The sequence below is a fragment of the Pseudomonas sp. CFBP13528 genome, from assembly GCF_005233615.1.
Taxonomy (GTDB): Bacteria; Pseudomonadota; Gammaproteobacteria; order Pseudomonadales; family Pseudomonadaceae; genus Aquipseudomonas; species Aquipseudomonas fluorescens_AM.
Genome location: NZ_QGAJ01000025.1, coordinates 1 through 52,513 on the forward strand (window position 1 = coordinate 1; position 52,513 = coordinate 52,513).

The 52,513-nt window shown below is 60.6% G+C and carries 51 protein-coding genes and 2 pseudogenes; 11 read left to right on the forward strand and 42 right to left on the reverse strand.

Annotated features, from left to right (window positions below):
• The 3 genes and pseudogenes from PspCFBP13528_RS26255 to PspCFBP13528_RS26265 all read right to left on the reverse strand — a co-directional run.
• Positions 1 to 152: pseudogene (locus PspCFBP13528_RS26255) on the reverse strand (arabinose ABC transporter substrate-binding protein); the annotation flags it as partial.
• 32 nt (positions 153 to 184) lie between these two features.
• Complete coding sequence (locus PspCFBP13528_RS26260; protein ID WP_101221189.1) at positions 185 to 1,006, reverse strand: SDR family oxidoreductase; 822 nt, start codon at positions 1,004 to 1,006, stop codon at positions 185 to 187.
• A 149-nt stretch (positions 1,007 to 1,155) separates the two neighbouring features.
• The gene (locus PspCFBP13528_RS26265; RefSeq protein ID WP_065951038.1) at positions 1,156 to 1,635 is read right to left on the reverse strand and encodes a GNAT family N-acetyltransferase; all 480 of its coding nucleotides are present in this window, start codon (positions 1,633 to 1,635) and stop codon (positions 1,156 to 1,158) included.
• Positions 1,636 to 1,826: 191 nt separating this feature from the next.
• Here PspCFBP13528_RS26265 and PspCFBP13528_RS26270 point away from each other — a divergent pair, with 191 nt between their 5' ends.
• Positions 1,827 to 2,165 carry a hypothetical protein gene (locus PspCFBP13528_RS26270; protein WP_065951039.1) on the forward strand — a complete coding sequence of 113 codons (339 nt, stop codon included), beginning with the start codon at positions 1,827 to 1,829 and terminating at the stop codon, positions 2,163 to 2,165.
• A gap of 51 nt (positions 2,166 to 2,216) precedes the next feature.
• Complete coding sequence (locus PspCFBP13528_RS26275; RefSeq protein ID WP_101221188.1) at positions 2,217 to 2,483, forward strand: hypothetical protein; 267 nt, start codon at positions 2,217 to 2,219, stop codon at positions 2,481 to 2,483.
• A 201-nt stretch (positions 2,484 to 2,684) separates the two neighbouring features.
• On the opposite strand, the gene PspCFBP13528_RS26280 is transcribed toward PspCFBP13528_RS26275, so the two are convergent.
• The 20 genes from PspCFBP13528_RS26280 to PspCFBP13528_RS26375 form a co-directional block, all read right to left on the reverse strand.
• Positions 2,685 to 3,602 carry a PfkB family carbohydrate kinase gene (locus PspCFBP13528_RS26280; RefSeq protein ID WP_137201831.1) on the reverse strand — a complete coding sequence of 306 codons (918 nt, stop codon included), beginning with the start codon at positions 3,600 to 3,602 and terminating at the stop codon, positions 2,685 to 2,687.
• Positions 3,595 to 5,061, reverse strand: coding sequence for a cytosine permease (locus PspCFBP13528_RS26285; protein WP_137201832.1), 1,467 nt, complete (start codon positions 5,059 to 5,061; stop codon positions 3,595 to 3,597). Before PspCFBP13528_RS26285 ends, PspCFBP13528_RS26280 begins: the two co-directional genes overlap by 8 nt.
• Positions 5,062 to 5,128: 67 nt before the next feature.
• The gene (locus tag PspCFBP13528_RS26290) at positions 5,129 to 6,130 is read right to left on the reverse strand and encodes an ADP-ribosylglycohydrolase family protein (RefSeq protein WP_065951043.1); all 1,002 of its coding nucleotides are present in this window, start codon (positions 6,128 to 6,130) and stop codon (positions 5,129 to 5,131) included.
• Positions 6,127 to 6,840 carry a GntR family transcriptional regulator gene (locus PspCFBP13528_RS26295; protein ID WP_137201833.1) on the reverse strand — a complete coding sequence of 238 codons (714 nt, stop codon included), beginning with the start codon at positions 6,838 to 6,840 and terminating at the stop codon, positions 6,127 to 6,129. Before PspCFBP13528_RS26295 ends, PspCFBP13528_RS26290 begins: the two co-directional genes overlap by 4 nt.
• A gap of 69 nt (positions 6,841 to 6,909) precedes the next feature.
• Entirely contained in the window at positions 6,910 to 7,470 is a 561-nt protein-coding gene (locus PspCFBP13528_RS26300; protein ID WP_137201834.1) for a DUF1285 domain-containing protein, read from the reverse strand.
• Positions 7,471 to 7,485: 15 nt separating this feature from the next.
• The gene (locus PspCFBP13528_RS26305; RefSeq protein ID WP_065951046.1) at positions 7,486 to 8,091 is read right to left on the reverse strand and encodes a DUF4823 domain-containing protein; all 606 of its coding nucleotides are present in this window, start codon (positions 8,089 to 8,091) and stop codon (positions 7,486 to 7,488) included.
• Positions 8,092 to 8,381: 290 nt separating this feature from the next.
• Positions 8,382 to 9,350 (reverse strand): radical SAM protein, encoded by a 969-nt coding sequence (locus PspCFBP13528_RS26310; protein WP_137201835.1) that lies wholly within the window; start codon positions 9,348 to 9,350, stop codon positions 8,382 to 8,384.
• A gap of 116 nt (positions 9,351 to 9,466) precedes the next feature.
• Complete coding sequence (locus PspCFBP13528_RS26315; protein ID WP_065951048.1) at positions 9,467 to 10,120, reverse strand: TetR/AcrR family transcriptional regulator; 654 nt, start codon at positions 10,118 to 10,120, stop codon at positions 9,467 to 9,469.
• Positions 10,121 to 10,696: 576 nt separating this feature from the next.
• Positions 10,697 to 11,500, reverse strand: a complete 804-nt coding sequence (locus tag PspCFBP13528_RS26320) for a TatD family hydrolase (RefSeq protein WP_065951049.1) — start codon at positions 11,498 to 11,500, stop codon at positions 10,697 to 10,699.
• A 56-nt stretch (positions 11,501 to 11,556) separates the two neighbouring features.
• The gene (locus PspCFBP13528_RS26325; protein ID WP_065883741.1) at positions 11,557 to 12,546 is read right to left on the reverse strand and encodes a DNA polymerase III subunit delta'; all 990 of its coding nucleotides are present in this window, start codon (positions 12,544 to 12,546) and stop codon (positions 11,557 to 11,559) included.
• Complete coding sequence (gene tmk / locus PspCFBP13528_RS26330; RefSeq protein ID WP_065951050.1) at positions 12,539 to 13,171, reverse strand: dTMP kinase; 633 nt, start codon at positions 13,169 to 13,171, stop codon at positions 12,539 to 12,541. The genes PspCFBP13528_RS26325 and tmk overlap by 8 nt, the downstream gene beginning before the upstream one ends.
• A gap of 19 nt (positions 13,172 to 13,190) precedes the next feature.
• On the reverse strand, positions 13,191 to 14,312 hold the full coding sequence (mltG, locus tag PspCFBP13528_RS26335; protein ID WP_137201836.1) for an endolytic transglycosylase MltG: 1,122 nt from the start codon (positions 14,310 to 14,312) through the stop codon (positions 13,191 to 13,193).
• The gene (pabC, locus tag PspCFBP13528_RS26340) at positions 14,313 to 15,128 is read right to left on the reverse strand and encodes an aminodeoxychorismate lyase (RefSeq protein WP_065951052.1); all 816 of its coding nucleotides are present in this window, start codon (positions 15,126 to 15,128) and stop codon (positions 14,313 to 14,315) included. It lies immediately after the preceding gene.
• A complete protein-coding gene (fabF, locus tag PspCFBP13528_RS26345) occupies positions 15,128 to 16,372 on the reverse strand; it encodes a beta-ketoacyl-ACP synthase II (RefSeq protein ID WP_057721119.1) in 1,245 nt (414 codons plus the stop codon). The genes pabC and fabF overlap by 1 nt, the downstream gene beginning before the upstream one ends.
• Before the next feature lie 128 nt (positions 16,373 to 16,500).
• Positions 16,501 to 16,737 carry an acyl carrier protein gene (gene acpP / locus PspCFBP13528_RS26350; RefSeq protein ID WP_003175607.1) on the reverse strand — a complete coding sequence of 79 codons (237 nt, stop codon included), beginning with the start codon at positions 16,735 to 16,737 and terminating at the stop codon, positions 16,501 to 16,503.
• Positions 16,738 to 16,928: 191 nt separating this feature from the next.
• Entirely contained in the window at positions 16,929 to 17,672 is a 744-nt protein-coding gene (gene fabG, locus PspCFBP13528_RS26355) for a 3-oxoacyl-ACP reductase FabG (RefSeq protein ID WP_137201837.1), read from the reverse strand.
• A gap of 24 nt (positions 17,673 to 17,696) precedes the next feature.
• Positions 17,697 to 18,635, reverse strand: coding sequence for an ACP S-malonyltransferase (fabD, locus tag PspCFBP13528_RS26360; RefSeq protein WP_101221179.1), 939 nt, complete (start codon positions 18,633 to 18,635; stop codon positions 17,697 to 17,699).
• Between the two features lie 143 nt (positions 18,636 to 18,778).
• Positions 18,779 to 19,789 carry a phosphate acyltransferase PlsX gene (plsX, locus tag PspCFBP13528_RS26365; RefSeq protein WP_083217974.1) on the reverse strand — a complete coding sequence of 337 codons (1,011 nt, stop codon included), beginning with the start codon at positions 19,787 to 19,789 and terminating at the stop codon, positions 18,779 to 18,781.
• Between the two features lie 4 nt (positions 19,790 to 19,793).
• Complete coding sequence (gene rpmF, locus PspCFBP13528_RS26370; protein WP_003179396.1) at positions 19,794 to 19,976, reverse strand: 50S ribosomal protein L32; 183 nt, start codon at positions 19,974 to 19,976, stop codon at positions 19,794 to 19,796.
• A 13-nt stretch (positions 19,977 to 19,989) separates the two neighbouring features.
• Complete coding sequence (locus tag PspCFBP13528_RS26375) at positions 19,990 to 20,520, reverse strand: YceD family protein (RefSeq protein ID WP_101221178.1); 531 nt, start codon at positions 20,518 to 20,520, stop codon at positions 19,990 to 19,992.
• 105 nt (positions 20,521 to 20,625) lie between these two features.
• Between PspCFBP13528_RS26375 and PspCFBP13528_RS26380 the strand changes: the two genes are divergently transcribed.
• On the forward strand, positions 20,626 to 21,204 hold the full coding sequence (locus PspCFBP13528_RS26380) for a nucleoside triphosphate pyrophosphatase (RefSeq protein WP_065951056.1): 579 nt from the start codon (positions 20,626 to 20,628) through the stop codon (positions 21,202 to 21,204).
• Positions 21,205 to 21,335: 131 nt separating this feature from the next.
• Here the strand turns inward: PspCFBP13528_RS26380 and PspCFBP13528_RS26385 are convergent, their stop codons facing one another.
• From PspCFBP13528_RS26385 to rluC, 3 genes are read right to left on the reverse strand one after another with little or no spacing between them, the layout of a single operon-like run.
• Positions 21,336 to 22,319 (reverse strand): S49 family peptidase, encoded by a 984-nt coding sequence (locus tag PspCFBP13528_RS26385; RefSeq protein ID WP_101221176.1) that lies wholly within the window; start codon positions 22,317 to 22,319, stop codon positions 21,336 to 21,338.
• Positions 22,320 to 22,340: 21 nt separating this feature from the next.
• Positions 22,341 to 23,003 (reverse strand): HAD-IA family hydrolase, encoded by a 663-nt coding sequence (locus tag PspCFBP13528_RS26390; RefSeq protein WP_065951058.1) that lies wholly within the window; start codon positions 23,001 to 23,003, stop codon positions 22,341 to 22,343.
• Positions 22,990 to 23,949 (reverse strand): 23S rRNA pseudouridine(955/2504/2580) synthase RluC, encoded by a 960-nt coding sequence (gene rluC / locus PspCFBP13528_RS26395; RefSeq protein ID WP_065951059.1) that lies wholly within the window; start codon positions 23,947 to 23,949, stop codon positions 22,990 to 22,992. Before rluC ends, PspCFBP13528_RS26390 begins: the two co-directional genes overlap by 14 nt.
• Before the next feature lie 758 nt (positions 23,950 to 24,707).
• Here rluC and rne point away from each other — a divergent pair.
• A complete protein-coding gene (gene rne / locus PspCFBP13528_RS26400) occupies positions 24,708 to 27,866 on the forward strand; it encodes a ribonuclease E (RefSeq protein ID WP_194149427.1) in 3,159 nt (1,052 codons plus the stop codon).
• A 151-nt stretch (positions 27,867 to 28,017) separates the two neighbouring features.
• Here rne and PspCFBP13528_RS26405 read toward each other — a convergent pair whose 3' ends face one another.
• The 3 genes from PspCFBP13528_RS26405 to PspCFBP13528_RS26415 all read right to left on the reverse strand — a co-directional run bounded on the left by PspCFBP13528_RS26405 (position 28,018) and on the right by PspCFBP13528_RS26415 (position 31,063).
• A complete protein-coding gene (locus PspCFBP13528_RS26405; protein ID WP_137201839.1) occupies positions 28,018 to 28,608 on the reverse strand; it encodes an NTP transferase domain-containing protein in 591 nt (196 codons plus the stop codon).
• Positions 28,605 to 29,591 carry an XdhC family protein gene (locus PspCFBP13528_RS26410; protein ID WP_065951062.1) on the reverse strand — a complete coding sequence of 329 codons (987 nt, stop codon included), beginning with the start codon at positions 29,589 to 29,591 and terminating at the stop codon, positions 28,605 to 28,607. The genes PspCFBP13528_RS26405 and PspCFBP13528_RS26410 overlap by 4 nt, the downstream gene beginning before the upstream one ends.
• A 140-nt stretch (positions 29,592 to 29,731) precedes the next feature.
• Entirely contained in the window at positions 29,732 to 31,063 is a 1,332-nt protein-coding gene (locus tag PspCFBP13528_RS26415; protein ID WP_065884792.1) for a dicarboxylate/amino acid:cation symporter, read from the reverse strand.
• Positions 31,064 to 31,401: 338 nt separating this feature from the next.
• Between PspCFBP13528_RS26415 and PspCFBP13528_RS26420 the strand changes: the two are divergent.
• A pseudogene (locus PspCFBP13528_RS26420) lies at positions 31,402 to 32,399 on the forward strand (AraC family transcriptional regulator).
• Positions 32,400 to 32,422: 23 nt separating this feature from the next.
• Here PspCFBP13528_RS26420 and PspCFBP13528_RS26425 read toward each other — a convergent pair.
• The 3 genes from PspCFBP13528_RS26425 to PspCFBP13528_RS26435 are packed head-to-tail and all read right to left on the reverse strand — an operon-like array spanning position 32,423 to position 34,767.
• Complete coding sequence (locus tag PspCFBP13528_RS26425; protein ID WP_065951064.1) at positions 32,423 to 33,769, reverse strand: ATP-binding protein; 1,347 nt, start codon at positions 33,767 to 33,769, stop codon at positions 32,423 to 32,425.
• Positions 33,766 to 34,443 (reverse strand): response regulator, encoded by a 678-nt coding sequence (locus PspCFBP13528_RS26430; RefSeq protein ID WP_010208358.1) that lies wholly within the window; start codon positions 34,441 to 34,443, stop codon positions 33,766 to 33,768. Before PspCFBP13528_RS26430 ends, PspCFBP13528_RS26425 begins: the two co-directional genes overlap by 4 nt.
• A gap of 18 nt (positions 34,444 to 34,461) precedes the next feature.
• Positions 34,462 to 34,767 carry a hypothetical protein gene (locus PspCFBP13528_RS26435; RefSeq protein WP_065951065.1) on the reverse strand — a complete coding sequence of 102 codons (306 nt, stop codon included), beginning with the start codon at positions 34,765 to 34,767 and terminating at the stop codon, positions 34,462 to 34,464.
• A gap of 152 nt (positions 34,768 to 34,919) precedes the next feature.
• Between PspCFBP13528_RS26435 and PspCFBP13528_RS26440 the strand changes: the two genes are divergently transcribed.
• Positions 34,920 to 35,636, forward strand: a complete 717-nt coding sequence (locus tag PspCFBP13528_RS26440) for a 4'-phosphopantetheinyl transferase superfamily protein (RefSeq protein WP_137201840.1) — start codon at positions 34,920 to 34,922, stop codon at positions 35,634 to 35,636.
• Positions 35,637 to 35,717: 81 nt separating this feature from the next.
• On the opposite strand, the gene PspCFBP13528_RS26445 is transcribed toward PspCFBP13528_RS26440, so the two are convergent.
• Together PspCFBP13528_RS26445 and PspCFBP13528_RS26450 are read right to left on the reverse strand one after the other, a co-directional pair.
• Complete coding sequence (locus PspCFBP13528_RS26445) at positions 35,718 to 37,328, reverse strand: ATP-binding protein (RefSeq protein ID WP_137201841.1); 1,611 nt, start codon at positions 37,326 to 37,328, stop codon at positions 35,718 to 35,720.
• Positions 37,325 to 38,050: a response regulator gene (locus PspCFBP13528_RS26450; RefSeq protein WP_065951067.1), complete on the reverse strand. Its 726-nt coding sequence runs from the start codon at positions 38,048 to 38,050 to the stop codon at positions 37,325 to 37,327. Before PspCFBP13528_RS26450 ends, PspCFBP13528_RS26445 begins: the two co-directional genes overlap by 4 nt.
• 576 nt (positions 38,051 to 38,626) lie before the next feature.
• On the opposite strand from PspCFBP13528_RS26450, the gene PspCFBP13528_RS26455 reads away from it, so the two are divergent.
• On the forward strand, positions 38,627 to 41,518 hold the full coding sequence (locus tag PspCFBP13528_RS26455; RefSeq protein ID WP_065951068.1) for a ribonucleoside-diphosphate reductase subunit alpha: 2,892 nt from the start codon (positions 38,627 to 38,629) through the stop codon (positions 41,516 to 41,518).
• Positions 41,519 to 41,668: 150 nt separating this feature from the next.
• On the opposite strand, the gene PspCFBP13528_RS26460 is transcribed toward PspCFBP13528_RS26455, so the two are convergent.
• From PspCFBP13528_RS26460 to PspCFBP13528_RS26490, 7 genes are all read right to left on the reverse strand, one after another.
• Positions 41,669 to 42,760, reverse strand: coding sequence for a hypothetical protein (locus tag PspCFBP13528_RS26460; protein ID WP_137201842.1), 1,092 nt, complete (start codon positions 42,758 to 42,760; stop codon positions 41,669 to 41,671).
• A gap of 180 nt (positions 42,761 to 42,940) precedes the next feature.
• On the reverse strand, positions 42,941 to 44,251 hold the full coding sequence (gene flgE / locus PspCFBP13528_RS26465) for a flagellar hook protein FlgE (RefSeq protein ID WP_065951070.1): 1,311 nt from the start codon (positions 44,249 to 44,251) through the stop codon (positions 42,941 to 42,943).
• Positions 44,252 to 44,282: 31 nt separating this feature from the next.
• On the reverse strand, positions 44,283 to 45,002 hold the full coding sequence (flgD, locus tag PspCFBP13528_RS26470; RefSeq protein WP_137201843.1) for a flagellar hook assembly protein FlgD: 720 nt from the start codon (positions 45,000 to 45,002) through the stop codon (positions 44,283 to 44,285).
• Between the two features lie 16 nt (positions 45,003 to 45,018).
• The gene (gene flgC / locus PspCFBP13528_RS26475; protein ID WP_024076985.1) at positions 45,019 to 45,462 is read right to left on the reverse strand and encodes a flagellar basal body rod protein FlgC; all 444 of its coding nucleotides are present in this window, start codon (positions 45,460 to 45,462) and stop codon (positions 45,019 to 45,021) included.
• Positions 45,463 to 45,465: 3 nt separating this feature from the next.
• On the reverse strand, positions 45,466 to 45,873 hold the full coding sequence (gene flgB / locus PspCFBP13528_RS26480; RefSeq protein ID WP_057726450.1) for a flagellar basal body rod protein FlgB: 408 nt from the start codon (positions 45,871 to 45,873) through the stop codon (positions 45,466 to 45,468).
• 312 nt (positions 45,874 to 46,185) lie between these two features.
• A complete protein-coding gene (cheR, locus tag PspCFBP13528_RS26485; RefSeq protein WP_057726452.1) occupies positions 46,186 to 47,013 on the reverse strand; it encodes a protein-glutamate O-methyltransferase CheR in 828 nt (275 codons plus the stop codon).
• Between the two features lie 43 nt (positions 47,014 to 47,056).
• The gene (locus PspCFBP13528_RS26490) at positions 47,057 to 47,989 is read right to left on the reverse strand and encodes a chemotaxis protein CheV (protein WP_065951073.1); all 933 of its coding nucleotides are present in this window, start codon (positions 47,987 to 47,989) and stop codon (positions 47,057 to 47,059) included.
• 75 nt (positions 47,990 to 48,064) lie between these two features.
• Here PspCFBP13528_RS26490 and flgA point away from each other — a divergent pair, with 75 nt between their 5' ends.
• The 4 genes from flgA to PspCFBP13528_RS26510 all read left to right on the forward strand — a co-directional run bounded on the left by flgA (position 48,065) and on the right by PspCFBP13528_RS26510 (position 50,646).
• A complete protein-coding gene (flgA, locus tag PspCFBP13528_RS26495) occupies positions 48,065 to 48,823 on the forward strand; it encodes a flagellar basal body P-ring formation chaperone FlgA (protein ID WP_137201844.1) in 759 nt (252 codons plus the stop codon).
• A gap of 140 nt (positions 48,824 to 48,963) precedes the next feature.
• Positions 48,964 to 49,281 (forward strand): flagellar biosynthesis anti-sigma factor FlgM, encoded by a 318-nt coding sequence (gene flgM, locus PspCFBP13528_RS26500; protein ID WP_065951075.1) that lies wholly within the window; start codon positions 48,964 to 48,966, stop codon positions 49,279 to 49,281.
• Between the two features lie 48 nt (positions 49,282 to 49,329).
• Complete coding sequence (locus PspCFBP13528_RS26505; RefSeq protein WP_065951076.1) at positions 49,330 to 49,800, forward strand: flagellar protein FlgN; 471 nt, start codon at positions 49,330 to 49,332, stop codon at positions 49,798 to 49,800.
• 96 nt (positions 49,801 to 49,896) lie between these two features.
• Positions 49,897 to 50,646 carry a flagellar brake protein gene (locus PspCFBP13528_RS26510; RefSeq protein WP_065951077.1) on the forward strand — a complete coding sequence of 250 codons (750 nt, stop codon included), beginning with the start codon at positions 49,897 to 49,899 and terminating at the stop codon, positions 50,644 to 50,646.
• A gap of 58 nt (positions 50,647 to 50,704) precedes the next feature.
• On the opposite strand, the gene PspCFBP13528_RS26515 is transcribed toward PspCFBP13528_RS26510, so the two are convergent.
• Positions 50,705 to 52,090 (reverse strand): MFS transporter, encoded by a 1,386-nt coding sequence (locus PspCFBP13528_RS26515; RefSeq protein WP_101221167.1) that lies wholly within the window; start codon positions 52,088 to 52,090, stop codon positions 50,705 to 50,707.
• Between the last annotated feature and the right edge of the window lie 423 nt (positions 52,091 to 52,513).

The window sequence follows — 52,513 nt, forward strand, 5'->3', positions numbered from 1 at the left end:
TCCTTGCCGGCTTTTTCGGCGAAGGCCCATTCGGTCTGGAACCAGGGTTCTTCGGCCTGCTTGACCAGGAAGCCGATCTTCACTTCTTCAGCGGATGCGAACCCACTGAACGCCAACGCAAGCGCCACAGCACCGAGTGTCTTCTTGAACATGGACCACCTCATTGTTGTTATTGGAAAACGGTTTAGTCGTGGTACATCACCGACCGCCCACCATCGATCATCAGGCAGGTGGCATTGATAAAGGGCGCCTCGTCGGTCGCCAGAAACAGCGCGCTCATCGCCACCTCGATGGGCTGCCCGATGCGTTTGGGCGGGTGCAGGTCGAACGCCCGCTGGCGCTCCGCGTGGGGGTCGGGGAACGCGTTCCAGTAGTCGACGTTGAGCTGGGTTTCGATATAGCCGGGGGCGATGGCGTTCACGCGGATGCCCTTGGGCGCGTATTCGATACCAAGGGCGCGGGTGAGGCCGAGCAGGCCGTGCTTGGCGACAGGGTAGGGAAAACAGCCGGGAATGATGTGGCTGGAATGGGTGGAAGCAATGTTGATGATGTTGCCGATGCCCTGCTCGATCATGTGCGGCAGCACCGCGCGGCAACCGTACCAGGCGCCGTCAAGGTCAATGGCGAAGCAGCGGCGCCAGTCCTCGTCGGTCATTTGCAGCGGGTCGCGAAACACATTGACCCCGGCGCAGTTGACCAGCACGTCCACGCGGCCGAAGCGCTCGATGGCCACATTGACCAGTGCCAGCCATTGCTCTGTGGAAGTGATATCCACGGCCTGCGCGACAATCTCGGCGCCGCGTGCGCGCCAATGGGCCGCGACTTGCTCGACCTTGTCGCCCTGGATGTCCGCGATCACCAACCGCGCCTGCTGCGCCTGGAAGCACGCCACGATCGCCTCGCCAATGCCTTGCGCAGCGCCGGTGATGATCACCACCTTGTGCTTGAGTCGCTCGCCGTAAGTCGGCTCGGGCACGGCGGGTAAGGACAACGGTTGTGCCTGCATCGCTTCACCTGTTTTATTTTTGGCAGTGAGTGCTGATGCAGGCGACTATAAACCCACAGATTGAAACATCTCAATATATAAATTTACATCCCACAATGTGAGCACACCTATAAAAAAACCGGCCGCATCGGGCCGGTTCCCTGCGCCTGTCAGCCCTGGGCAAAATCCCTCAGCGCATTGCCTTCCATGCGGTAGCGCACCCACTCTTCCTGGGGCTGCGCGCCGATGGATTTGTAGAACGCAATCGCCGGCTCGTTCCAGTCCAGCACGCTCCACTCGAAGCGCCCGCAGCCGTTGTCGCAGGCGATCCTGGCCAGGTGGCGCAGCAACTTCTTGCCCGCCCCGCCGCCACGCTGTTCCGGGTTGATATACAGGTCCTCCAGATACAGGCAATTACTGCCCAGCCAGGTGGAATAACTGAAAAAGAACACCGCAAAGCCAATCGGTACGCCGTCGCGTGAACAGATCAGGCCGTGGGCGGTGGCGCCCTCGCTGAACAGACTGCGTTGGATATCCACCACGCTGGCGATCACTTCGTGCCGGGCTTTTTCATACTCGGCCAGTTCAGTGATGAAAGTCAGGATCTGCGCAGCATCGCTGGGTACGGCGGGGCGAATCTCGATGGTCATGGGCGCGCCTTGGGCAAGTTCAAAGCCCACATACTAAGACGCTTTCATGACTGATTGCAGCGCAATTTCCGAATGGCGGGTACACAAAATCTTACAAGCCGCGTAAGACCGTTCGTCGCCATCAAGGCACGAACAGCAAAGTGCGGCTGACCAATCAAGGGTAAGGACATTAATCATATGGAGACACCCTCATGAAAAATTCCAAATTTGCTGCCCTCGCCCTCACCGGCCTGATGTCTGCTGCGTCGTTGAGCGCGTTTGCCGCCACCTCGGCGACCGGCCCGACCGATCCAACGCCTGACGCCACCACCGAATCGCAGAAGTCCATGGGCACTGGTCTGGATACCAATGGCGGCGCGATCATCGACAACACCAACGCCGCCGATCCGCATACCCAGGGCCACGATACCCAGCGCCAGGCACCTGCTGCCGTCGGTAACGGCAAGATGGGCCCATCGGTCAATGAACCGAAGATCAATAAAGGCGACGATTCGAACCTGCCAGGCGCCCCGAAACAACCTGCACCTTGATGCCTGCCTGGCCCGCTCGACACCCGATCATTTCCCAGTGAAGAGGTACACATGAACGTTGACACAAACCTTGAACGAGAAGTCCTCACCCGCCTGCTGCACGCTCATCCGCAAGGCTTGGGCAAGGAGGTACTGGACAACTACCGTGGTGAAAAAGAAGTCGCCAGTGTCTTGGCCTTCCTGCAGGACCGCGGACTGATCAAGGATGGACATGTGACCACCGACGACAACGGTGAATACTCGTTGAACCTGCCGATCAAGTTGACCGCGTCGGGTGTGGATGAAGCGCGCAAGCTTGAAGGTCAAGACGTGCAGTGATTCCATGTCTGGTCTGGCCCTGCGACCACCCAATGTGGGAGGGGGCTTGCCCTATCTTTATGTAGGAGGGAGCTTGCTCGCGAAAAACGTCAACGATAACGCGTGCTTCCTGAATGAACGCGGTGCCTGTGAGTTTTTCGCGAGCAAGCTCGCTCCTACATAGGGCAAGGGGCAAGCCCTCTCCCACATTCTGATGGGTGTCTATTCGGTGAACAGTGCGTCGACTTCGGCAGTGCCAGGGGACGTCGCCGGCCCCCAGCGCGTGACCGCCAGTGCTGCCGCTGCATTCGCTCGACGCGCTGCCTCGACGGGTTTCAAGGCGTTCGCCAGTCCGGCGATAAACACCCCAGCGTGCGCGTCCCCCGCGCCATTGCTGTCCACCGCCTTCACGTTGAAACCCGGCACATGCCTGATGTCGCCCGCCTGCCCTACCCAGCATCCATTCGGCCCGTCGCGCACCACCAGCAGCGTCTCGGCTGGCAGGTGTCGGCCCAGTGCGGGCAATGCGGCGGCAATGTCCATGGCGCCGGTGAATGCCAAGGCCTCCGGGCCATTGCTGGTCCAGATATCGATACGCGGCAACAGTGCTTGCATCAGGGCCGAGTCCGGCGCCTTGACCAGCGGGCCCGGATCGAACATCACCACGACCTCGCGCGGCAGCGCCAGCAACCAGTCGATCAGCGCCTGCGCCTTGCCCTCAAGCAGCAGGCTGTAACCGCTGACATACACATAGTCATCGCTGCGCGGCGCTACCCGGGCCAAGTCTTCGGTACTCAGCTCGCCCTCGGCGCCGAGGTGGGAAATGAACGTGCGCTCGGTGGTGGCTTCGGTCAGGGATACACAGATACCGGTGTCCTGGCCGCTGCTGGCCGGCAGTGCCATTTCAATGCCTTCTGCCTGCATCGCAGCGCGGGCCAGGTCACCAAACCGGCCGCTGCCGTGACGGCCCAGGTAAACCACCGGCAAGCCATTGCGCCGCGCGGCGGCCATGACGTTAAAGCCACCGCCGGCTTCGAAACTGGCAGACCTGGCCAACACGTCGCCGCCGGTCGCCGGCAAGGTATCGAGGGCCATGACCAGGTCGACGATGACCTGTCCGGTGTGCAGCAATCTAGACATTGGGGCGCTCGACTAACGCGGGACGTCGATCGGCAGCGCCGCCCATTACTGCATATACGCCGCCGGCCACCAGGAAGGTGACGATCCAGCCGAGGCCGTTATGGCCGAGCCAGGAATCGGACAATGGCCCGGCAAACCAGATGTTTTCGGCGGTGGTGCCGAGGGTGGTGAAGCTGAAGCCCAGCACGATGGCCAGCGCCCAGGCGCCAAATGCGCGCCACTCCACACCGCCGCGATACCAGTAGGCACTGCTCGGGCTGACATCCAGCAAATCCGTAGGGCTGTAGTAGTGACGGTGGATCAGGTCGACCACGAAAATCCCCACCCAGGCGGTAATCGGCACCGCCAGCAACGAGATGAAGGTGATGAACGGACCGTAGAAACTGTCGGCGATCAGCATGAAGTAAATGGAGCCGGCAAAAATCGCCACGATATCGACGATCACCGCATGCACGCGCTTGACCTTCAAACCCAGGGTCAGGGTGGTAAGGCCGGCCGAATACACCGACAGGTTGTTCGACAGCAGCAGCCCGCCGAACGCGGTGATCAGGTACGGTACCGCCATCCAGGTCGGCAGCATGTCGCGGATCGCAATGATCGGGTCCGTGGCCGAGGCCAGGTCGTTGTTACCCACCGACAGCAGGCCACCGAGGGTGATCAGCAACACCAGCGGTATGCCCGCACCAAACGCGGCGGAGGCCACCAGGCGTACAGCCTTGACGCTGCGATGCTGGTAACGCGACATATCGGCACCGGCATTGGCCCAACCGATACCGGTACCGGCCGCCATGGTGCCGACGCCGATGATCATGGCGCTCAGCGGCGCCGGAGTGGCGTTGAACACTGCGCTCCAGTCGATGGTGGCGCAGAGGAAGCCGCCCACTAGAATATTCAGCGCGCCGAACACGTAGGTCGCCCACTTCTGGATCACCAGCAAGGTGGCATGGCCCAGACCGGAAACGGCCAAGGTCAGCAGCACGAAAACGGCGATGAAGATCAGGGTGAGCAACGGTGCGCTCTTCGCTTCTACCGGGGAACCGAACAGGATCGAGCACAGCGACAGCAACACAAAGGCCGCCGTGGTGGTGTTGACCGTTTCCCAGCCCAGGCGCGACATCAGCGACACCAGGGTCGGTCCGATATTGCCGCGCACGCCGAAGATGGCGCGGGACAAGGTCAGGCTGGGCGCGCGGCCACGGCGACCGGCGATGGAAATGATGCCCACCACCGCGAAGGAACCGGCAGCGCCCAGGATTGCGACGATGATCGCCTGCCAGATGGCCAGGCCGCGAAACGCAACCAGCGTGGCACCCAGCGGCAAGCCGAGGATGCTGATATTGGCCGCGAACCAGACCCAGAACAGTTGCAGCGGATGCCCGTTGCACTCGCCTTCCGGGACCGGCTCGATGCCGCGCGTTTCCAATTGCCCGGCGCCCTGGCCGGAAGAGGTGCTGCTCATGTGGATGCTCCTGGTGCCTGTATTGTTATGGTTGTGGCAAAGCGTCAATGGCTGAAAGCAGTGGTGCTTAGCGCAGTGCGAGCAGGCCTTGAACCAGCGCGTGCACGTCCAGGCTGTTGACCTGCTTGACCTGCTCGATCAACGGCTGGGGCCAGCACTGCATCCCCAGACAGGCCCCGAGCATGGCGCCGAGAATCGCGGCGATGGTGTCGGTGTCGCCCCCCAGGCTCGCGGCCAGGCACAGCGCTTCGAAAGCGTTCATGTCGCCCGACGCCACTTGCTGCGCCAGGGCGAACGACACCACCACCGACTCCTGGGAGGCGACGGAGGTACCAATCAGCTCATAGAGCAAGTCGGTGAACAGGGCGTTGTCGCCGCTGCCGACGCTCAGGGTGCGTGCCCAACTGATGCGGGTCGACATGCGTCCGCCGGCAACCCAGTGCCCGTGGTGTTCGGCCTGTTGCGCAACCTGAGTGCCGATGTTCAGCGCCTCACCCAGGTCCACGCCGTTGATACCGGCCGAGACCACCGCCGCGACCGCCGCCGCGCTGGCAATGCCCAGGCTGGTGTTATGGGTGACCTGGCACGCCTGGATCACCGCCCGGATAAACCGCGTCGGGTCGCTGACATCGGCAGCGATGCCCACCGGCGTGATGCGCATGGCCGCACCATTGGTAGTGCCGTAGCGCCCGGACTCTTCGGGCGTGTGCCCGGCGAGGATCATGTCGATTGCACGCTTGGTGGACGGCCCGAGCAGGTCCTGGGAACCCTTGGCACGCATTGTCGCCTCCCAGTCGATCAGGCGCTGGGCGAGTACGCCGGGGTCGATCGTGCCGCGACCTTCCACGAGCAACTCACCGACCAGGATCGCCTGTTCGGTGTCATCGGTGATGGAACCGGCGGGCATGTTCGGCGCGATGGGTTGGTCGGGGCCGGCATCTTCCAGGGCGGTGATGGCGCCGAAGCGCTGCCGGACTTGCTCACGGCTCAGGGATTGGGTGGGCATGCCCAGCGCATCGCCCAGGGCCAGGCCATAAAAAGCGCCGAGCGCGCGGGTTTCAGCAGTCATTTGGACGTCCCAAATTGCAGGTGCAAACGAAAATGCACGGGGTCGAGCAAGCTTTCAACATGCTCCATGAAACGCTCGCGACGGTCATAGGTGGTGCGCGAGGCCTTGAGAAATACCGTGCCGGCCGCACGGCCGAGTAACTGAGCGTCGTCATCGCTCAGGGCCTCGGCGCCGATCCATTGGTCGCCCGTGGCGCCCACGTAGCCGTAGGCCGCCAGGGTGATGGTCAGGGAATGGTCGATCAGGCCGATGCGGGGCAGGCTTTCCAGGTCACCGGTGGCCGGCATCAGCGAGCGCTCCAGCGACACCGCCGTACCGTCGGCGGTGCGGCGCAGGCGGTCGAGGGCGATAAACTGCTCGCTGCCGAAACGGCTGAACAGGTCCGCGCGTGTCACCGCTTCGAAGCGCAGCACCTCGGTACTGACTTGCGCGCCGGTGTCCGCCAGGGCCTGGGCCCAGCCATGACGCTGGTCGAGCCCCATGCCGTCAAATGTGACGATGGAGCCCACACCGCTTTGGGTGGCGATATAGTTACGCCGCTTGAGCTCAGCCAGCGCTTCGCGCAGCGTGCCACGACTGACCGCAAACTCTTCGGCCAGTTGATGCTCACCCGGCAACAGGAAACCGTCGGCCATCACCCCACCCTCGATACGGCGGATGAGCTCGTCGACGACGCGTTTTTTCTTATCAAATCGAACATGTCTAATCATGTACAAATTGATAACCGAAAGGCGCGGTCTCCAGCAAGCGATTATTTCAGAACACTAAAAAAACCGGCCTCAGGGCTCCAGGCCAATGGGGAAAAACTCGCCGTTGCTCCAGACGCCAAGCCAGTTCTGACCGTTGATCGGACGGCTTACCGCCAGCTCGACCAATTGGTAAAACGCGTTGCGATGCACCAGGGCTTCAAGGTTGCTGCGCACCCGCAGATAAGGCGCCGGTTCCTCGGTGAGCGGATCGATCACCACCCGCAACGGGTGCTCAGGGCCCGCCTCGATCGATTCGTCGACGTTGGTGGTAAAACGCAGCACCTGGCACTCGCCCTGCCCTTGCACCTCAAGCGTGACGGCGACAAAGGGCGCGTCATCGACAGTGATGCCGACCTTTTCCACCGGAGTGACCAGGAAATAATCATCGCCATCGCCGCGAATGATGTTGGAGAACAACTTGACCATGGGTTTGCGCCCGATAGGCGTGCCCTGGTAGAACCAGGTGCCGTCACGGGCGATGCGCATGTCGATATTGCCGCAGAAATCCGGGTTCCACAGATGCACCGGCGCCGGCCCTTTGCCTTTGGGCAGTTGCGCCAACAGATCATTGGCCTTGGCGGTATCGGTCATGGGGGTCTCCTCAGCTTACTGATTGCTCATGCCGAGCAAGCCTCGGGCGTACTGGGCCAGGGGCCGGGCAATCAGATCTTGTGGCGTGTTGTCGTGGAACGTCAGTAAACCGCCACGACTGCGAATGCGTGCAGTATCAATCAAATACTGGGTGCTGGTCTCGATCAACATGATCTGGATTACGCCGCTGTCCAGACCAAGGCGGTCCAGGGCTTGCTGGTCGGTCCACTCGTCGGCATTGCCGATACGGTCATCGGCTGCCGCAAAACGGCAATACAGCAAGTAATGAGCCCCCGCCGCGCGTGCTTCGGCCATGGCCTGTTCGAGGCCTTCGGGCTGACGGGCGCGACGCACCATGGGGAAATATTCGACAAAGCCGTTGAAGGCTTCCTCGGCCACCACGTTGGGGCGCGGATACGCGCTGCCTGGCGGCACGAAAGCGCCCTGGGCGATAAAGATAAAGGAGTCGGGCTGCACACGGATTGAAGCGGTGCGGCGCGTATCACTGTGGTCGAGCAAGCCGGCGTCGCTCATCTGATAGCGGGTGCCTTCGGCCATATCGCTGACGGTCATGCAACCACCGAGTGCTAACGACGCCAGCAACAAAACCAGACTACGCATCCTATTCCTCCAGAAGCCGGTGACGGAAAACCGGCGAATGGACGTGAGATGCAGGTTCTGGGCCAGGGGAGCAGCTTCAGGCGTTAGGCGTTAGGCGTTAGGCGTTAGGCGTTAGGCGTTAGGCGTCAGGCGTCAGGCGTCAGGCGTCAGGCGTCAGGCGTCAGGCGTCAGGCTTCAGGCTTCAAGCTTCAAGCTTCAAGCCGCAAGCCGCAAGCCTCAAGCCTCAAGCCTGTAGCTTGTAGCTTGTAGCTTGCAGCTTGTAGCTTGCAGCTTGCAGCTTCTAACTGCCCTCAACCGCCAATGATCTTCATCACCGTCGCGCCGCCCGAGAAGGCCACTTCCTGCTTGTCGCCCAGGGCCTTCATCAGCAGCCCTTGCAACGCTGGCAGGGCCTGGTGGCGTGGCTTGTCCAGCAGGTCGCCGACGTAGTGACGATTGCTCGAAGACAGGCAACCATGCAGCCACCCCGTGGACGACAGCCGCAACCGCGAACAGGTGCGGCAGAATGGCACGCTCTCATTGGCGATCACGCCAAAGAAACCCTTGCCCGGCACCTCGTAGCGCACGGCCGTCGCATCGACGGGCGCATTGGCCTGCAGGTATTCATGCTGTTCGCCGATCAGGCTGAGCAACTGCTGCAGGCTGACGAATTGCTGCAGGAAGGCGTTGGAGTCTTTCGCCAAGTGGCCCATGCGCATCAATTCGATAAAGCGCAGCTCATAGCCCCGCTCCAGGCAGTAATCGAGCAACGGCATCACCTGGTCCAGGTTCTGGCCGCGCAAGGGCACCATATTGACCTTGATTCTGATCCCGGCCGCACGGGCCTGGTCCATGCCTTCGAGCACGGTGGCCAGGTCACCACCGCGGGCGATGCTGCGGAAGGCGTCGGCATCGAGGGTGTCGAGGGACACGTTGATGCGCCGGATACCCGCATCCACCAGCAGCGGCAGCTTGCGCGCCAGCAACTGGCCGTTGGTGGTCAGGCTGATATCGCTGAGCCCCATCTGCCCCACGGCGCCCATGAAGGCTTCCAGCTTGGGACTCACCAGCGGCTCACCACCGGTAATCCGCAGGCGATCGATGCCGGCCGCTTCGATCAGGTAAGCCACGCCTCGCGCCATGGCCTGGGCCGAGAGTTCGTCCTGGGCAGCCACCAGCCGCTTGCCGTTGGGCACGCAATAGGTACAGGCATAATTGCAGGCTGAGGTCAGGCTGATCCGCAAATTGCGAAATCGCCTGCCTTGACGATCAACGATCATGAACCACTCCGGCAGAGGATGAATCGGGGCGCGCTAAAAGCTGACTGATAAATCAGCTTTTAGCAAGAGTCCTTGCCTGAGTATATTCCTGGGGTACTGCGCGTGGCAGTAAATCATCAGGTGGACGGCGATTCCATGGACGGCGGCTCGGCACTGTGCTTGCGCTTGTTGCCCATGCGCACGCCAATATCCATCAGGAACTGGAAGAACCCTTCCTGGTCTTCCAGCACATTGCTCCAGAACGGCGAGTGGTACAGCGCCACGGCGCCATGCACCAGGGCCCAGGCGGCGCAATAGTGGAAGTAGGGAGGCACGTCCTCGAGCTTGCCTTCACTGATACGGCCCTTGATCAGCAAGGTCAGGCGCTCGAAGTTGGAGGCGCGGATCTTGTGCAGTTCCTCGACCATTTCCGGCACTTGGTGGCCCTTGACGACCTTTTCCTCAAGGCGGTCAAACAGGCGGTAGCGCTGCGGATCGCGCATGCGGAACTCGAAATAGGCCCGGGACAGGGCCTCTTTGTCCTTGTCGACATCGGCTGAATGCAGCAGCTCGTTCAAGTCACGCTCGTAGTCGAGCATCAGACGCAGGTAAATCTCGGCCTTGGACTTGAAGTGCTTGTAGATCGTGCCTTTGCCGATGCCCACGGCATCCGCGATCATCTCGACGGTGACGCTGTCTTCGCCTTGTTCAAGGAACAATTTGAGTGCGGTGTCGAGAATTTCCTGCTCACGGCGGCGAAACTCACGGACCTTACGGGGTTCTTTATGCATGAGGAAGAGGTCTGCAAAGGTCGGAATAGGAAGGGTTGCGCAGGCCACGGATACGTGGCGATACGATTTACCCGATGCGAGGGATTATCCCGACTGAACGGTCGTTGGGCAACGCCTATGTGAACCCGTTGTGCACTTTACTTTCAGTACGCCAACGATTTGCACGATATCAGTCAGAAACAATACGCGATATTCAGACCTGCGCATCCGCTCAATGAGAACTCAAGAGAAGCGCACGTATTCCAAATCTGTTTAAAAATCGATCAATCGAGACTGGACTGAATCCGAGAGTGATCAATACTTCAAGTGTCGACGCGACATCTCCCCCAAGTGAAGCGTCGACCTGGGTACCGACGGACTGCGTACCCTTGTTTTACTCCTAATGGTCTTAGCCCGGATTCACCCCCCCAGAACCCGGGTTTTTTTTGCCTGCGATTTTCTCCTGTAGGAGCGAGCTTGCTCGCGAAGAACTCATAGACACCGCGTTCATCCAGGATGCACGCGTTATCGTTGACGTTTTTCGCGAGCAAGCTCGCTCCTACAGTGCAAGGCAAGCCGCTTTGATGGGCGACAGCGCTACGTCGCAGAAGTAGTAGCGCCGGCCACATGGGCCAATGGAAACAGACGCTTGAAGTTCTCGGTCGTCTGCTCGGCGAAGCGCTCGTAGGACTCACCGCGCAGCATCGCCAGATAATCCGCCACGTCACGCACATATTCCGGCAGGTTCGGCTTGCCCCGGTGGGGGATCGGCGCCAGGTACGGCGAATCGGTTTCCACCAGCAGCCGGTCGGCAGGCACCTGTCGGGCCACATCACGCAACGCGTCGGCATTGCGGAAGGTAACGATGCCCGACAAGGAAATATAGAACCCCAGGTCCAGGGCCGCCTTGGCCATCGCCCAGTCTTCGGTAAAGCAATGCAGCACACCGGCCTGCGGCAGCGCGGCTTCGCGCAAGAGCGCCAGGGTATCGGCGCGAGCCCCACGGGTGTGGACGATCACCGGTTTGCCGGTGTGTTGCGCAGCGTGCAGGTGCAGGCGGAACGAGGCCTGCTGCAGGTCGGCGGCTTCGGGTTCGTAGTGGTAATCCAGGCCGGTCTCGCCAATGGCGACGACGCGCGGGTGGTCGAGTTCGGCCAACAGCCAGTCCAGGGCCGGTGCTTCGCCGGGTTTGAGGTCCAGCGGGTGGATACCCACTGAACAATCCACATCGGCGTAGCGATCAGCGAGGGCTTTGACGTCGGCGGCGTTTTCGGCACTGACGCCGATGCACAGGAAGTGCCCGACCCCGCGCTGGCGCGCAGCATCAAGGGCGGCGTCCAGGGAGCCGTTGTGCTGGGCGAGGTCAAGACGGTCGAGATGGCAATGGGAATCTACGAGCATGGGCAATGGCAACTTGAGTAGTGTCTGGCCGACGATACACCCGTCGGCCAAGGAAATTAACGCCGGCCGAGCAAACCGACCCATTGGACCAGCAGTGCTTCAAGCAACAGCACGCGGTTGAGGTTGGCCTTGCCGAGCACTTTCTGGCGCTGGGCGAGGATCCAGTCCTGAATACTCAGCACCTTGTCCTGCGCACTTTTCTGCGCAAGGTACTGCACCACCTTGCGCATGTCCGGCAAACCCAGGCCGTTTTCGTCCTGGGTCAACTGGTAGCGCAGGATCAGGCTGGACCAATCGCAGAACCAGTCGAACAGCAGCAACAGGGGAATGTCCTTCCACGCACTTTCGGCCAATTGCGTGGCGGACAGTTCCTGTTTGATCAGCTTCTTCACACCGTCTACGACCAGTGCACGTTGCTCTCGCACGCCTTGGGCGTGCAGCTTCACCGCAGCCAGAGGGGAGCCCGCGGCCAGGGTCAGCAATTCGATTCGTTCTTGCTCAGCGCAATCCGGCAGCGCCTGCGCCAGCCATTGCAGGCTCATGGCCTCGCTCGGCAAAGGGCACGCCTGCTGCACGCAACGGCTGCGAATGGTCGGCAACAACCGGCTGGATTGATGGCTCACCAGCAACAGCACGGTGTCGCCGGACGGCTCTTCCAGACTCTTGAGCAACGCGTTGGCGGCGTTGATGTTCATGGCCTCCACCGGCTCGATCAGCACCACCTTGCGCCCGCCCATCTGCGCGGTTTGCACCACGAAGCTGACGAGGTCGCGCACCTGGTCGACCTTGATCGCTTTGTCCGCTTCCTCAGGTTCCAGCACATAGTTATCGGGGTGGCTGCCGGCCTTCAATAGCAGGCAGGACTTGCATTCACCGCAGGCGTGCAGGTCAACGGGGCGCTGGCACAACAGGCTGGCCATCAAGCGCTCGGCCAGCGCACGCTTGCCGATCCCTGTCGGGCCGTGCAGCAAATAGGCGTGGGCGTGTTGCGCACGACCGGCCAATTGCTGCCAGAGACCATCCTGCCACGGGTAGGCTTCAGCCACGGGCGCGCTCCAGCAAGGTGGGCAGCAGCGCATCGAGGGCTTGCTGCACCTGAGCCAGCGGTTGCGCTGCGTCAAGCAGGTGATACCGCGCAGGCTCCGCCCTGGCACGCTCGAGGAACGCCGTGCGCACGGCGTCGAAAAATGCCCGACCTTCCAGCTCGAAACGATCCAGGCGACCGCGCGCGCTGGCGCGAGCCATGCCCACCTCCACCGGCAGGTCGAACAGCAGGGTCAGGTCGGGGCGCAGGTCTGCCTGTACGAACGTTTCCAGGGCAGCGATACGCTCCAGGCACAACCCTCGACCACCGCCCTGATAGGCGTAGGTGGAGTCGGTGAAACGGTCGCAGATCACCACGGCACCGCGGGCCAGGGCCGGTCGGATCACCTCGGCCAGATGCTGGGCACGGGCGGCGAACACCAGCAGCAGCTCGGTGTCCGCATTCATCGGCTCCTCACCCGGCGTCAGCAATACCTCACGGATGCGCTCGGCCAGCGGCGTACCGCCGGGCTCACGGGTCAACACCACTTCGATGCCTGCGGCGCGCAGGCGCTCGGCCAGGTAATCGCGGTTGGTGCTTTTGCCGGCGCCTTCCGGGCCTTCGAGGGTCATAAACAAGCCAGTCACAGGCAGTCCTTAGTCAGAATCATTGCGGGCTTTGCGCGGCGCTGGTGTTTGGCGCGGGCTCTACCGGTACGTCAACGGGCGGCACCGTGTCTTCCAGCGGCTTGACCTGCGGTGCCGGGCTGGAACGGTAATCGGCGCGGCGCTTGAGTTGAAACTCGCGTACGGCGGCATTATGCGCATCCAGGTCATCCGAGAAAACATGGCTGCCGTCGCCACGAGCGACGAAATACAGGCTGCTGCCCGGCACCGGGTTCAGCGCGGCATGAATCGCCTCGCGGCCCACCATGGCGATGGGTGTCGGCGGCAGGCCGGCGATCATGTAAGTGTTGTAAGGGTTGGCCTCCTTGAGGTGGGCACGGGTCAATTTGCCGTTGTAGCGCTCACCCAGGCCATAGATCACCGTGGGGTCGGTCTGCAACATCATGCCCAGCTTCAGGCGACGCACGAACACACCGGCAATCTGGCCACGCTCTTCGGGCACACCGGTCTCCTTTTCCACCAGGGAGGCCATGATCAGCGCTTGATAAGGTTCGGTGTAAGGCGCATCAGCGGCGCGCCTGCTCCACTCCTGTGCCAGCACATCGTCCAGACGGTTGTAGGCTTTCTTCAGGAATTCGACGTCCGTCATGCCACGCACGAAACGGTAGGTGTCGGGAAAGAAGCGTCCTTCAGGGAATACGCCAGGATGGCCGAGCTTATCCATCACTTCGCTGTCACTGAGGCCCGCGAGGGTCTGCACGATCTTTTCGTGCTTGGCCAGCGCCGAGCGTACCTGGCGAAAGTTCCACCCCTCCACCAGGGTCAGGCTGTACTGCACCACTTCCCCGCGCTGCCACAGGCCGATCAGGCCTTCGGCGGTGAGACCCGGGGTCATGCGGTATTCGCCGCTGTGCAGCGGCTGGCCCTCAAGGTTCAAGCGCCAGTAAAGACGCAGCCAGAATGCACCGTCGAGCACGCCATCGGCTTCCAGACGATTGAAGGTGCCGGTGGGCGTCGCCCCTGCCGGTACATCGAGCAATTGCTCCTGGGTCAGATGCAACGGCTGTTTCAAGGCAGCGTTGTATTTCCAGGCGCACAAGCCCGACAGCAAAGCCGCCGAGAACAGACCGATCAGCAGCAGTACAACCAGTTTTCGTATCACTCAAATATCCAATAGCGCGCGAACAATGCCCTGCAGTTTACGGGTGAGCGGCCCAACCGACCAGCGCATCCCAGCGCACTCGCGTACCGGCCAGATGCCATAAATGCTGTTGCACACGAAGACTTCGTCGGCCTGTTGCAACTGCTCCACGCTGATGTCGGCCACGGCCACCGGGACGCTCAGCGCTTGCGCCTGGGCCAGGATCTCGGCGCGCATCACTCCGGCAATGCCACAACGCTTCAGATCAGCGGTAAGTAACACGCCGTTGCGTACCAGAAACAGATTGCTGAACACGCCTTCGATGACACGCCCGGACATATCCAGCATCAAGCCTTCGGCATGCTCGGCATCCTGCCATTCGGCGCGGGCGATTACCTGCTCAAGGCGGTTCAGGTGTTTGAGCCCGGCCAGCAGCGGTTGTTCGGCCAAGCGCGTGGCGCACGGAAACAGGCGGATGCCGTCGGTCCCGTGGGTTTCGGGATAAGTGGCGGGTGGACCGCCCTGCAAGATACGGCGTACAGCGGCATCGGGATTGATGCCGTAACCCCGCTGGCTATCGCCACGGGTCAGGATCAACTTGAGCACGCCATCGCCAAGGGCTGCGGCATAGGCCAGCACTTCGCTGCGGACCAGAGCGTGATCCACCCCCAATGCAAAGCGCCTGCAGCCCTCATCGAGGCGCTGCAGGTGACGGTCAAGCAGCACCGGCTGCCCGGCCTTGACCGCGATGGTTTCAAACACACCATCACCATACGCCAGGCCGCGATCTTTCAGGGGCACGCTGTCCGCTGGCTGACCGTCGACCCAGCTGTGCATTACTCGGCGAACCGGCGGAACACCAGCGAGCCGTTGGTGCCACCAAACCCGAACGAGTTGGAGATCACCACGTCGATCGGCATCGGTTGCGCTTCGTGAGGCACGAAGTTCAGGTCGCAGCCCTCGTCCGGCTCATCAAGGTTGATGGTCGGCGGAGCGACCTGGTCCTTGATGGCCATCACACTGAAGATCGCCTCGACCGCACCCGCCGCGCCCAACAGATGGCCGGTCATGGATTTGGTGGAGCTGACCGCCAGCTTATAGGCGTGCTCGCCGAACACCGACTTGATGGCTTCGGCTTCCGCCAGGTCGCCGGTCGGCGTCGAAGTGCCATGAGCATTGATGTACTGCACCTGGTCGGCATTGACCTTCGCATCGCGCAGGGCATTGGTGATGCAGCGTGCGGCACCGGCACCGTCGGACGGTGGCGAGGTCATGTGGTAGGCGTCGCCGCTCATGCCAAAACCGATCAGCTCGGCATAGATGGTCGCACCGCGTGCCTTGGCATGCTCCAACTCTTCCAGTACCAGGGCACCGGCACCGTCGGACAGCACAAAACCGTCACGGCCCTTGTCCCACGGACGGCTGGCACGGGTCGGCTCATCGTTGCGGGTCGACAGCGCTCGAGATGCGCCGAAGCCGCCCATGCCCAGGCCGCAGGCGGCCATCTCGGCGCCACCGGCAATCATCACGTCAGCTTCATCGTAGGCGATGTTGCGCGCCGCCATGCCGATGCAGTGAGTGCCCGTGGTGCACGCCGTTGCGATGGCGTAGTTAGGCCCCTGTGCCCCCAAATGGATGGACAGGAAACCGGAAATCATATTGATGATCGAGCCCGGCACGAAGAACGGTGAAATTCGACGGGGGCCGGAATCGTGCAACGTGCGGCTGGTTTCTTCGATATTGGTCAGCCCGCCAATCCCCGAACCCATGGCCACGCCGATGCGCTCACGGTTGGCGTCGGTGACTTCCAGGCCGGCGTTACGCACTGCCTGAAAACCGGCTGCCAGGCCGTATTGAATGAACAGGTCGAGCTTGCGCGATTCCTTGAGCGAGAGGTATTGCTCGACATTGAAACCCTTTACCGAGCCGCCAAAACGGGTGGAATAGGCAGAAAGGTCCGTGTGTTCGATCAGACCGATACCACTGTGGCCAGCCAGAATGCCCTGCCAACTGCTTGGCACATCCGTGCCCAGTGGCGACAACATACCCATACCGGTGACTACGACGCGTCTACGCGACACAGCACTCTCCTTTTTCTAATGACGACACTTTGCTTCGCAGCGTACTTTTCGTCACCGCTGAAAGAAAAAACCGCACGCCGTTACAGCAGTGCGGTTTTTCCCTGACAGCAGGCGACGACTACAAACTATTACGCCTGGTGGCTAGTAACGTAGTCGATGGCAGCTTGAACAGTAGTGATTTTTTCAGCTTCTTCGTCCGGGATTTCGGTCTCGAATTCCTCTTCCAGAGCCATCACCAGCTCAACGGTGTCAAGGGAATCGGCACCCAGGTCTTCTACGAAGGAAGCAGTGTTGACCACTTCTTCTTCCTTAACGCCCAGTTGCTCGGCGACGATTTTCTTGACGCGCTCTTCGATGGTGCTCATACCTTGTTTAACTCCTAATGGACAAATTCAGGCAGCTGGCCAGTGGGTAAGTGTATAGAAAGCCATTTCGGTTTTTCAACCGAAAGCTTCACCCTGTACCCGCCCTGCCACCTGCCTATAAATTAAGTTGCAGCTTTATAACGGATTTTAGACAGCTCGTATGACATATTTTTGAAGCGATCCGTCACAATTTAACTCATGTACATCCCGCCGTTCACCGGGATTGTAGCCCCAGTTACGTATGCCGCACCGTCGGATGCCAGAAAAGTGACCACATTCGCGATCTCTTGAGCCTGGCCCAGACGGCCCAGCGGAATCTGCGTCAGCAAGGCTTCACGCTGTGCTTCGGGCAGTTCGCGGGTCATATCGGTGTCGATGAACCCTGGAGCCACCGAGTTTACCGTAATCGACCGCGAGCCGACTTCACGCGCCAGTGCACGGCTGAAACCTTCCAGACCGGCCTTGGCCGCGGCATAGTTTACTTGGCCGGCGTTGCCCATGGCACCCACTACAGAGCCAATATTGATAATTCGGCCCCAGCGCGCCTTGGTCATGCCGCGCAAAACGCCCTTGGACAGGCGGAACAGACTGTTCAGGTTGGTATCGACCACGTCGTACCATTCGTCGTCTTTCATGCGCATCATCAGGTTATCGCGGGTGATACCGGCATTGTTCACCAGAATCGCCGGCGCACCGAACTGAGCGGTGATCTCGGCCAGCACGGCCGCCACGGACTCGTCACTGGTCACGTTCAGCTCAAGGCCGGTGCCCTGCACGCCGTTTTCCTTGAGGGTTGCGCCGATACGCTCGGCACCCGAGGCGGACGTGGCGGTGCCGATCACAACGGCGCCTTGACGGCCCAGCTCCAGGGCGATGGCCTGGCCGATGCCACGGCTTGCGCCGGTAACCAGTGCAACTTTACCTTGCAGACTCATGCAGGCTTCTCCTAATTTCGGGGATCAGGCCAGCGCCGCACGAGCGGCAGCGAAGGCATCCGGGGTATTGAGATTGGCAGTCGATACGCCGTCGGCGCAGCGTTTGTTCAGGCCGGCCAGGACTTTGCCCGGACCGCACTCGACCAGTTCGGTGGCGCCATTGGCAGCCAGGGTCTGCACCGACTCAACCCAGCGAACCGGCTTGTAGAGTTGCTCCAGCAGGTCGCGCTTGAGGGTGTCCAGGTCAGGCGCCACCGCCGCGCTGACGTTCTGCACCAGCGGGATCTGCGGCGCCTGCCAGTTGATGGCGGCGATGGACTCGGCAAAACGCTCGGCCGCCGGACGCATCAGCTCGCAGTGTGACGGCACGCTGACCGGCAACGGCAGCGCACGCTTGGCACCACGGGCCTTGCAGCCTTCGATGGCGCGCTCGACCGCTGCCTTGGCACCCGCGATGACCACTTGGCCAGGGGAGTTGAAATTCACGGCACTGACCACCTCGCCCTGCGCCGCTTCGGCGCAGGCTTCGATCACCACCGCATCGTCCAGGCCCAGGATCGCGGCCATGCCGCCCTGCCCGGCCGGAACGGCCTCCTGCATCAACTGACCGCGACGCTCGACCAGCTTGACCGCCTCACCGAGGGTCAGGCTGCCCGCCGCAACCAGGGCGCTGTATTCGCCCAGGCTGTGACCGGCGACGAATGCCGGGCGCGCGCCGCCTTCGGCCAGCCACAAGCGCCACAGCGCGATCGAAGCCGTCAGAATGGCCGGCTGGGTCTTGTCGGTTTGATTGAGTTGCTCTTCCGGCCCCTGCTGGGTCAGTGCCCACAGGTCATAACCCAGGGCGTCGGACGCTTCCTTGAAAGTGTCCAGGACCTGCGGGTATTGCGCGCCCAGCTCGGCCAACATGCCGAGGGACTGCGAACCCTGCCCTGGAAAGACGAATGCGAGGGATGTAGACATGTAACAAGCCCCTAATGATCTGGTCGTCAAAAATGGTCGCTGCCGATCTTGAGGTGAAACCAAGACGGGAGCGCACGAAACTGACAGATTGGATGGTCAATTGAACTGGCCGGTCACATTTAAGCACTCCCGGGCCGATTCGCCTAAGGCAACAAGTCCTCAAGACGGCCGCGCAGGCGCTGCGGCAGGTTGTCCTGAATCTCGATCACGGCCCGCGCAATCGCGCTCTGAAAGCCCTCGACACCTGCCGAGCCATGGCTTTTCACCACTACGCCCTGCAACCCCAGAAAACTCGCGCCGTTATGCCGCGCCGGCGCCAGGTCGGCCTGCAGCCGGCGCATCAACGGCAGCGCCAGGGCGCCGACCATGCGCGACGCCAGGTTCTGCTTGAACAAGGCTTCGATACGCGTGGCAATCATGGTTGCCAAGCCCTCGCTGGACTTGAGCAGGATGTTGCCGACAAACCCGTCACACACCACCACGTCGGCTTCGCCACGGTACAAGCCGTCACCTTCGACAAAACCGACGTAGTTCAAACCCCGCGCGCCTTGCAGCAAGGTGGCGGCCAGCTTGACCTGCTGATTGCCCTTGATGTCCTCGGTGCCGATATTCAGCAGGGCCACTCTTGGCCGGACTACGCCCAACGCTTCGGCGGCCACCGAACCCATCACGGCGAACTGCAACAGATGCTCGGCACTGCAATCGACGTTCGCTCCCAGGTCCAGCAACTGACAATAGCCTTTCTGCGTGGGAATCGCCGCCACCATCGCCGGCCGATCGATGCCCGGCAGGGTCTTGAGCACATGCCGCGACAGGGCCATCAGCGCGCCGGTATTGCCGGCACTGACACAAGCGTGCACCTTGCCGTCGCGCAGCAGCTCCAGGGCCACGCGCATGGACGAGTCGGGCTTGCCGCGCAGCGCGGCTGCCGGTTTTTCGTCCATGGTGATGGTTTCGCTGGCCGGCGTAACCGTCAGGCGCGCGCGATCCACCGCCGGATGGCTGGCAATCAGTTCTTCAATAAGGGTAGGTTGACCGACAAGGGTCAGGTGCAGCGAGGGCGTAGCAGACAGGCTGGCAATGCAGGCCTGAACAATGCTGCGGGGACCGAAGTCCCCGCCCATTGCGTCAATCGCGATGACTTGAGCAGACAAGTGATTACTCGTCAGCGCCCTTGTCGATCACTTTACGGCCACGGTATACGCCTTCTGGCGATACGTGGTGACGCAGGTGAACTTCACCGGTGGTCTTTTCCACGGACAGGGTGCTAGCCTCGAGAGCGTCGTGCGAACGGCGCATGTCACGGGCGGAGCGGGATTTTTTGTTCTGCTGAACAGCCATAATTGATTAACTCCTAAACGTTTGGGTCACGCTTTAACTGCGCCAATACACTGAACGGGTTGGACCGCGTTACCTCGTCCTCGCTCGGTTCGGGCTCGTCATCGAGGCCCGCCGGCTGCTGGCATTCTTCCGGATGATGAGCAGGCACAATGGGCAAGGCGAGCAAAAGCTCCTCCTCGATCAGTGCATGCAGATCCAAAGGATCTTCGCCCAGTTCCAGCACGTCATAACCTTTCGGCAACGACTGGGTATTCGCACCCTCCTTCACCACGGCATAACTGCACTCGCTGTGGATCGGCAGGGTGACCAGCTCAAGACAACGCTGGCAAACCATTTTGACTTCGGTGTCGATAACGCTGTGGATCACCACAGATTTACGTTCATCTCGTTCAAAAATGAATTTGGCCTGCACCGTACCGACAGTGTCGGAAAGCGGGTCGCAGAGTCTCTCCAAATCGGCCAGCGGCAATTCACCTTGAAGGGAAGTGCCACGATCAGCCAATTTGCGCGGGTCAACGTGAGGTGGAATCGGGTCATTCAACATAGGCGCAGCATTATAGGGATGCACCCGGCCATGTCAAAGGAAATTCAGCCCTGTGCGTCAGCCGGTCACGCCGCTAGAATCTGCGGCTGTCTTGAGGAGACGTCTATGCTGCCTTTATTACTCGCGTCCAGCTCGGTTTATCGTCGTCAATTACTGAGCCGCCTGCACCTGCCGTTCATCTGCAGCTCGCCGGATATCGATGAAAGCCATCGTGACAACGAATCCGCCGTGGAACTGGTCAAGCGCCTGGCCGAGCAGAAAGCGCGCGCCTTGGCGCTCAGTCATCCAGGTCATCTGATCATCGGCTCAGACCAGGTCGCCGCACTGCAAGGCCGCATTATCGGCAAGCCTCACACCTTCGAGAACGCACGAGAACAGCTATTGGCCGCCAGCGGCAAGCGCGTGAGCTTCCTTACCGGGCTGGCACTGCTCAACAGTGAAACGGGGCGCTGCCAGGTCGATTGCGTACCGTTCACCGTGCAGATGCGTGAACTGGATGCCGAACGCGTCGAGCGCTACCTGCGGATCGAACAGCCTTATGATTGCGCGGGCAGCTTCAAGGCCGAAGGGCTGGGCGTCAGCCTGTTCCAGAGCACCGAAGGGCCGGATGCGACAAGCCTTGTTGGCCTGCCGCTGATCCGACTGGTGGATATGCTGCTGACCGAAGGCGTGCAAATTCCTTAAGTACACACCGACCCAATGTGGGAGGGGGCTTGCCCCCGATAGCGGTGGATCAGCCAGCTTATCCATAGCTGACACACCGTCATCGGGGGCAAGCCCCCTCCCACATTTTGATCTACAGCTGGCTTGAGCTATCAGCGCAATGTCGGGCCTTGGAAGCCCATGTACAACGCCAGCTTCTCGGCCACGCTGGCACCGAGCTTCTTGGAAAACCGGTCAAACGGCGATTCCTCAACCGTGAAATCCACCAGCTCCTTCTCGCCAACCACATCCCGCGCCACCGAACTGGCACTGCCCAGGCCGTCGATCAAGCCCAGCGGCAGCGCCTGCTCGCCCGACCACACCAGCCCGGAGAACAGCTCCGGATGCTCCTTGTCCTTGAGCCGATCGCCACGCCCTTGCTTGACGCTGGCGATGAACTGGCGATGAGTCGTGTCGAGCACGCCCTGCCAGAACTGGGTCTCATCAGCCTTTTGCGGCTGGAACGGATCGAGGAAGGCCTTGTGCTCGCCCGAGGTGTAGGTGCGACGCTCCACACCCAGCTTCTCCATGGTGCCGACAAAACCGTAACCGGCTGCCGTCACGCCAATGGAGCCCACCAGGCTGGCCTTGTCAGCGTAAATCTGGTCGGCGGCACTGGCGATGTAATAAGCGCCCGAAGCCCCCAGGTCGGAGATCACCGCATAAAGCTTGGTGTCCGGATGCAGCGCGCGCAGGCGACGAATCTCGTCATACACATAGCCCGACTGCACAGGACTGCCGCCGGGGCTGTTGATACGCAGGACCACGCCCTTGACCTTGGGGTCTTCGAACGCCGCGCGCAGGCTGCTGACAATATTGTCGGCACTGGCGGGCTCCTTGTCGGCGATCACCCCGCGCACCTCGATCAAGGCGGTGTAGTGACTGCCCCGGGTGGCGCTTTTCTCCATGTCCATCAACGGGCTGAACAACGCCAGAATGAGCAGCAGGTAAGTGAAGGTCAGCAGCTTGAAGAAGATCCCCCAGCGTCGCGCGCGACGCTGCTCCTGGACGCTGGCCAGGAGGGTTTTCTCCAGCAGTTTCCAGCTCTTGTCATCAGCGTTTTGCGCTTTTTCCGGCGCTTTCCACTCGTCACTCATGCCATCAACCTCAGCAAAGACTTATCGGGCCCGGCTGAGCCAGGCCTGCAATTGAGAAAAATGATCGATCGTAATCCTGGGCTCGTATGGCTGCAGGGCGTCCGCAGACTGGGCGCCATAGCTGACCGCCACGCTGTCCATGCCTGCATTGCGCGCCATCATCAGGTCGAAGGACGCATCACCTACCATCAACGCCTGGCGCGGCGATACCCCGCAATGCGCCAGGATCTGCTCCAGCATCAGAGGGTGAGGTTTACTGGCCGTTTCATCCGCCGCACGGGTGATATCGAAATAGTCTTCCCAGCCGTGCGCCTTGAGCACCCGATCCAGCCCGCGACGCGCCTTACCCGTGGCGACGGCCAGGTGATAACCCTCGGCACGAAACGCTTGCAGCGACTGCACCACACCTTCAAACAGCGGCGAAGGCTCGGCCTCCAGCGCAATGTAGTGATCGGCGTAATGCTCGCGGAAAGCGACCAGTTCAGTGTCGGATATCTGCGGATACAGCGTGCGAATCGCCTCAGGCAAGCCCAGGCCGATAATGCCCTTGACCGCCAGGTCGCTGCACAACTCGAAACCCGAGCGGGTCGATGCCATGTGCATCGACTCGACGATGCGGCCAATGGAATTGGCCAGGGTGCCGTCCCAGTCGAAAATCAGCAGCTTGTAATCACGGTGCGACACTCAAACGCTCCACGGTCTTGGCCCACATTTCATCGACCGGCGCCTGCAACTTCAGCTCGCCGCCATCGGGCAGCGGCACGGTCAACATGTAGGCGTGCAGGAACAGGCGTTTGCCGCCCAGGTCGCGAATCTCCCTGGAGAAATCCTCGTCACCATATTTGGTATCACCGGCGATGCAGTGACCGGCATGCAGGGTGTGCACGCGAATCTGGTGGGTACGCCCGGTCACCGGCTTGGCCTCGACCAGGGTGGCGAAGTCGCCGAAGCGGCGCAGCACCTTGAACAGGGTCAGGGCCTCTTTGCCCTCCTCGTCCACTTCCACCATGCGCTCACCGGAGCGCAGGTTGCTCTTCTGCAACGGCGCCCGCACGCTCTTGATCGAACTGGCCCAGTTACCGCGTACCAACGCCATGTAGCGCTTGTCCACGCCGTCGCCGCGCAGGGCAGTGTGCAGGTGGCGCAACATGCTGCGTTTCTTGGCGATCATCAACAGGCCGGAGGTGTCGCGGTCCAGGCGATGGACCAGCTCCAGCTCCTTGGCATCCGGGCGCAACTGCCGGAAGGCTTCGATCACGCCGAACGTCAGGCCGCTGCCGCCGTGAACGGCAATGCCGCAGGGTTTGTTGATCACGATGAGTTTGTTATCTTCGAACACGATCGACGCTTCCAGGCGCTGCAACAGGCCCTGGGCCAGCGGCACCGGCTCGTCGCGCTCAGGCACGCGAACCGGCGGCACACGGACGATATCGCCCGCCTGCAGCTTGTACTCGGGCTTGATCCGGCCCTTGTTCACCCGCACTTCACCTTTACGCAAGATGCGGTAGATCAAGGTCTTGGGCACGCCTTTGAGCCTGGCCAGGAGAAAATTATCGATGCGTTGGCCGGCATATTCCGGCGAGACCTCGAGCAGCTGGACGCTGGGGGTCTGGGGGGCGGTAGTCGTCATGCTGGCGATGATAACAATTTTTTATGGAATTGAAGCACTTAATCATTGCTGCTATAGTCGCGAACGCCGCCAAAAGCGGCCTGGACAGAGGACTTGCGGCAAACTGCCGGCCCTGACCATCGCAATTCATCAGGACGCGAGGCCGTCCTACGGGGCGTTCGCCACCCTGGAAGGCTTGAGATTGTAACAAGCGCAGGTGACATGAGGCCTGAAGCGAGTGCGGTACGCAGGGTGAATACTCGCGTGTTGCGCCGATATTTACGGCCAGTTCACAAAGTGCAGTCAGTCCCGAACCAGACCATGGCGAATGCTTCGGAAACAACGCCTGTTAAGAGCTGAGTGAGAGCGCAGTCGCCCACACCTAGTCTTGTTTAGCCATGAGCGTGGACTCCCCTTTGGAGAACACGGTAAATGCCAACCCGCTGCGGATTCTGCGCGCGGCAGCACCCGAATTATCAGGGATACGTGTAGGGTGGAGATGCACAACCGTCGGACCGTGTAGCACTAGGCTTATATTTAGACGCTTCATCTCGTCCACAGTCGCCGGTTGATTCCTCCTCCTGACCTTAGCTTTTGTTGAAGTGGTGCCTTTGTCACCACCGCTAACAAGCAGGACGCGTCCGTCGCGATACCCGCCCAATTGGCAGGTTTTGCTGGACACTGGAGTGGCCAACCACTCTTGACGCACCTGACACCGACCGTGAGAAGTCGTGTGTGCCGAACGCCGTTTCCGGCAGCCCGGAAACCGACGGTACAACATGAAAAGAATGCTGATTAACGCAACTCAACCCGAAGAGTTGCGTGTTGCACTGGTAGATGGCCAACGCCTCTACGACCTGGATATCGAATCCGGTGCGCGCGAGCAAAAGAAGGCCAACATCTATAAAGGCCGTATTACTCGCATCGAACCAAGCCTTGAGGCTGCCTTTGTCGATTTCGGCTCCGAGCGCCACGGCTTCCTGCCCCTCAAGGAAATCTCCCGCGAATACTTCAAGAAGGCCCCCGAAGGCCGCGTGAACATCAAGGACGTCCTGAGCGAAGGCCAGGAAGTCATTGTCCAGGTCGAAAAAGAAGAACGTGGCAACAAGGGCGCCGCCCTGACCACCTTCATCAGCCTGGCTGGCCGTTACCTGGTGCTGATGCCGAACAACCCGCGTGCCGGCGGCATCTCCCGTCGCATCGAGGGCGAAGAGCGCAACGAACTGCGTGAAGCGCTGAACGGCCTGATCGCACCCGCCGACATGGGCCTGATCGTGCGCACTGCCGGCCTGGGCCGCAGCAGCGAAGAAATGCAGTGGGACCTCGACTACCTGCTGCAACTGTGGACCGCCATCAAAGAAGCTTCGCTGGATCGTTCCGCGCCGTTCCTGATCTACCAGGAAAGCAACGTGATCATCCGCGCCATCCGCGATTACCTGCGCCAGGACATCGGCGAAGTGCTGATCGACAGCGTTGAAGCCCAGGACGAAGCCCTGACCTTCATCCGCCAGGTGATGCCGCAGTACGCCAGCAAGATCAAGCTGTACGAAGACAGCGTTCCGCTGTTCAACCGTTTCCAGATCGAAAGCCAGATCGAGACCGCTTTCCAGCGCGTGGTCGAACTGCCTTCCGGCGGCTCCATCGTGATCGACCCGACCGAAGCCCTGGTGTCCATCGACATCAACTCGGCGCGCGCCACGAAGGGTAGCGACATCGAAGAGACCGCCCTGCAGACCAACCTGGAAGCGGCTGAAGAAATCGCCCGCCAGCTGCGCCTGCGTGATATCGGCGGCCTGATCGTGATCGACTTCATCGACATGACCCCGGCCAAGAACCAGCGCGCCGTGGAAGAGAAAGTCCGCGAATGCCTGGAAGCCGACCGCGCCCGTGTACAAGTGGGCCGTATCTCGCGCTTCGGCCTGCTGGAAATGTCCCGTCAGCGCCTGCGTCCATCCCTGGGCGAAAGCAGCGGCATCGTCTGCCCGCGTTGCAACGGCACCGGCATCATCCGTGACGTTGAGTCGCTGTCCCTGGCGATCCTGCGCCTGATCGAAGAAGAAGCCCTGAAAGACCGCACCGCCGAAGTTCGCGCACAAGTGCCGATTCCGGTTGCCGCGTTCCTGCTCAACGAAAAACGCAACTCGATCACCAAGATCGAACTGCGCACCCGTGCCCGTATCGTCATCCTGCCGAACGATCACCTCGAGACGCCGCACTTCGAAGTGCAACGCCTGCGCGATGACAGCCCGGAAGCCCACAGCGGCCAGTCCAGCTACGAAATCGCCGCTGCCGCCGCCGAAGTGGAAGAAGTCCAGCCGGCCGCCGCGACCCGCACCCTGGTTCGCCAGGAAGCCGCCGTGAAAACCGCCCCGGCCCGCGCCAATGCACCGGTACCGGCCGAAGCTGCTGCTCCGGTGGCCGCGCCGGCCGCCCTGCCTGAGCCAAGCCTGTTCAAGGGCCTGGTGAAGTCGCTGGTCAGCCTGTTCGCTACCAAGGAAGAGCCCGCTGCCCCGGTTGTGGTTGAAAAAACCGCCACCGAACGCCCGGCGCGTAACGAAGAGCGTCGCAACGGTCGTCAGCAGAGCCGCAACCGCAACGGTCGTCGGGACGAAGAGCGCAAGCCGCGCGAAGAACGTGCCCCGCGTGAAGAGCGCGCGCCACGTGAAGAGCGTGCACCTCGCGAAGCCCGTGAAGAAACCCCGACCGTAGCCCGTGAAGAACGCGCACCGCGCGAAGAACGTGCGCGTACTCCACGCGCCCCGCGTGAAGATCGCAAGCCGCGTGGCGAGCGTGAAGAGCGTGTACGTGAACTGCGCGAGCCGTTGGATGCGGCCCCTGCCGTCGCCGCTGCCGCTGCCGCAGCCACCGAAGAACGCCCGGCTCGCCAGCCGCGTGAAGAGCGCGCGCCACGTGAGGAACGTCAACCACGCGCTCCGCGTGAAGAGCGTCAACCACGCGCCGAACAGGCCGCCGCCGCCAGTGAAGAAGAAGTGGTGACCGGCGAAGAGCAACTGCAGGAAGATGGCCAGGACAACGCCGAAGGCGATCGCCCACGCCGCCGCTCCCGTGGTCAGCGTCGTCGCAGCAACCGTCGTGAGCGTCAGCGTGATGCCAACGGCAACGTGATCGAAGGCTCGGAAGAAGTCGGCGAGAACGCAGAAGCGGCCAACCACGAACCGACGGGCGCCGAACTGGCTGCCGGCCTGGCCGTGACCGCTGCCGTTGCCAGCTCGGTCATCAGCGCCCCTGCTGAAGCCCAGGCCCATGAGCAGGCTGAACGCGCTACCGCTGCTGTCGAAGAGACCGCTGCGCTAGAAGCGCCCGTTGCCGAGACGCCAGTGGTTGAAGCACCGGTGGTGGAAGCCACTACCCCAATCGAAACCCCAGTGGTTCCGGAAGTGGAAGTGGCACCGGTTCGCGACGCTCAACCCGTGACCGAAGTGGTTGCCGTTGAAGTCGCTCCGGTCGTCGAGCCTGAGCCAGTGGCGGACGCCGCCGTTGAAGCACCGGCTGTCGAAGAAGCTGCCCCGGCCGTGCGTGAAGTTCGCGAAGAACAGACCGCCTTCCAATGGCCTGCCGAACCTGCTGCTCCGGTTGAAGCGCCTGCTCCTGCCCCGGTGGTAGAAGAGGCGCCGGCTGCGGTTGCTGATGTCGAAGTGGTGGCCGAGCCGACCCCAGAGGTCGAGACTGCCCCCGTGGTTGAGCCCGCTCCAGTCGTTGAGCCCGCACCCGTGGTTGAAGCGCCGGTAGTGGCCGAAGTTGCTGCTCCGGTGGTTGAAGCTGCACCGGCAAGCGCACTGACTGAAAACGGCCGTGCACCGAACGACCCACGTGAAGTGCGTCGTCGCCGCAAGGAAGCCGAGGCTGCCGCTGCCGCTGCCGCGTCGGTAGAGCACAAGGCCCAGGAAGAAGAGCACGAGCCTAAACCCTTCGTCTGATTCCATCAGCCATTAAAAAGCCCCGCCTGAGTGATCAGGCGGGGCTTTTTATTGCAAAAATGTGGGAGGGGGCTTGCCGCCGATGGCGGTGTATCAGCCACAGATATGTTGACTGAACCACCGCTATCGGGGGCAAGCCCCCTCCCACACTTTAATGCGCGCTGAAATTCAACCGTTGTGGCAGATCCACATCCCAGAGAACACCGGCGTCATCCAGCAGCACTTCACTCACCGACACACGCGCGAACAGCAGCTTCGCGCCACGATCGCCTGTCAGCGCCATCAAATCTGCGCCCAACGCCCGGTCAAAGGCCACGGGATGTCCATGCTCGCCCGCATGCACCGGCACGCTGATGCAACCGGCTTGCAGCGCATTGATCACCCGTTCGATGCTGGTGGATCGAATGAACGGCATATCGCCCAATACCACCAGCCAACCGTCCGCCAAACTACTCGCGGCGACTGCAGCAGCAATGCTGTCGCCCATACCAGCCGACTGCAGCAGCAAGACTTTGCAGCCATGCGCCTGCGCCAGCCGAATCACCTCGGTACTGCCCGGCAGCGTGACCACCCAACGTTCCACCACACTGGCCGGCAAATTCACCAGGACCTGCTCGATCACCGGCCGCGTCACGCCGTCCAGCCCTACACAATCGGCGAGCAATTTATCCCGGTCGGCGCCCGCCTCAGCACGAAAGCGACTGCCCTGCCCCGCCGCCAGCACTATCGCCGTCACTGTCACTGGGCAACCGCCGCCAGCGGCTTTTTCTGCACAGGCGCCACGCCGTTCTTGATCGCGACGATTTCCGCCATCAGCGACAGCGCAATTTCCGCCGGTGTATGGCTGCCGATGTGCAAGCCGATGGGCCCATGCAAACGTGCAATCGCTTCTGCCGACAACCCCAACGCCGCCAGGTTTTCCCGTCGCTTCTGCGTGTTGACCCGCGAACCGAGGGCGCCAATATAGAACGCGCTGGAATTCAACGCCGTGAGCAACGCCATGTCATCCAGGCGCGGATCATGGGTGAGACAGACAATCGCCGTGCGTTCGTCGGTCTGGATATTCAGCACCGCTTCATCGGGCATGCCCGGCACGAAGCGACCGTGGTGTTCCTCCCAGCCATAGACAAACTCTTCACGCGGGTCGCAGATCAGCACTTCAAAGTCGAGCAGGCGCGCCATTTCCGCGACATAGCGCGACAGTTGTCCGGCGCCGATCAACAGCAGGCGCCAGCGCGGCCCATAGATGGCGCGCAGGCACTGGTCGTCAAAGGTCACCACATCGGTCTTGCTCGCGGCACTGAGGGTCACGTTGCCAGTGGCCAGGTCCAGCTCCCGCGCAACAATCTGATGATCCTCACAGCGCGCCAGCAATTGCGCGACCCACTCCCAGTCGTCCACCCGCTCTTCGGTCAGGCGCAGGGTGCCGCCGCAGGGCAGGCCAAAGCGCGCCGCCTCATCGCGGGTGACACCGTAGGTGACCAACTGCACGGGCGGGCCATCATCGGGCAAACGGCCATCCTGCAGGCGCGCGATCAAGTCATCCTCGATACAGCCGCCGGACACCGAGCCGATCACCACCCCGTCGCCGCGCAGGGCCAACATCGCCCCCGGTGGGCGCGGCGCGCTGCCCCAGGTCTGCACCACGCTGTACAACACCACGCGTTGCCCGGCGCGGCGCCATTCCAGCACGCTGCGCAAGACGTTCAGATCCACACTGTCCACAAAACCTCCCGCAAGCGTTTCAACCGGTTCATTTACTGTAAAACAAAAGCCACTGCCGTGACGCGCCAGAAACGCAAACGCCCCGAACCAGTCGGGGCGTTTGTGTGTTGCTGTCGGCGTTAGTTCACGCCATCTGCAGCTTACTTGACCACAGGTGCAGGGCCTTCGGCCACGCCCAGGTCGTCGATTTCGCGGGTTTCGGAGATACCGGTACCGCCGGATGCCAGTTCGCTTTGCAGCTTGTCGGTGTCCAGTTCCTTGACCCACTTGGCCACAACGATGGTGGCAACGGCGTTACCCACCAGGTTGGTCAGCGCGCGGGCTTCGGACATGAAGCGATCGATACCCAGGATCAGCGCCAGGCCGGCAACCGGCAGGTGGCCGACAGCCGACAGGGTCGCAGCCAGTACGATGAAACCACTGCCCGTCACACCCGCGGCACCTTTGGAGGACAGCAGCAGCACCAGCAGCAGGGTGATCTGGTGGGTGATGTCCATGTGGGTGTCGGTCGCCTGGGCGATGAACACGGCGGCCATGGTCAGGTAGATCGACGTACCGTCAAGGTTGAACGAGTAACCGGTCGGGATGACCAGGCCAACCACGGATTTCTTCGCGCCCAGACGCTCCATCTTGATCAGCATGCGCGGCAGTGCGGATTCCGAAGACGAAGTCCCCAGCACGATCAGCAGCTCTTCGCGGATATAACGAATCAGCTTCAACACGCTGAAGCCGTGGGCGCGGCAGATGGCGCCCAGCACCACCACCACGAACAGGACGCAGGTGATGTAGAAGCAGATCATCAACTGGCCCAACTGCACCAGGGATCCTACGCCGTAGGCACCGATGGTGAACGCCATGGCGCCCAGGGCACCGATGGGCGCCAGCTTCATGATCATGTTGATGATGTTGAACATCACGTGGGCGAAACGATCGATGAAGTCCAGCACCGGCTTGCCGTAGGCACCCAGGCGGTGCAGGGCGAAACCGAAGATCACCGAGAACATCAGCACTTGCAGGATGTCGCCGTTGGCGAAGGCGCCGACGATGGTGTTGGGGATGACATTGAGGATAAAGCCGACGATGCTCTGGTCTTTACCGGCGGTCACGTAGGCAGCGACTTTGGAAGCGTCCAGGGTTGCCACGTCGATGTGCATGCCGGCACCCGGCTGCACGACGTTGACCACGATCAGGCCGATCAGCAACGCAATGGTGGAAACGACTTCGAAGTACAGCAGCGCGTAGCCACCGGTTTTACCGACCGATTTCATGCTTTGCATGCCAGCGATGCCGCTGACCACGGTGCAGAAGATGATCGGGGCGATGACCATTTTGATCAGCTTGATAAAGCCGTCACCCAGTGGCTTGAGGGCCACGCCGGTCTGCGGGTAAAAGTGACCGAGCAAAATACCGATAACGATTGCAACGATCACCTGGAAATACAGGGATTTGTAGATTGGCTGACGAGTCGTCATTGCAAAGTTCCTCAATCGCACCGTGTGGCAAATATCCGCCATTGCCCACGACACTTGAATTGCGAACCCTCCTGCACTGGAGGGATTTGTTGTTGGCGAGGACTGTAGGAACAATCCCGCGCTTTGATCCTTATCGCAAACGCCGTGCCACTTTGCTTAAACCCGGTGAAAGCCTCTGTACATCAGGGCTTCAGGCTCGCCAACGCCTGGCGGGCGTGTAACAAGGTGGCGGATTTCCGCCGACCAACCCCGTCTCGTCCTACAATTTGGCGGATATCCGCCTTGTGACCCCTCCAGGTGATGGCTACCATCGGCCCTTCCACGGACGAGGCCCTGTCATGCGTGAACGCACCATCGCCAGCCACTTCGCCCGCGCGGCCCTGGGCGGCGCACGTCGGGCCGGTTTCGACTACTCGGCCTGTTGCAGCAGGTGGGTATCACCCCCGAACAGCTGAGCGAATCGCGTGCGCGTATCGCTCCGGAGCAATTTACCCGGTTGCTGCAAATGCTCTGGCTGGCGCTGGATGATGAATACCTGGGTTTCGCCCAGGCGCCGAGCAAGCGCGGCACCTTCGCCATGATGTGTCATGCGCTGATTCATTGCCGCACGCTGGAGAAGGCGCTGGAACGCGGCCTGTTATTTTATAGCCTGTTCCCCCACGGCCCGCGCTGGCAGCTGACACGCGAAGGCGACAGCGCTCGCTTGAGCCTGGACGACTCGCCACTGTGGGACCCGGACCACTTTCTCAGTGAATGCCTGCTGGTGATCTGGCATCGTCTGGGCAGTTGGTTGATCGGCCAGCGTATTCGGCTGCATCAGGTCACCTTCAGTTATGCGATGCCGGCCCACGCCGGTGAATACGACCTGCTGTTTCCTTGCCCGCAGGTATTCGGCGCGCCCAACAGCAGCCTGGTGTTTCCCAGCCGATACCTGAACCTGCCGCTGCTGCAGGATGAACGCACCCTCAAGCACTTTCTACAGCGCTCCCCCGCCGACTTGTTGTCTCGACCCGATGAGGGCGACAGCCTGAGCAGCCAACTGCGCCGCTTGCTGAGCCGCGACCGCACGCCCTGGCCGGACCTGGAAGCGATCGCCCAGCACTTGCATATCAGCCCGCAGACCCTGCGCCGGCATTTGCGTGAAGAAGGCAGCAGCTTTCAGGCATTGAAGGATGAGTTACGCCGCGATATCGCCATCTACCACTTGGGGCGAGCGGACTTGTCTTTGCAGGAAATTGCAGAACAGTTGGGGTTCTCGGAGCCGTCAGCGTTTCATCGGGCGTTCAAGAAGTGGACCGGGTTGACGCCGGGGGCGTATCGCGCGCAGGAGGGCTGAAGGCGGGTAGCCTGCCTGCCCCCTCACAAGGCGGGAAAGTGAATCCTGAACGCCGCGCCACCCAGCGCCGAATCACCCAGGGTCAACCGCGCGTGATAGCTTTCGATGATGTCCTTGACCACCGCCAACCCGATGCCCTGCCCCGGGTGCTGGCGATCAAGCCGTTCGCCGCGCTGCAGGATCCGTGCGCGCTGGTCCGGTGGCACACCGGGGCCATCGTCTTCGATGCACAGCTCACTGCCGTCCGGGTGTTCCACGAGGCTGATACGTACCTGCTTCACGCATAGGCGGTAGGCGTTTTCCAGCAGGTTGCCGAGCATCTCGAGCAGGGCGCCTTTCTCGATGGGTACGTCGCACGCGTCCGGCAGGTCGAGGGACACGGTGACGCGCTTGTCCCGGTAAACCTTGTCCAACGTGTCGCACAGGCTTTGCAGCACCGGTTCCAGGCGTACCTGGTGGCGGACCAGGCCGCTCTTGCGCAGGCTGGCGCGCTGCAATTGATAGCCGATCTGCTGGCTCATGCGCTCGATCTGCGACTGCAGCACCCAGGCCTGGCTGCGTTCCTCGGGGCGCTGGGCCATGTCTTCGCTCACCCCCTGCAATACCGCCAGCGGGGTTTTCAGGCTATGGGCCAAGTCATCCAGGGAGTCGCGGTAGCGCGTGCGCTGCTCACGCTCGCTGTGCAGCAAACGGTTGAGGGAACCGGTGAGGCGCAGCAATTCCCGGGGGTGCTCTTCGCTGAGGCTTTCGCGGGTGCCGCCTTCGATCTGGTCCAGCTCCTGGCTCAGGCGCCGCAGGGCCTGCAGGCCCCAGGTCAGGCCGAGCCAGAGCAGCGTCAACAGCACCAGCAATGCCGCGCCGAACCCCAGGTAGAGATTCTCGCGCAGGCCTTCGAGGGTCAGTTGGTACTCGCGCACCGGTTGCAAGGCGACGATGCTGAAAGCCGCGCTCTTGCCGCCCAGCAGCCGGACCTCGACGTCATAGACGAAGAACTCCTGGCCGTTGGCCTCACGAATACGCGCGAATTCGTTGCCGCGCCCATCGTAGCGCGGCTTGTAATTGATGTTTTCTTCCTGGGTCGCCCGCGAACGCCACACCAGATGGCCTTCACGGTCGTAGATATAGCCGAGCAGGCGACTGTCGGTCAGGTTGAAACGCTCATCGGGCAACTGCGCCGGCATCAACAGCCGGTTATTTTCCACGCGGGCCGCCGAGATCAGGGTGGTGACATCCGACGCCAGGCGCTGCTCGATGGAATCCTGCAGCGCCAGGCTGAAGGCACCTTGCATGGCGGGCAACAAGCCCAGCATGAACAGCACCGCCAGGGTGGCGGCGGCCAGCATCAGGCGCACACGGAGCGAGCGAATCAACGGCAGCGCTCATTGAACAGGTAGCCCAGGCCACGCACGGTGTCGATCGGCTTGAACCCGGCCGGGCCTTCCAACTTGCGGCGCAGCCGGCCAACCAGCACTTCGATGACGTTGGGGTCGCGCTCGTCATCATCGGGATAGAGCTGCTCCATCAAACGGTCCTTGGCCACCACCTGTTGATGATGGCGCATCAGGTACTCAAGGATGCGGTACTCATAGGCGGTCAGCGCCAGCGGTTGTTCGTCCAGCGAGGCTTGCTTGCGATTGAGGTCCAGCAGCAGGGGCCCGGCGACGATGGTGGACTGGGTGAAACCGCTGGAGCGGCGCAGCAAGGCGTTCATCCGCGCCTCCAGCTCTTCGAACTGGAACGGTTTGACCACATAGTCGTCGGCACCGGCAGCCAGGCCTTCGACTTTGTCCTGCCAGTTGCCGCGGGCGGTCAGGATCAGGATCGGAAAGGTCTTGGCCTGGGTGCGCAGCTGCCGGATCAGGTCCAGGCCGCCCATGCCGGGCAGACCCAGGTCGATGATCGCCAGGTCATGGTTGAATTGGCCGGTCTGGTACAGGGCTTCCTCGGCATTGGCCACGGCTTCGACGACGTGGCCGCTGTCGGTCAGGCGGGTAAACAGGTGATGACGCAACAGCGCCTCATCTTCCACCACCAGCAATTTCATAAGGCTCTCCAAGGCAATTCAACAGTCCGAGCGAGGGATATCATAGCGGCCCTGCAGGTCTTGCGGGCGCAGTTTAATGCCATTGTATTGGCCTGACAGAGGCGCATAACCGGTGCGGTAACCCGGCTGAGGCGCTGTGACCAGTGACTGGCCCCACGGTGCGGCCTGAACGCTCATCTCTTCGAAGCTGACACGATGGATCAGGTTGCCGTCTTTTTTGCTTTTCTCTCGGCCAAAAGCGGCAAACGTGCTATCGCTGGCTTGCACACCGGCGGTGGCACTGAGCATGGTCAACGCCAGCAGCAGTTTCTTGATCGCAGTCATGGTGGTTACCTCTTACGCGTTCAGGCTGTGGTGTCCACACTACGCAAGCGCCCCTGAACTCCCCCTGAACAGGCTCTGAACCCGGCCTGAACCGCAATGAGTCATGCACTACGGACTATGCACTGACGCGCCAACTCGGCAAAATGTCGCGCATGACGCCCCTACCCGCCTGTTGTACCCCACTCGATGCCCATTGGCCGCTGCCTGTTCCCTTGCCGGGCACAGTGTTTTTGAGCACGCGATTCGACCCGGCCTTATTGAACGCCAGCGACTTCCAACGCAGCGCCGTGCCGCCGCCGGCGAGCATCCAGCGCTCGGTGGCCAAGCGCCAGGCGGAATTCCTCGCCGGCCGCCTGTGCGCCCGCGAAGCGCTGCAGCGACTCGATAACCTCGACTGCGTCCCGGCCATTGGCGAAGACCGCGCGCCGATTTGGCCAGGGCATATCAGTGGCTCCATTACCCACAGCACCGGGCACGCCGCGGCGATCGTCGCGCACAAGGCGCAGTGGCGCGGCCTGGGAATGGACCTGGAGAACCTGTTGACGCTGGAACGGGCGGAACGCCTGGCGGGCGAGATCCTTACGCCCGATGAAGTGCAACGAATGGCCAGCCTGCCGCGCGAGCAGGCCGCCCTGCTGGTGACGCTGACGTTTTCGGTCAAGGAGAGTCTGTTCAAGGCGCTCTACCCGCTCGTGCACCAGCGCTTCTATTTCGAGCATGCCGAGGTGGTGGAGTGGTCGCAGGCTGGGCATGTGCGGCTGCGGTTGCTCACGGACCTGTCCAGTGAGTGGTGCCATGGCAAGGAATTGGAGGGGCAATTTGGGGTGGAGGGGGAGCAGTTGTTGAGTCTGGTGGCGGTTGGCGCCTGATAGAGTGCCATCGGGGGCAAGCCCCCTCCCACATTTGGACTGCATTCCCCTGTGGGAGGGGGCTTGCTCCCGATAGCGGTGTCAGGGTTTTCCCTGTTCTCTGGGCCAACTCAGGCTGAAACACGCCCCGCCCAGGTTGTTGCTCTTGCTGATCAACGCCCGCCCGCCATGCCAATAGATAATCCGCCGCACGATCGACAAGCCCAGGCCGTGCCCGCCCGAGGCGCGGGTGCGGCTGTCGTCCAGGCGCAGGAACGGGGTAAACACCCGTTCCCAGGCACTTTCCGGTACGCCGGGACCATCGTCTTCCACGTCGATACGGCACCGCACCTGCCCTACCTGATAACTGATCAGTACCTGGCCCCTGGCGTGGCGCATGGCATTACTGACCAGGTTCTGCAGCGCGCGATGCAGGTAGCGGGGTTCAGCATCGACCCAGGCGTCCGCCCGATGCGCCGGTGACGGACAAATCCCCCGGGTGACGCTGACCTGCGGGCGCAGTGGCGACAATTCGCCGATCACCTGGTCGAGCAACGCATCGAGGTCGACGCGCTGGAAGTCCAACGCCGGCGCGCCCTGCTCCAGGCGCGCGTAGGTGAGCATCTCATCGACCAGGCCATCGAGGTCCTGGATATCGCCGTCCATGCCCTCCAGGTATTTGCGCCGGGCCTCGGGGGTGGTGGCGTCGCCCAGCATCTCCAGGCCGAAGCGCAGGCGCGCCACCGGCGTGCGTAGCTCATGAGAGACGGCGCGTACCAGCTCACGCTGAATCGCCAGCAATTGCTGCAAGTGCTCGGCCATGCCGTTGAACGCCGCCGCCAACCGCCCCACCGAATCGACGCCTCGCGCCGGTACGCGAACCTCCAGGTTGCCCTTGGCGATACGCGTCGCCGCTGCCTCCAGCCCCTTGAGCCGGCGCTCGAGCTGGCGCACCAACAGGTAGACGATCAGACCGATCAGGGTCAGGCCGATCAACGTAATCAGGATCAACCATTGCGCCGGGTACGGGTTCATTTGATACAGCGGGCCGATCTCCAGCACCCACGGCGTGCCGACCATGCCGGCAAACACACGGATCGAATCACCGCCTTTGCCCAGGGCCATCACCGTATCGCCTTCGGCCACGCGACGGCGCTGGTCGTCGTCCATATCGGCCTGGTCGAGGGTCATCAGGTGCATCTCGAAACCAAAACCTTTTGCCTGCTTGAGGTCGGCCAAACGTTGCGGCTGCTCGGCCACCGGAAACCGCACCAGTTCGTCGGCCAGCAGGTAAATAGTAGCGCGGGCCAATTGCTCGCTGATCTGCTGCACTTCGCCGGTGAGCACCCATTGCTCCTGTTCACTGACCAGCCGTAATACCCGCGCAGCATGGGGCCCCGTCTGCTCCACCAGGACCTGGCCACGTTGCAGGCGCTTGCGCTGGCGCATGTCCAGCTGTGCGTCAGTGAAGGTGCGCAACTGCAGCGGAATGCCCAGCAATCGCTCCCACACGGCCAATGCGCGCTGGCGCTCGATGGCGCTCATGGGCTGCAGATTGTCGCCCATCAGCGCGAAAGTGCCATGGGCCAGGCGCTCGCGGTATTGGTCGCTGCGCACATCGTTGAGCAAGTGCAGGGCCAGCACACCCAGCAGCGCGACCAGGATCAGCGCGGCGCACATGCCGCCGTAGATGCGCAGGAAGATCGAGTTCACAGTGGCATGTCGGCAGCAGCTTCGGGCACGAACAGGTAGCCTTTGCTGCGGATGGTCTTGATCAGGCGTGGGTGGATCGGGTCATCGCCGATCTTGGGGCGAATACGTGAAATGCGCACATCAATCGAACGGTCCTGGCCGTCGTAACCGACGCCGCGCAGGGCGATGAAAATTTCTTCGCGCGAAAGAATGCGCCCGGCATTGGCCACCAACAGCCACAGCAGGTCGAACTCGGCACTGGTCAGTTCGATGCCACCTTGGTGCAGCCAGGCCTCGCGCAAGGCATTGTCCACCACCAGCGGGCCGAATTGCAGGCGCCTCTGGTGCTCCACCGCAACCGCTGGCGCCGGTTCGCTGCGCCGCAGCAGGGCCTGGATACGTGCCAGCAACAGGCGCGGACGCACGGGTTTGCACACGTAGTCATCGGCGCCCATGTCCAGGCCCTGCACCTGGTCCATGTCGTCGGTGCGCGCAGTGAGCATCAGGATGACGCCGTCATAGCGCTGGCGCACCTTGCGACAGATGCTCAGGCCGTCTTCGCCGGGCAGCATCAGGTCGAGGATCACCAGGTCAGGCTGCTCGGCGATAATGCGCGCGGCCGCCACGGCACCGTCGTTCTCCACCGACACCCGCAGGCCGTTGCTCTCCAGGTATTCGCGGGTCAGCTCGGCCAGGCGTTGGTCATCCTCGACGATCAATATCTGCCAGGGGTCCTGTGCCATGGGGTGTCCTCATTGTTATAGGAAATTCTTCTGGCCGATACGGTCCAGGCACAGCCTGTTTGTCATGTGTTGCAGGCATAACGAGGGTCGATTGTAGCCACGGGCCAACCCATAAGCACAAGCCGGGAAATCCATTCGGCCATGGCGTTTTTTTGTGATAGGGTTCGCGCCCTTCGAAAACCGCCACCTTGTTTTGGGCTCGAAACATTTAATGACAAACGGCGCAATCCAGTAGTAATGCGGCCTACACGCCCCTTCAACCTTTCTTACACATTTTACTCACAGTGTTATCCACAGGTTAGTGCGTTGCTAACACCCGTAAAACGCATTATCTTGTACCTCGGCACTTCAAGAGACCCTACATGTAGGGTTTTAGCGAAAAGCGTCCAACCACATAAGCGGCTCGAAATTCAAGCGTTTTATTGCTGGCGCAGCGTGGAACCAACCGATTTTCAGTAGACCAAACCGCTCACGCGGATGGCAGCTGTTTTTCATCCAAAGACATGGAAAACGGTACGGGTGTTGCAGGAAAGCCTGGCACTCGCAATCAAATATAGAACGTGGAGACAACCCCCCATGCAAACCGACACAACTCGCGAGAACCCGCAGGGCTCCGTGCCGCAGGCCGCCGATTCGACTATGGATCTGTCCGCCACCGCACCTGGCCAATTGCGCGTGATCAAGCGTAACGGCACTGTCGTTCCTTACACCGATGACAAAATCACCGTCGCCATCACCAAAGCGTTTCTTGCAGTTGAAGGCGGCACCGCTGCTGCTTCGTCGCGCATCCACGACACCGTTGCCCGCCTGACCGAACAGGTCACCGCGACCTTCAAGCGTCGCATGCCTTCGGGCGGCACTATCCACATCGAAGAAATCCAGGACCAGGTCGAACTGGCCCTGATGCGTGCCGGCGAGCAGAAAGTTGCCCGTGACTACGTGATCTACCGCGATTCGCGCGCCAAGGAACGTGCCGTGCACGCGCCATCCGCCGAAGCCGTGCAAGCGCACCCGTCGATCCGCATCACCCTGGCCGATGGCAGCTTTGCGCCACTGGATCTGGGCCGCCTGAACACCATCATCACCGAGGCCTGCGAAGGCCTGGAAGAAGTCGACGGTGACCTGATCCAGCGCGAAACCCTGAAGAACCTGTACGACGGCGTGGCCCTGACCGACGTCAACACCGCCCTGGTGATGACCGCCCGTACCCTGGTTGAACGCGAGCCGAACTACTCGTTCGTCACCGCGCGCCTGCTGATGGACACCCTGCGCGCCGAAGGCCTGGGCTTCCTGGGCGTGGCCGACAGCGCCACCCACCACGAGATGGCCGACCTGTACGCCAAGGCCCTGCCTGCCTACATCGCCAAGGGTATCGAATTCGAATTGCTCAACCCGATCCTGGCCACCTTCGACCTGGAAAAACTCGGCAAGGCGATCAACCACGAGCGCGACCAGCAGTTCACCTACCTGGGCCTGCAAACCCTGTACGACCGTTACTTCATCCACAAGGACGGGATCCGCTTCGAACTGCCGCAAGTGTTCTTCATGCGCGTGGCCATGGGCCTGGCGATCGAAGAGAAGCACAAGGAAGACCGTGCGATCGAGTTCTACAACCTGCTGTCGTCCTTTGACTACATGTCGTCGACCCCGACCCTGTTCAACGCCGGCACCCTGCGTCCACAGCTGTCGAGCTGCTACCTGACCACCGTGCCGGATGACCTGTCGGGCATCTACCACGCGATCCACGACAACGCCATGTTGTCCAAATTCGCCGGCGGCCTGGGCAACGACTGGACGCCGGTGCGTGCACTGGGTTCGTACATCAAGGGCACCAATGGTAAATCCCAGGGCGTCGTGCCGTTCCTGAAAGTGGTGAACGACACCGCCGTTGCCGTGAACCAGGGTGGCAAGCGCAAAGGCGCTGTATGTGCCTACCTGGAAACCTGGCACATGGACATTGAAGAGTTCATCGAGCTGCGCAAGAACACCGGTGACGATCGTCGTCGTACCCACGACATGAACACCGCCAACTGGATCCCTGACCTGTTCATGAAGCGTGTCTTCGATGACGGCCAGTGGACGCTGTTCTCGCCGTCCGAAGTACCGGACCTGCACGACCTGACCGGCAAGGCCTTCGAAGAGCGCTACGAGTACTACGAAGCCCTGGCCCAGTACCCTGGCAAGATCAAGCTGTTCAAGACCATCCAGGCCAAAGACCTGTGGCGCAAGATGCTGTCGATGCTGTTCGAAACCGGCCACCCATGGCTGACCTTCAAGGACCCGTGCAACCTGCGCAGCCCGCAGCAGCACGTAGGCGTGGTCCACAGCTCGAACCTGTGCACCGAGATCACCTTGAACACCAACAAGGACGAGATCGCGGTCTGCAACCTGGGCTCGATCAACCTGCCGAACCACATCGTCAACGGCAAGCTGGACACCGCCAAGCTGGAACGCACTGTCAACACCGCCGTACGCATGCTCGATAACGTCATCGACATCAACTACTACTCGGTGCCACAGGCGCAGAACTCCAACTTCAAGCACCGTCCGGTCGGCCTGGGCATCATGGGCTTCCAGGACGCCTTGTACCTGCAACACATTCCCTACGGTTCCGATGCTGCGGTCGAGTTCGCCGACAAGTCCATGGAAGCGGTCAGCTACTACGCGATCCAGGCTTCCTGCGACCTGGCGGACGAGCGCGGCGCCTACGAGACGTTCCAGGGTTCGCTGTGGTCCAAGGGCATCCTGCCGCTGGACTCGCAACAGATCCTGATCGAACAGCGTGGCCAGAAGTACATCGACGTTGACCTGAACGAGTCCCTGGACTGGGCGCCGGTACGTGCCCGTGTACAGAAAGGCATTCGTAACTCCAACATCATGGCCATCGCACCGACCGCCACCATCGCCAACATCACTGGCGTGTCGCAGTCGATCGAACCGACCTACCAGAACCTGTATGTGAAATCGAACCTGTCGGGCGAGTTCACCGTGATCAACCCGTACCTGGTTCGCGACCTGAAAGCCCGTGGCCTGTGGGACTCGGTCATGATCAACGACCTGAAGTACTACGACGGTTCGGTGCAGCAGATCGAGCGCATCCCGCAGGAACTCAAAGAGCTCTACGCGACCGCCTTCGAAGTGGATACCAAGTGGATCGTTGACGCTGCCAGCCGTCGTCAGAAGTGGATCGACCAGGCACAGTCGCTGAACCTCTACATTGCCGGCGCTTCGGGCAAGAAGCTGGACGTGACCTACCGCATGGCCTGGTACCGTGGCCTGAAAACCACTTACTACCTCCGTGCCCTGGCCGCGACCAGCACCGAGAAGTCGACCATCAACACCGGCAAGCTGAACGCTGTATCCAGCGGCAACCATGGTGATGATTCGGTACTCGCCGCGCCAGCCGGACCTGCGCCAGTGCCGAAGGCTTGTGCGATTGATGAGCCGGATTGTGAAGCTTGCCAATAAGCTGAGGCTCACTCAGGTTTAATTGGAAAAAAGCCTTCTGTAAGCCCTGGATCCCAGAGGGCTCACAGGGGGCTTTTTCTTGTTCTTGCTTGCCATATGGACCTGGCGAGCACAGCTACCAGAATAGGTTGCACGCACTGCCTGTTTTAATTACGCGTATTCCCGCTTGAACCCCCAGGCTATCAAATTGGGATCAGTCCTTACGTTACCGTACCTGGTACCCCATCGATCCTCACTACGATTCAACACGGCGAGCGAATGCGTGTTGTTATCCAGGGTACCGACTCTGCCCGCAGCCAATTGCGAAGGGCTGACCCTCTCTATAAGATTCCCATAGCCCAATCGATTAAAAGTCTCCACGGCCCACTCACCGTCATTGATGCTGTTAATAGCTTCGCTGAAACTACTTCCTGAAATCCCATCGTTTCGCTGCCTCATTGCCTGAACGTTATTCACGGCCAACATTAAATTCATGAATCCGAGCAGCTTCGGATCCTGTCCTTGCAGTTGAGCCCTTGCTGCTGACTCACGGTACTGTGCCTGTGTAACTTGGACATGATTACCGTTTTTGAGAGTCACATCATAATTACCCGAAGCATCCCGTTTGATATCTTTAAACACACCGGCCGGACCGAACTGCGCGATCATGGCCTTACACGCTGAAATAGCACCGCAATTGCCTTCCTGACCCTGATAGGCGCCAGAAAAGAGATTGCTCGGCATCTCACCGGGCTTGTAGCTACCTGGCTCGAAATTGGTTTGATTCGTCCCTGCCGTAACCGGTAAGTTGCCCACTCTCTCCCCGAGCCCCAGCGTCCCGCCAGCATTGATGCCGCCTCCTAGCCCACCGCCCTGATAGCGACCGCTGCCACCGCCTCCTCCCCCACTGCCACCCAACTGCGACTCATCAGCACCGGTAGATACATCATCAGGAAACAGCTCTGGAAACAATGCCTTCAAAAACTCAAGCCAACTGTAAGGAGCGTCTTTCTTCAGATTTTCGATAATTTCCTTGAACTTGTCCTCGCCCAACTTTTCACGCAAATCATTAAGCTTGTTACGCAAGTCCTGGACAGCCTGGCTCTTGGAGGTTTTCTGAGCATCTTCCAGCTCCTTGAGCAGCTTTAAGACGGCGTCCTTATCGGTATTCGTGCTGTCTTTGGTTTCTTCAACACGTGGTATCCCGTTGCTACTTTGGAAATACGCATAATCCTTTTGGCTTGATACCGATCCCCCCCACATACTGCTCCCCCTTCATCAAAACTTGTTCGCTTCGATGAGTGAGAAGAACGGTGTAGGCAGTTCCAATAAAAAATGTGCAATCACATGACCGTCAGATAGCGCAAAAGGGGAGCAATTTAAAAAAACAAAAAAAACCCCTCGATCGAGGGGCTTTTTCGTCTTCGTGGCAAACCAACAGCATTACGTCATCTGAATGATCGTCTGCATGATGGTGCTCTGGGTGGAGATGGTCTTGGCGTTCGCCTGGTAGTTGCTCTGGGCCTTGATCAGGTCCACCAACTCATTGGTCAGGTTGACGTTGGAGTTCTCCAGGGAGTTGGCCACGATCGAGCCCAGGGTGCCGGCTTGCGGGGTGTCGTAACCCGGTTGGCCTGAAGCGAAGGTCTCTTTCCAGGTGGTGCTGCCGGCAGGTTGCAGGCCTTGTTCGTTGTTGAAGCTGGCCAGCGAGATCTGGCCGATGGCCTTGCTCTGCTGGTTGCTGAAGGTGGCGAACATCACGCCGCTGCCGTCGATCTTCAGGCCGGTGATCTGGCCGGTGGCATAGCCATCGGTCACCGGAGGGTTACGGTAGGTGGCCGAGTTGTACTGGGTAATGTTGGCCATGTTGACCGCAATTCCACCTGGGTTGGCATCCGCACCGTTGGCCTTCCACACACCACTGGTCACCGTACCCGGGACCCAGCCGGCAACGGTGAGGGTCTTATCGGATACACCACCGGTCACCACGCTGGTGAGCTTGCCAGCGCCATCGAAGGTCAGGGTCGACGCCACAGGTGGCGTCGATGGAGTGCCCGTCGGGGCAGAACCGTCAGGGTTGCGACCGTCGATCAGGGTGTAGGCATTCCACTTGTTGCCGTCGGTTTTCACCAGGTACTGCACCATCGGGTGAGCGTTGCCCTGGGAATCGTACAAGGTGGTGCTGTATTGCGTGGTGAAGGTATCGGTCTTGGTGGGATCGAATGGCTTGGCCGTTTGATCGATCACCGGCTCCGAGGAGTTCAGGTTACTGGTGGAATCCACTTTGGTGGAGGCCTTGGGCGGCAAGTTCGTCAGGTTCAGTTGCAGGTCGGTCAGGCCGCCCTTGATGATTTTTCCGTCATCATCCGCCGCGTAACCTTGCAGGCGCGAGGTACCGGTGTTGTTGGTGATGTAGCCGTCTTTGTCGGCACGGAACGCACCGCTGCGGGTGTATTCCAGCGAACCGTCACTGCCCTTCTGCACGAAGAAGCCGCCACCCTGGATCGCCATGTCCAGAATGCCGCCGCTGCCATTCACGTCACCTTGGGTGAATTGCTGCGACACCGCCGCCAGGTTCACACCATTGCCGATGCTGTTCTGCCCGGTGCCCAGTTTGGACGCCGCGTAGATGTCCGCGAATTCCGCACGGGACGACTTGAAGCCAGTGGTCGCAACGTTGGCGATGTTGTTGCCGGTCACGTCCAGTTGTTTGTTGGCCGCATAGAGGCCGCTAAGGCCGATATTAAAAGACATGTTTCTCTCCCTCTGCCGTCGTTAGCCGGCTCTATGTACCGATAGTCTGAATTTGCGACAGCTTGACGCTGCCCATGCCGCCTGCAAGGTTGAGCAGCATTTCGCCACCGGTCTTGCTCAGCGTCACGCTGGTTACCGTTGCCGGCAGCGAAGTGGCCAGGGCCACCGCGTCACCCTTGTCGTTCTTGGTGGAAGCCGCGAAGGTGTATGTGCCGGCTGGAGCAACTTCACCTTTGTCGTTCTTGCCATCCCAGATAAAGTCCGACGAACCCGCGCTCTGGGCGCCCATATCGAGGGTGCGCACCACATTGCCGTCCTTGTCGGTGATCTTGATCGAGACATTGCCCGTCGCCGCCGTCACCGCCACCGAACCGGTCATGCTCTTGCTGGTATCGACCAGTGCCTTGTCGGTCTGGGTGATGATCGAACGTCCCACCAGCGACGAAGCCTGCAGCGCCTGCGACGAGCTGAAGTTGCTCGATATGTTGTTTACCGAGTCGTTCAGGGTGTTGATGCCTTCCAGGCTGCTGAACTGCGCCAACTGGGCCACGAACGCACCGTTATCCTGTGGCGACAACGGGTTCTGGTTTTTCAGCTGGGTAACCAGCAGTTGCAGGAATGCATCCTTGCCCAATGCCTGGTTGCCGGTGGCAGCCTTGGAAACATTCGCTACATTGTTTGACGCGTCCTTGACCTTGGAGTTGAACAGGTCCTGGACTGCCGAGTTGTTCGACGTATCAACGATGGCCATTATTCGGCGCCCCTTATCACTGACCCAGGGTCAGGACCTTCTGCATCATGGTTTTGGCGGTGTTCATCATTTCCGCGTTGGTCTGGAACGAACGACTGGCGGAAATCATGTCGGCCATCTCCTCGACCACGTTGACGTTGGGGTAGTAGACATAACCCTTTTCGTTCGCAGCCGGATGGTTCGGCTCGTAACGCGCTTCGAGGTTGCTCTGGTCTTCGACCACACCCAGGACCTGCACGCCTTGCCCGGCGGCATCCTGGTTCTGGAACAGCGAATCACTGCCGCCGCTCTGGCCGCCCTGGAACATGGTGGCGAACACCGGATGACGGGCTCGGTAAGTCTGGTCAATGCTCGAAGACACGGTCTCGGCGTTGGCGATGTTACTGGCGACGGTGTTCAAACGCGTGGTCTGCGCGCTCATGCCACTGCCGGCAATATTGAAAACACTGGACAGGGACATGGCTTATTCTCCACGCAGGGCTGACATCAGCCCTTTGAATTTGCTGTTGAGCAGGGTGAAGCTGGCCTGGAAGTTCACCGAGTTCTCGGCGTAGTTCGATTGTTCCAGTTGAGCATCGACGGTGTTCTGGTCGATCGACGGCTGCATCGGCGTGCGATACAGCAGCGACTCATCACCACTGCTCAAGCCTTGCGCTTCGATATGACGGCTGTTGGTCATGTTCAAGGCGAAGGTGCCGTTTTTGGTTTTGTCCTGCTGTGCGGCGAGCACGGCGGAGAAATCCAGATCCCGAGCCTTGTAGTTCGGGGTGTCGGCGTTGGCAATGTTGTTGGCCAGGACTTCGGCACGCTGGGCGCGGAAGCCCAGGGCTTGTTCGTGGATACCGAGCGCTTTATCGAAGCTGATGCTCATGGCGGAAACCTTTTGGCTGACCTGCTGTTCGTTAACAGGGTTATAGCAAGGTGCATGCCAATGTAACCAAGCCCCGTATATCAAGGGCTCGTAGGGGATTTGCCGGCGGCAATGCCAGAAAAGCGGCAAGTGCTTTCCGCGTGGCGCCAGTAAAGCGGCAATGGAAGGATTGCCGCTACCGTTGAAATTGCCGCGAAACAAATGTGGGAGGGGGCTTGCTCCCGATGGCGGTGTGTCATGTCATGAATAGCTGACTGACCCACCGCCATCGGGGGCAAGCCCCCTCCCACATTTTTTACCGGGTAAACGTTGTTATTTGGCCTGGTAGATGATTCCCGGGCTGCACTGCACCATCTGGTAGTGATCCGGCAAGCCGTTCAAAGCTTCCGAAGCGCCGAGGAATAGATACCCGCCGCGCTTGAGCGTGCCATGGATGCGCAAGAGGATGTCCTTCTTCACTTCGGCCGAGAAGTAGATCAGCACGTTGCGGCAGAACACCATGTCGAACTTGCCCAGGCTGGCGTAGCTGTCGAGCAAGTTGAACGAGCGGAACTCGACGCGGCTCTTGATCGGCGCCTTGATCGCCCAGCGCCCTGCCCCTTTCGGGTCAAAGTAGCGCTGCAAGCGTTCCTGGGACAGGCCTCGGCCCAGGGCCAGGCTGTCGTACTCACCGGTCTTGCAGTTGGTGAGCATACTGCCGGACAGGTCCGTCGCCACAATTTGCGCGCCGGCTTTCAGCTGGCCCATGTTGGTCCGCTCGAACTCGTCGATGGACATGGAGATCGAATAGGGTTCCTGTCCCGAGGAGCATGCCGCCGACCAGATACGCAGGCGCTGACCCGGGCTGGCCTTGATGGCTTCCGGCAGCACTTTGTTCTTGAGCACCTCAAAGGGGTAGGTATCGCGAAACCATAACGTTTCGTTGGTGGTCATGGCATCGACCACCATCTCCTTGAGCCCGCTGCGCGGCTGCCCCTGGATCCGCTGAACCAACTCACCCAGGGATTTTATGCCCTGCTGTTCCATCAGCTTGTTGAGACGGCTGGATACCAGGTACTGCTTGTTTTCACCAAGCAATATGCCACAGGCTTTTTCCAGGAAGACCCGGAACTGTTCGAAATCCAAATTACCCGTAGACAATGGTACCGCCTCTTAAATCGTGTGACCGCCAGGAGAAATGCCCCTAGCCGTGATCTGCTGCCTTGATCCGGTCGACTACCCGGGATGCGAGGTCATCAGGCCGGAATTTGGCCAGAAAGTCATCTGCACCGACCTTCTTGACCATGGCCTGATTGAATACCCCCGACAACGAAGTATGCAGGATGATGTGCAATTTTTGCATGCGTGGATCGTTGCGTATTTCCGCCGTGAGGGTGTATCCGTCCATTTCCGGCATTTCAATGTCGGAAATCATCATCAGGAATTCTTCTTCCGGCTTCTTGCCCTCGTCCACCAACTTGCGCAGGTAATCCAGGGCTTGGCGACCGTCATTGAGGGCTACCACGTCCACGCCGACGGTTTGCAGGCAACGCGTGACCTGCTTGCGCGCGACAGAGGAGTCATCCACGGTCAACACGCGCAGGGATACCGCCTTGTGTGCCGTCTCGGCATCCACTACCCCGACGGAAATCGTTTCCGAGGTGGGCGCGACTTCGGCGAGGATTTTCTCCACGTCGATGATTTCCACCAACTGGTTGTCCACCCGCGTCACCGCCGTCAGGTAATGATCGCGCCCGGTGCCCTTGGGCGGCGGATGAATCTCTTCCCAGTTCATATTGACGATACGTTCCACCGAGCGCACCAGAAACCCCTGGGTCTTGGTGTTGTACTCGGTAATGATCACGAACGGGCTCTGGCGGTCCTGCAAACCGGCGGAGCCGGTGGCCATTGCCAAGTCAAGAATGGGGATGGTCGCGCCGCGGATATTGGCCACGCCGCACACCACCGGACTGGACTTGGGCATGATCGTCAGCTTGGGACACTGCAGCACTTCACGCACTTTAAACACGTTGATGCCGTACAGCTGCTTGCCGTCCAGGCGAAAAAGCAACAACTCCAGGCGATTCTGCCCTACCAGCTGCGTGCGCTGGTTTACTGAATCCATTACACCTGCCATGCCCAGACTCCTAAATCCCAGAGGTACGATGCGTACCCAACACTAAACGGCACGAGCTTTGCTATTTGGTTGGCTATGGATATTAAAACGACAGTTTCCCGACGCGCTTGCCGCCCAAAGTATCGCAGATTGCTCTGCGCCGCGTTGGCGCTGCTTGTCTGGGGCGTCACGGCCCGCGCCGACAACGTCACCCTGCCTGATCTCCTTATCGGCGTCACCCAGGGCTTTCTTGAATACACTGTAGAAGATTATCTGGAGACCACCCAGACACCGGGCCGCTATGAGATCCAGGTCAACTCGTTGGACCCGCGCCTGCGCATGCCGATGTGTGACAAGGAATTGACAGCCACCCTGGAAAGCCCGGCCCAGCCCATTGGCCGTGTCACCGTAAAAGTACGCTGTGAAGGCGCCTCGCCCTGGACTGTTTTTGTGCCGGCTCAAGTCAAATTGTTCCGCGACGTTGTCGTGGTGGCGCGACCGTTGAAGCGCACCGGCATCATCGGCTATGACGATGTCGCACTGCGTGAACGGGATATCAGCTTGATCAATCAGGGTTACCTGACCTCCCTGGACCAGGCGATCGGGCAGCGGCTCACCCGACCAGTGGTCACCGATCAGGTGATTACCCTGGTGCATCTGGAGCAGGCCGAGGTCATTCGTAAAGGTGACCAGGTAGTGATTTCCGCCAGCAGCGGCGGTTTGAACGTGAGAATGCCTGGGGAAGCGCTGTCCAACGGCGGCATGAGCGAGCAGATTCGCGTCAAGAACCTCAACTCCAACCGCGTGATCAAGGCGCGGGTGACGGCCCCTGGCCAGGTCGAGGTAGCGTTATAGATTACTGGTATGGGGCGCTAGGTTTTCCTACACTGTGCATGGAATGTTCCGTGCGGAGATTTATTGTCATTCGCGCCTAAAGTTTGTCCGGGTATTGCCGAAAACATGGCAAGCGTCCACATACCCAGAGGTTTTTTATCATGGTCATTGATTTCAATCGTTTAAACAGCACCCAGCCCTTGCCGGGCAATACGCGCACCAGCGGTGCCAAGGACAGTGTTGAAGCCAAACCCCTGCCCGCCAAGGCAGAACAGGCGAGCGCGAGCCAGAGTGGGGAATCGGTACACCTGAGCAATGAGGCTCAACAGTTGCAGAAGATCACTGACTCGCTGCGCGATCAGCCGATTGTGAACAAAGCCCGCGTGGCCGAGTTGAAACAAGCCATCGCCGATGGCACTTATACAGTCGACAGCAACCGTGTAGCCAGCAAGCTGCTTAACTTCGAAGCCGAGCGCTAGGCACAGGCCTGCGCTGGGCTTCTGGACGCTTAAAACCCAAGGCCAGCCATGCACCACGACGAACATTTGCTCCAACTGATCCTTGATGATCTGGCGCCGACGCAACAACTGCTCGAGCTGCTTAAAGAAGAGTCCCTGGCCCTGTATGGCCGGGATATGCCCTTGCTCGAAGAAATACTCGCGCGCAAACAGTCGCTGATTGTGCTGCTCGAACAGCACGGCAAGAAGCGCAGCGAGATTCTTATCAGCCTGGGCCTGCCTGCCGATCACGACGGCCTGGCACAGTTGGCAAGTCATTCCTCGGTCGGCGATCAGTTGCTGACGCAAAGCAAAGCGCTCAATCACCTGCTCACCCAGTGCCAGGAAGCCAACCTGCTCAACGGCCAGTCGATTCAGCTTCAGCAAGCCACCACGGCCAATCAGTTACGTATTCTTCACGGCGGTGAGCCCCCGGCCCTGTATAACGCCCAAGGTTCCACTTCACGCCTGGTCAAGCCAAGCACCCGCAGCCAAGCCTGACAACGGTTCCAAAGCGCGGCCTATCCAAGGTGCGCTACATACTGGCAAAATGCCGGTTCTTGCGTGTAGTCGTATTTTCCTGGAGATGGAACAACCGTGTTCAACACCCTTAATGCGGAAGATGCACCGCAGCCACCCAAGGTCCTTACCACACCTTTGGAAATCGCCAGCACGCTGCGGATGCTCCAGGAAAGCCATGATCCATTGATCATCACTTTCCACGAACGCAGCCAACGCTTCCAAAGTTACCTTGTGGACATCGACCGGGACAGCAAGACGCTGGTACTGGACGAAATGATTCCGCGTGACGGTGAACGTCACCTCGAAAATGGCGAACCCTTCCGCATCGAAGGTTTTCATGATGGCGTCCGGGTTGCCTGGGACAGTAACGGCACGCTGAGCATCAGCGAGAAGGACGGTCACCGTATCTACAGTGGCAGCATGCCCAGCGAGGTGGTCTATCATCAGCGTCGTGATGCATTCCGCGCTGCCCTGAAGTTGGCGCAATTGGTCAATATCGAACTGGGTGGCGAAAAGCTCAAGGCGCCGATCAACGGCAAGTTACTCGACATTTCCGCCACTGGATGCAAATTGCGCTTTGAAGGCGACATCGCCGAACGCCTGCAACTGGGGCAGGTCTACGACCGCTTCATCGCCGCGCTGCCATTCGGCAACATGACGACCGCTGTCGAGTTGCGTTACCTGCATTTCGAAGACAGGATCAACATCACTTTTGCCGGCGTGCGCTTTCATAACATGAGCGGTTTGGTGCAGCGCCAGGTAGAACGCTTTGTGTATCAACTGCAACGCGAAGCTCGGCGCTTCGACAAGGACGACGACTTTTAAGCCTTGAACGCTGAAGGAAAAAACGGGCAGCTCCTGACAGGACCTGCCCGTTTTTCGTTCAGGGGCGCGCTCTGCTCAAGTCATGGGGATGGTCTTGCGGGTCTGTCGACTCAGGCGCAATCTCGGCAGCCGGCTCGTCGACGGCTGGTTCGACGGCTGGTTCGGGGTCTGATTCAGGCACAGTGGCCTGCATCTGCTCCTGTACCACCTGTTCATCTACCCGCGGGTCAAGCGCGGCCACCAACGGCGAACTGGACATACTGTCAGGCATCGCCACGTGATGCAGCGGCGCATCGTCTACCTGATGCAAGTTGGTCACCGCCTTCGGCCGTATACGCCATACCAGGATCAACGCACACAGGCTGAAAAACGCGTACAGCATCTGGCTGCCGAACAGTTTCATCACCACACCCGCCAGAAGCGGGCCGATACTGGCACCCACGCCGTAAGTCACCAGCAACATGGCGGTCAGCGATACCCTGCGATCACCTTCTACATGGTCGTTGGAAAAAGCCACAGCCAACGGGTACAGACAAAACTGCACAAGTGAACAAAAAAAGCCCGCCACGAACAGCACTTCCAACGGGACCTGAGTCATGATCGCCAAGGGCAATGCTGCCACCGCCAGGCACAACGCAAAGCAGCGGATCAGCAATGCGCGGTCATAGCGGTCGGACAACCAGCCCAGGGGCCACTGCACGAGCAGTCCAGCAAAAATGCAGGACCCCATGAACAAACCGACTTGCTCGGTCGTCAACCCCTGCTGTGAGGCATAAAGCGGTGCGAGACCGTAGAACGAGCCCACGATCAGTCCAGCCCCCAGCACCGTGCTGAGGGACTGTGGCACGCGCTTGATAAAGAAACGCGGCTCCATCGGCGCCGGATGCAGCGGCGCCGGGTGAATACGTCGGGTCATGGCCACCGGCACCAGGCACAGGGCAAAGCACAGCGCGACCAGCATCAGCAGTTCAAGCCCCAGATGGGGATGCATCACCAGTATCAGCTGGCCCAGCACCAGACCGAGGTAGGACGCGATCATATAGCCGCTGAACACTACGCCACGCTGCTTGGCCTCCGCCTGCTCATTGAGCCAGCTTTCAATGACCATGTACTGGCACATCATCCCCAGGCCCACGATCACCCGCAGTACGATCCAGGCAGGCAGCCAATCGATCAAACCGTGGCCCAGCACAGCCGCGCCGACGATCCCGGCGCAGGTAGCGTAGGCGCGTATATGCCCGACACGGGCGATCAAACGGTGCCCGATCTTGCCGCCCAGCACCAGGCCAAAGTAGTTGGCCGCCATGAGCGCACCCACCCACAGGCTGTCGACATGGTCGGCCGCCAATCGCAAGGCTAAATACGTACTGAGCAGGCCGGAGCCGATCAGCATCATCAAGGAGGCGAAATAAAGGGCTCGAAAAGATTTCCAGATCTGGCGCATCGGCGTTCCGAGCGGCTCCTTGCAGTGAGGGGACAGGGCTATCGCATGATAGTCCGCGGTGGTCGAGTCCGGACAGGCGGCAAGAGCCTTTTCCGGGGATTATTTTGCTTAACCGCTCAGACACTGACCGCGTGGCGGCGAGGTACATAGCGTGGAGATAAATGTACAGCGCACCACCTGTGAACCTGGATCATGCGCAAGGTTCGACTGGTGTTTGGATATCTGCCATAAAAGCGCTGAATAGAGCGATCCATAGGTGAGCCTGCTCGATACGCCGCTCTAGCGTTAGCGATCTATGCAAGCCATCTCGCGCCTGCTGAGCAAATGTGTTTCGAGCGCCCAAAACAAAACCCCAACTGCTTTCGCAATTGGGGTTTCGGAATTTAATCTTGACGATGACCTACTCTCACATGGGGAAACCCC

Excerpts from the sequence above, each read along its gene's own strand:
- PspCFBP13528_RS26415 (WP_065884792.1), bottom strand. The coding sequence starts at position 31,063 with ATGACGACTCGTCAGCCAATCTACAAATCCCTGTATTTCCAGGTGATC.
- PspCFBP13528_RS26295 (WP_137201833.1), bottom strand. The coding sequence starts at position 6,840 with ATGATTAGACATGTTCGATTTGATAAGAAAAAACGCGTCGTCGACGAG.
- PspCFBP13528_RS26280 (WP_137201831.1), bottom strand. The coding sequence starts at position 3,602 with ATGTCTAGATTGCTGCACACCGGACAGGTCATCGTCGACCTGGTCATG.
- PspCFBP13528_RS26450 (WP_065951067.1), bottom strand. The coding sequence starts at position 38,050 with ATGGCACAGGACCCCTGGCAGATATTGATCGTCGAGGATGACCAACGC.
- PspCFBP13528_RS26285 (WP_137201832.1), bottom strand. The coding sequence starts at position 5,061 with ATGAGCAGCACCTCTTCCGGCCAGGGCGCCGGGCAATTGGAAACGCGC.
- PspCFBP13528_RS26310 (WP_137201835.1), bottom strand. The coding sequence starts at position 9,350 with ATGATCGTTGATCGTCAAGGCAGGCGATTTCGCAATTTGCGGATCAGC.
- PspCFBP13528_RS26275 (WP_101221188.1), top strand. The coding sequence starts at position 2,217 with ATGAACGTTGACACAAACCTTGAACGAGAAGTCCTCACCCGCCTGCTG.
- PspCFBP13528_RS26290 (WP_065951043.1), bottom strand. The coding sequence starts at position 6,130 with ATGACTGCTGAAACCCGCGCGCTCGGCGCTTTTTATGGCCTGGCCCTG.
- flgA (WP_137201844.1), top strand. The coding sequence starts at position 48,065 with ATGGATATTAAAACGACAGTTTCCCGACGCGCTTGCCGCCCAAAGTAT.
- flgE (WP_065951070.1), bottom strand. The coding sequence starts at position 44,251 with ATGTCTTTTAATATCGGCCTTAGCGGCCTCTATGCGGCCAACAAACAA.
- flgC (WP_024076985.1), bottom strand. The coding sequence starts at position 45,462 with ATGTCCCTGTCCAGTGTTTTCAATATTGCCGGCAGTGGCATGAGCGCG.
- PspCFBP13528_RS26305 (WP_065951046.1), bottom strand. The coding sequence starts at position 8,091 with ATGCGTAGTCTGGTTTTGTTGCTGGCGTCGTTAGCACTCGGTGGTTGC.
- PspCFBP13528_RS26430 (WP_010208358.1), bottom strand. The coding sequence starts at position 34,443 with ATGAAATTGCTGGTGGTGGAAGATGAGGCGCTGTTGCGTCATCACCTG.
- PspCFBP13528_RS26265 (WP_065951038.1), bottom strand. The coding sequence starts at position 1,635 with ATGACCATCGAGATTCGCCCCGCCGTACCCAGCGATGCTGCGCAGATC.
- fabD (WP_101221179.1), bottom strand. The coding sequence starts at position 18,635 with ATGTCTACATCCCTCGCATTCGTCTTTCCAGGGCAGGGTTCGCAGTCC.
- fabG (WP_137201837.1), bottom strand. The coding sequence starts at position 17,672 with ATGAGTCTGCAAGGTAAAGTTGCACTGGTTACCGGCGCAAGCCGTGGC.
- PspCFBP13528_RS26505 (WP_065951076.1), top strand. The coding sequence starts at position 49,330 with ATGCACCACGACGAACATTTGCTCCAACTGATCCTTGATGATCTGGCG.
- PspCFBP13528_RS26460 (WP_137201842.1), bottom strand. The coding sequence starts at position 42,760 with ATGTGGGGGGGATCGGTATCAAGCCAAAAGGATTATGCGTATTTCCAA.
- PspCFBP13528_RS26455 (WP_065951068.1), top strand. The coding sequence starts at position 38,627 with ATGCAAACCGACACAACTCGCGAGAACCCGCAGGGCTCCGTGCCGCAG.
- flgB (WP_057726450.1), bottom strand. The coding sequence starts at position 45,873 with ATGAGCATCAGCTTCGATAAAGCGCTCGGTATCCACGAACAAGCCCTG.
- PspCFBP13528_RS26320 (WP_065951049.1), bottom strand. The coding sequence starts at position 11,500 with ATGCTCGTAGATTCCCATTGCCATCTCGACCGTCTTGACCTCGCCCAG.
- PspCFBP13528_RS26435 (WP_065951065.1), bottom strand. The coding sequence starts at position 34,767 with ATGACTGCGATCAAGAAACTGCTGCTGGCGTTGACCATGCTCAGTGCC.
- PspCFBP13528_RS26300 (WP_137201834.1), bottom strand. The coding sequence starts at position 7,470 with ATGACCGATACCGCCAAGGCCAATGATCTGTTGGCGCAACTGCCCAAA.
- rpmF (WP_003179396.1), bottom strand. The coding sequence starts at position 19,976 with ATGGCTGTTCAGCAGAACAAAAAATCCCGCTCCGCCCGTGACATGCGC.
- rluC (WP_065951059.1), bottom strand. The coding sequence starts at position 23,949 with ATGACGACTACCGCCCCCCAGACCCCCAGCGTCCAGCTGCTCGAGGTC.
- PspCFBP13528_RS26490 (WP_065951073.1), bottom strand. The coding sequence starts at position 47,989 with ATGGCAGGTGTAATGGATTCAGTAAACCAGCGCACGCAGCTGGTAGGG.
- acpP (WP_003175607.1), bottom strand. The coding sequence starts at position 16,737 with ATGAGCACCATCGAAGAGCGCGTCAAGAAAATCGTCGCCGAGCAACTG.
- rne (WP_194149427.1), top strand. The coding sequence starts at position 24,708 with ATGAAAAGAATGCTGATTAACGCAACTCAACCCGAAGAGTTGCGTGTT.
- pabC (WP_065951052.1), bottom strand. The coding sequence starts at position 15,128 with ATGCACAGCTGGGTCGACGGTCAGCCAGCGGACAGCGTGCCCCTGAAA.
- PspCFBP13528_RS26385 (WP_101221176.1), bottom strand. The coding sequence starts at position 22,319 with ATGAGTGACGAGTGGAAAGCGCCGGAAAAAGCGCAAAACGCTGATGAC.
- PspCFBP13528_RS26270 (WP_065951039.1), top strand. The coding sequence starts at position 1,827 with ATGAAAAATTCCAAATTTGCTGCCCTCGCCCTCACCGGCCTGATGTCT.
- PspCFBP13528_RS26375 (WP_101221178.1), bottom strand. The coding sequence starts at position 20,520 with ATGTTGAATGACCCGATTCCACCTCACGTTGACCCGCGCAAATTGGCT.
- PspCFBP13528_RS26515 (WP_101221167.1), bottom strand. The coding sequence starts at position 52,090 with ATGCGCCAGATCTGGAAATCTTTTCGAGCCCTTTATTTCGCCTCCTTG.
- flgD (WP_137201843.1), bottom strand. The coding sequence starts at position 45,002 with ATGGCCATCGTTGATACGTCGAACAACTCGGCAGTCCAGGACCTGTTC.
- PspCFBP13528_RS26380 (WP_065951056.1), top strand. The coding sequence starts at position 20,626 with ATGCTGCCTTTATTACTCGCGTCCAGCTCGGTTTATCGTCGTCAATTA.
- flgM (WP_065951075.1), top strand. The coding sequence starts at position 48,964 with ATGGTCATTGATTTCAATCGTTTAAACAGCACCCAGCCCTTGCCGGGC.
- PspCFBP13528_RS26260 (WP_101221189.1), bottom strand. The coding sequence starts at position 1,006 with ATGCAGGCACAACCGTTGTCCTTACCCGCCGTGCCCGAGCCGACTTAC.
- PspCFBP13528_RS26315 (WP_065951048.1), bottom strand. The coding sequence starts at position 10,120 with ATGCATAAAGAACCCCGTAAGGTCCGTGAGTTTCGCCGCCGTGAGCAG.
- PspCFBP13528_RS26440 (WP_137201840.1), top strand. The coding sequence starts at position 34,920 with ATGACGCCCCTACCCGCCTGTTGTACCCCACTCGATGCCCATTGGCCG.